General features: G+C 68.9%; 54 protein-coding genes, 1 tRNA gene and 4 pseudogenes (1 of these 59 only partly in view). 37 read left to right on the top strand and 22 right to left on the bottom strand.

From position 1 onward, the window contains the following. The 9 genes and pseudogenes from ACFYZL_RS36600 to ACFYZL_RS36560 form a co-directional block, all read left to right on the top strand. Nucleotides 1-1,131, top strand: partial view of a type I-E CRISPR-associated protein Cse1/CasA gene (locus tag ACFYZL_RS36600; RefSeq protein ID WP_388685137.1) — the 3' portion only. The gene continues 1,089 nt to the left of window position 1, outside the view; 1,131 of the gene's 2,220 nt are visible here — the last part of the coding sequence; the start codon falls outside the window, past its left edge; the stop codon is at nucleotides 1,129-1,131. A gap of 51 nt (nucleotides 1,132-1,182) precedes the next feature. After that, a complete protein-coding gene (locus ACFYZL_RS36595; RefSeq protein WP_388685135.1) occupies nucleotides 1,183-2,595 on the top strand; it encodes a type I-E CRISPR-associated protein Cas7/Cse4/CasC in 1,413 nt (470 codons plus the stop codon). Further along, nucleotides 2,592-3,452 (top strand): type I-E CRISPR-associated protein Cas5/CasD, encoded by an 861-nt coding sequence (cas5e, locus tag ACFYZL_RS36590; protein ID WP_388685132.1) that lies wholly within the window; start codon nucleotides 2,592-2,594, stop codon nucleotides 3,450-3,452. The genes ACFYZL_RS36595 and cas5e overlap by 4 nt, the downstream gene beginning before the upstream one ends. Nucleotides 3,453-3,544: 92 nt before the next feature. Beyond that, nucleotides 3,545-4,084 (top strand): annotated as a pseudogene (locus ACFYZL_RS36585) (type I-E CRISPR-associated protein Cas6/Cse3/CasE); the annotation flags it as partial. A 122-nt stretch (nucleotides 4,085-4,206) separates the two neighbouring features. Continuing rightward, entirely contained in the window at nucleotides 4,207-4,998 is a 792-nt protein-coding gene (locus ACFYZL_RS36580; RefSeq protein WP_388685167.1) for a 3'-5' exonuclease, read from the top strand. A 1,183-nt stretch (nucleotides 4,999-6,181) separates the two neighbouring features. Then, the gene (locus ACFYZL_RS36575) at nucleotides 6,182-7,642 is read left to right on the top strand and encodes a tyrosine-type recombinase/integrase (RefSeq protein ID WP_388685129.1); all 1,461 of its coding nucleotides are present in this window, start codon (nucleotides 6,182-6,184) and stop codon (nucleotides 7,640-7,642) included. A gap of 73 nt (nucleotides 7,643-7,715) precedes the next feature. After that, nucleotides 7,716-9,533 carry a hypothetical protein gene (locus ACFYZL_RS36570; protein WP_388685127.1) on the top strand — a complete coding sequence of 606 codons (1,818 nt, stop codon included), beginning with the start codon at nucleotides 7,716-7,718 and terminating at the stop codon, nucleotides 9,531-9,533. Next, entirely contained in the window at nucleotides 9,530-11,605 is a 2,076-nt protein-coding gene (locus ACFYZL_RS36565) for a hypothetical protein (RefSeq protein ID WP_388685124.1), read from the top strand. Before ACFYZL_RS36570 ends, ACFYZL_RS36565 begins: the two co-directional genes overlap by 4 nt. Further along, the gene (locus ACFYZL_RS36560) at nucleotides 11,602-12,018 is read left to right on the top strand and encodes a hypothetical protein (RefSeq protein ID WP_388685122.1); all 417 of its coding nucleotides are present in this window, start codon (nucleotides 11,602-11,604) and stop codon (nucleotides 12,016-12,018) included. Before ACFYZL_RS36565 ends, ACFYZL_RS36560 begins: the two co-directional genes overlap by 4 nt. Nucleotides 12,019-12,309: 291 nt before the next feature. On the opposite strand, the gene ACFYZL_RS36555 is transcribed toward ACFYZL_RS36560, so the two are convergent. Both ACFYZL_RS36555 and ACFYZL_RS36550 read right to left on the bottom strand, forming a co-directional pair. After that, nucleotides 12,310-13,127 (bottom strand): IS5 family transposase gene (locus ACFYZL_RS36555; RefSeq protein WP_388685120.1). Its coding sequence is split into 2 segments (ribosomal slippage): nucleotides 12,310-12,785 and nucleotides 12,785-13,127, totalling 819 coding nucleotides; the frame shifts between segments, so codons are not numbered across the junction. Between the two features lie 38 nt (nucleotides 13,128-13,165). Continuing rightward, nucleotides 13,166-13,564 (bottom strand): STAS domain-containing protein, encoded by a 399-nt coding sequence (locus tag ACFYZL_RS36550; RefSeq protein WP_388685164.1) that lies wholly within the window; start codon nucleotides 13,562-13,564, stop codon nucleotides 13,166-13,168. 356 nt (nucleotides 13,565-13,920) lie between these two features. Here ACFYZL_RS36550 and ACFYZL_RS36545 point away from each other — a divergent pair, with 356 nt between their 5' ends. Then, entirely contained in the window at nucleotides 13,921-14,178 is a 258-nt protein-coding gene (locus ACFYZL_RS36545; RefSeq protein WP_388685117.1) for a hypothetical protein, read from the top strand. A 246-nt stretch (nucleotides 14,179-14,424) separates the two neighbouring features. Here the strand turns inward: ACFYZL_RS36545 and ACFYZL_RS36540 are convergent, their stop codons facing one another. After that, a complete protein-coding gene (locus tag ACFYZL_RS36540) occupies nucleotides 14,425-15,372 on the bottom strand; it encodes a hypothetical protein (protein WP_388685115.1) in 948 nt (315 codons plus the stop codon). Between the two features lie 310 nt (nucleotides 15,373-15,682). Further along, nucleotides 15,683-15,759: transfer RNA gene (locus ACFYZL_RS36535), tRNA-Met, on the bottom strand. A 378-nt stretch (nucleotides 15,760-16,137) separates the two neighbouring features. Here ACFYZL_RS36535 and ACFYZL_RS36530 point away from each other — a divergent pair. Next, complete coding sequence (locus ACFYZL_RS36530) at nucleotides 16,138-16,434, top strand: hypothetical protein (RefSeq protein WP_388685113.1); 297 nt, start codon at nucleotides 16,138-16,140, stop codon at nucleotides 16,432-16,434. A gap of 495 nt (nucleotides 16,435-16,929) precedes the next feature. Here the strand turns inward: ACFYZL_RS36530 and ACFYZL_RS36525 are convergent, their stop codons facing one another. From ACFYZL_RS36525 to ACFYZL_RS36515, 3 genes are all read right to left on the bottom strand, one after another. Then, on the bottom strand, nucleotides 16,930-17,154 hold the full coding sequence (locus ACFYZL_RS36525; RefSeq protein WP_388685110.1) for a hypothetical protein: 225 nt from the start codon (nucleotides 17,152-17,154) through the stop codon (nucleotides 16,930-16,932). Between the two features lie 23 nt (nucleotides 17,155-17,177). After that, nucleotides 17,178-17,510, bottom strand: coding sequence for a DUF6233 domain-containing protein (locus ACFYZL_RS36520; RefSeq protein ID WP_388685107.1), 333 nt, complete (start codon nucleotides 17,508-17,510; stop codon nucleotides 17,178-17,180). Between the two features lie 173 nt (nucleotides 17,511-17,683). After that, on the bottom strand, nucleotides 17,684-17,938 hold the full coding sequence (locus tag ACFYZL_RS36515) for a hypothetical protein (RefSeq protein ID WP_388685104.1): 255 nt from the start codon (nucleotides 17,936-17,938) through the stop codon (nucleotides 17,684-17,686). Nucleotides 17,939-18,411: 473 nt separating this feature from the next. Here ACFYZL_RS36515 and ACFYZL_RS36510 point away from each other — a divergent pair, with 473 nt between their 5' ends. Next, nucleotides 18,412-19,605: an IS110 family transposase gene (locus tag ACFYZL_RS36510; protein WP_388685101.1), complete on the top strand. Its 1,194-nt coding sequence runs from the start codon at nucleotides 18,412-18,414 to the stop codon at nucleotides 19,603-19,605. On the opposite strand, the gene ACFYZL_RS36505 is transcribed toward ACFYZL_RS36510, so the two are convergent. Next, complete coding sequence (locus tag ACFYZL_RS36505) at nucleotides 19,566-20,180, bottom strand: hypothetical protein (protein ID WP_388685098.1); 615 nt, start codon at nucleotides 20,178-20,180, stop codon at nucleotides 19,566-19,568. The two genes, ACFYZL_RS36510 and ACFYZL_RS36505, sit on opposite strands and share 40 nt — an antisense overlap. Nucleotides 20,181-20,388: 208 nt before the next feature. Between ACFYZL_RS36505 and ACFYZL_RS36500 the strand changes: the two genes are divergently transcribed. The 5 genes from ACFYZL_RS36500 (at nucleotide 20,389) to ACFYZL_RS36480 (ending at nucleotide 25,865) form a co-directional block, all read left to right on the top strand. After that, nucleotides 20,389-21,228: a TnsA-like heteromeric transposase endonuclease subunit gene (locus tag ACFYZL_RS36500; RefSeq protein ID WP_388685095.1), complete on the top strand. Its 840-nt coding sequence runs from the start codon at nucleotides 20,389-20,391 to the stop codon at nucleotides 21,226-21,228. 191 nt (nucleotides 21,229-21,419) lie between these two features. Further along, the gene (locus tag ACFYZL_RS36495; RefSeq protein WP_388685092.1) at nucleotides 21,420-23,072 is read left to right on the top strand and encodes a transposase; all 1,653 of its coding nucleotides are present in this window, start codon (nucleotides 21,420-21,422) and stop codon (nucleotides 23,070-23,072) included. Beyond that, nucleotides 22,970-23,734: a hypothetical protein gene (locus tag ACFYZL_RS36490; protein ID WP_388685090.1), complete on the top strand. Its 765-nt coding sequence runs from the start codon at nucleotides 22,970-22,972 to the stop codon at nucleotides 23,732-23,734. Before ACFYZL_RS36495 ends, ACFYZL_RS36490 begins: the two co-directional genes overlap by 103 nt. A gap of 195 nt (nucleotides 23,735-23,929) precedes the next feature. Further along, the gene (locus ACFYZL_RS36485; protein WP_386173983.1) at nucleotides 23,930-24,382 is read left to right on the top strand and encodes a hypothetical protein; all 453 of its coding nucleotides are present in this window, start codon (nucleotides 23,930-23,932) and stop codon (nucleotides 24,380-24,382) included. A gap of 277 nt (nucleotides 24,383-24,659) precedes the next feature. Next, nucleotides 24,660-25,865 (top strand): IS110 family transposase, encoded by a 1,206-nt coding sequence (locus ACFYZL_RS36480; RefSeq protein WP_388685087.1) that lies wholly within the window; start codon nucleotides 24,660-24,662, stop codon nucleotides 25,863-25,865. Nucleotides 25,866-25,909: 44 nt separating this feature from the next. On the opposite strand, the gene ACFYZL_RS36475 is transcribed toward ACFYZL_RS36480, so the two are convergent. Continuing rightward, nucleotides 25,910-26,434 carry a hypothetical protein gene (locus tag ACFYZL_RS36475; RefSeq protein WP_388685084.1) on the bottom strand — a complete coding sequence of 175 codons (525 nt, stop codon included), beginning with the start codon at nucleotides 26,432-26,434 and terminating at the stop codon, nucleotides 25,910-25,912. Between the two features lie 189 nt (nucleotides 26,435-26,623). On the opposite strand from ACFYZL_RS36475, the gene ACFYZL_RS36470 reads away from it, so the two are divergent. Next, complete coding sequence (locus ACFYZL_RS36470; protein WP_388685081.1) at nucleotides 26,624-26,821, top strand: hypothetical protein; 198 nt, start codon at nucleotides 26,624-26,626, stop codon at nucleotides 26,819-26,821. Nucleotides 26,822-27,031: 210 nt separating this feature from the next. Next, entirely contained in the window at nucleotides 27,032-27,991 is a 960-nt protein-coding gene (locus ACFYZL_RS36465; protein ID WP_388685079.1) for a hypothetical protein, read from the top strand. A gap of 142 nt (nucleotides 27,992-28,133) precedes the next feature. On the opposite strand, the gene ACFYZL_RS36460 is transcribed toward ACFYZL_RS36465, so the two are convergent. Next, nucleotides 28,134-28,691: a hypothetical protein gene (locus tag ACFYZL_RS36460; RefSeq protein ID WP_388685077.1), complete on the bottom strand. Its 558-nt coding sequence runs from the start codon at nucleotides 28,689-28,691 to the stop codon at nucleotides 28,134-28,136. A 598-nt stretch (nucleotides 28,692-29,289) separates the two neighbouring features. On the opposite strand from ACFYZL_RS36460, the gene ACFYZL_RS36455 reads away from it, so the two are divergent. Next, the gene (locus ACFYZL_RS36455) at nucleotides 29,290-29,469 is read left to right on the top strand and encodes a hypothetical protein (protein ID WP_388685074.1); all 180 of its coding nucleotides are present in this window, start codon (nucleotides 29,290-29,292) and stop codon (nucleotides 29,467-29,469) included. Nucleotides 29,470-29,572: 103 nt separating this feature from the next. Here ACFYZL_RS36455 and ACFYZL_RS36450 read toward each other — a convergent pair whose 3' ends face one another. After that, nucleotides 29,573-30,352 (bottom strand): hypothetical protein, encoded by a 780-nt coding sequence (locus ACFYZL_RS36450; protein WP_388685072.1) that lies wholly within the window; start codon nucleotides 30,350-30,352, stop codon nucleotides 29,573-29,575. Between the two features lie 330 nt (nucleotides 30,353-30,682). On the opposite strand from ACFYZL_RS36450, the gene ACFYZL_RS36445 reads away from it, so the two are divergent. The 6 genes and pseudogenes from ACFYZL_RS36445 (at nucleotide 30,683) to ACFYZL_RS36420 (ending at nucleotide 34,871) form a co-directional block, all read left to right on the top strand. Beyond that, nucleotides 30,683-30,871 carry a hypothetical protein gene (locus ACFYZL_RS36445; RefSeq protein ID WP_388685069.1) on the top strand — a complete coding sequence of 63 codons (189 nt, stop codon included), beginning with the start codon at nucleotides 30,683-30,685 and terminating at the stop codon, nucleotides 30,869-30,871. Between the two features lie 471 nt (nucleotides 30,872-31,342). Then, nucleotides 31,343-32,251 carry a tyrosinase family protein gene (locus ACFYZL_RS36440; protein WP_388685066.1) on the top strand — a complete coding sequence of 303 codons (909 nt, stop codon included), beginning with the start codon at nucleotides 31,343-31,345 and terminating at the stop codon, nucleotides 32,249-32,251. 471 nt (nucleotides 32,252-32,722) lie between these two features. Beyond that, a pseudogene (locus tag ACFYZL_RS36435) lies at nucleotides 32,723-33,361 on the top strand (transposase family protein); the annotation flags it as partial. After that, a pseudogene (locus ACFYZL_RS36430) lies at nucleotides 33,297-33,710 on the top strand (hypothetical protein); the annotation flags it as partial. The pseudogenes ACFYZL_RS36435 and ACFYZL_RS36430, both read left to right, overlap by 65 nt. A gap of 243 nt (nucleotides 33,711-33,953) precedes the next feature. Continuing rightward, a complete protein-coding gene (locus ACFYZL_RS36425; protein ID WP_388685161.1) occupies nucleotides 33,954-34,328 on the top strand; it encodes a transposase in 375 nt (124 codons plus the stop codon). A gap of 255 nt (nucleotides 34,329-34,583) precedes the next feature. Continuing rightward, nucleotides 34,584-34,871 carry a hypothetical protein gene (locus ACFYZL_RS36420; protein ID WP_388685063.1) on the top strand — a complete coding sequence of 96 codons (288 nt, stop codon included), beginning with the start codon at nucleotides 34,584-34,586 and terminating at the stop codon, nucleotides 34,869-34,871. A gap of 270 nt (nucleotides 34,872-35,141) precedes the next feature. Here the strand turns inward: ACFYZL_RS36420 and ACFYZL_RS36415 are convergent, their stop codons facing one another. Beyond that, on the bottom strand, nucleotides 35,142-35,972 hold the full coding sequence (locus tag ACFYZL_RS36415; RefSeq protein WP_388685061.1) for a hypothetical protein: 831 nt from the start codon (nucleotides 35,970-35,972) through the stop codon (nucleotides 35,142-35,144). Between the two features lie 797 nt (nucleotides 35,973-36,769). On the opposite strand from ACFYZL_RS36415, the gene ACFYZL_RS36410 reads away from it, so the two are divergent. The 3 genes from ACFYZL_RS36410 to ACFYZL_RS36400 all read left to right on the top strand — a co-directional run bounded on the left by ACFYZL_RS36410 (nucleotide 36,770) and on the right by ACFYZL_RS36400 (nucleotide 38,211). Beyond that, a complete protein-coding gene (locus tag ACFYZL_RS36410) occupies nucleotides 36,770-37,174 on the top strand; it encodes a hypothetical protein (protein WP_388685059.1) in 405 nt (134 codons plus the stop codon). Nucleotides 37,175-37,360: 186 nt separating this feature from the next. After that, nucleotides 37,361-37,690 carry a plasmid stabilization protein gene (locus ACFYZL_RS36405; protein WP_388685056.1) on the top strand — a complete coding sequence of 110 codons (330 nt, stop codon included), beginning with the start codon at nucleotides 37,361-37,363 and terminating at the stop codon, nucleotides 37,688-37,690. A 389-nt stretch (nucleotides 37,691-38,079) separates the two neighbouring features. Further along, complete coding sequence (locus ACFYZL_RS36400; RefSeq protein ID WP_388685053.1) at nucleotides 38,080-38,211, top strand: hypothetical protein; 132 nt, start codon at nucleotides 38,080-38,082, stop codon at nucleotides 38,209-38,211. A 448-nt stretch (nucleotides 38,212-38,659) separates the two neighbouring features. Here ACFYZL_RS36400 and ACFYZL_RS36395 read toward each other — a convergent pair whose 3' ends face one another. Further along, nucleotides 38,660-38,992 (bottom strand): STAS domain-containing protein, encoded by a 333-nt coding sequence (locus tag ACFYZL_RS36395; RefSeq protein WP_388685051.1) that lies wholly within the window; start codon nucleotides 38,990-38,992, stop codon nucleotides 38,660-38,662. Between the two features lie 276 nt (nucleotides 38,993-39,268). After that, the gene (locus ACFYZL_RS36390; protein ID WP_388685049.1) at nucleotides 39,269-40,789 is read right to left on the bottom strand and encodes an RICIN domain-containing protein; all 1,521 of its coding nucleotides are present in this window, start codon (nucleotides 40,787-40,789) and stop codon (nucleotides 39,269-39,271) included. A 980-nt stretch (nucleotides 40,790-41,769) separates the two neighbouring features. Between ACFYZL_RS36390 and ACFYZL_RS36385 the strand changes: the two genes are divergently transcribed. Beyond that, nucleotides 41,770-42,825: a hypothetical protein gene (locus tag ACFYZL_RS36385; RefSeq protein WP_388685047.1), complete on the top strand. Its 1,056-nt coding sequence runs from the start codon at nucleotides 41,770-41,772 to the stop codon at nucleotides 42,823-42,825. Between the two features lie 84 nt (nucleotides 42,826-42,909). On the opposite strand, the gene ACFYZL_RS36380 is transcribed toward ACFYZL_RS36385, so the two are convergent. The 5 genes from ACFYZL_RS36380 to ACFYZL_RS36360 all read right to left on the bottom strand — a co-directional run bounded on the left by ACFYZL_RS36380 (nucleotide 42,910) and on the right by ACFYZL_RS36360 (nucleotide 48,148). Further along, on the bottom strand, nucleotides 42,910-44,406 hold the full coding sequence (locus ACFYZL_RS36380) for a hypothetical protein (RefSeq protein ID WP_388685045.1): 1,497 nt from the start codon (nucleotides 44,404-44,406) through the stop codon (nucleotides 42,910-42,912). 117 nt (nucleotides 44,407-44,523) lie between these two features. Then, nucleotides 44,524-45,912 (bottom strand): cytochrome P450, encoded by a 1,389-nt coding sequence (locus ACFYZL_RS36375; RefSeq protein ID WP_388685042.1) that lies wholly within the window; start codon nucleotides 45,910-45,912, stop codon nucleotides 44,524-44,526. A 175-nt stretch (nucleotides 45,913-46,087) separates the two neighbouring features. Next, nucleotides 46,088-47,164 (bottom strand): polyprenyl synthetase family protein, encoded by a 1,077-nt coding sequence (locus ACFYZL_RS36370; RefSeq protein WP_388685040.1) that lies wholly within the window; start codon nucleotides 47,162-47,164, stop codon nucleotides 46,088-46,090. 370 nt (nucleotides 47,165-47,534) lie between these two features. Further along, nucleotides 47,535-47,846 (bottom strand): hypothetical protein, encoded by a 312-nt coding sequence (locus ACFYZL_RS36365; RefSeq protein ID WP_388685038.1) that lies wholly within the window; start codon nucleotides 47,844-47,846, stop codon nucleotides 47,535-47,537. Continuing rightward, nucleotides 47,843-48,148, bottom strand: coding sequence for a hypothetical protein (locus tag ACFYZL_RS36360; protein WP_388685035.1), 306 nt, complete (start codon nucleotides 48,146-48,148; stop codon nucleotides 47,843-47,845). The genes ACFYZL_RS36365 and ACFYZL_RS36360 overlap by 4 nt, the downstream gene beginning before the upstream one ends. A 100-nt stretch (nucleotides 48,149-48,248) precedes the next feature. On the opposite strand from ACFYZL_RS36360, the gene ACFYZL_RS36355 reads away from it, so the two are divergent. Both ACFYZL_RS36355 and ACFYZL_RS36350 read left to right on the top strand, forming a co-directional pair. Next, complete coding sequence (locus ACFYZL_RS36355) at nucleotides 48,249-48,875, top strand: hypothetical protein (RefSeq protein ID WP_388685032.1); 627 nt, start codon at nucleotides 48,249-48,251, stop codon at nucleotides 48,873-48,875. 91 nt (nucleotides 48,876-48,966) lie between these two features. After that, complete coding sequence (locus ACFYZL_RS36350; protein ID WP_388685029.1) at nucleotides 48,967-49,311, top strand: hypothetical protein; 345 nt, start codon at nucleotides 48,967-48,969, stop codon at nucleotides 49,309-49,311. Between the two features lie 15 nt (nucleotides 49,312-49,326). On the opposite strand, the gene ACFYZL_RS36345 is transcribed toward ACFYZL_RS36350, so the two are convergent. Continuing rightward, nucleotides 49,327-49,470, bottom strand: a complete 144-nt coding sequence (locus ACFYZL_RS36345; protein WP_388685026.1) for a hypothetical protein — start codon at nucleotides 49,468-49,470, stop codon at nucleotides 49,327-49,329. Nucleotides 49,471-49,525: 55 nt separating this feature from the next. Further along, nucleotides 49,526-49,930: pseudogene (locus tag ACFYZL_RS36340) on the bottom strand (XRE family transcriptional regulator); the annotation flags it as partial. A gap of 85 nt (nucleotides 49,931-50,015) precedes the next feature. Here ACFYZL_RS36340 and ACFYZL_RS36335 point away from each other — a divergent pair. After that, the gene (locus tag ACFYZL_RS36335) at nucleotides 50,016-50,327 is read left to right on the top strand and encodes a S8 family serine peptidase (RefSeq protein WP_388685024.1); all 312 of its coding nucleotides are present in this window, start codon (nucleotides 50,016-50,018) and stop codon (nucleotides 50,325-50,327) included. Between the two features lie 381 nt (nucleotides 50,328-50,708). Further along, on the top strand, nucleotides 50,709-51,146 hold the full coding sequence (locus ACFYZL_RS36330) for a VOC family protein (protein WP_388685022.1): 438 nt from the start codon (nucleotides 50,709-50,711) through the stop codon (nucleotides 51,144-51,146). 48 nt (nucleotides 51,147-51,194) lie between these two features. On the opposite strand, the gene ACFYZL_RS36325 is transcribed toward ACFYZL_RS36330, so the two are convergent. Next, nucleotides 51,195-52,385 carry an IS110 family transposase gene (locus tag ACFYZL_RS36325; protein ID WP_388685020.1) on the bottom strand — a complete coding sequence of 397 codons (1,191 nt, stop codon included), beginning with the start codon at nucleotides 52,383-52,385 and terminating at the stop codon, nucleotides 51,195-51,197. Nucleotides 52,386-52,746: 361 nt separating this feature from the next. Between ACFYZL_RS36325 and ACFYZL_RS36320 the strand changes: the two genes are divergently transcribed. The 3 genes from ACFYZL_RS36320 (at nucleotide 52,747) to ACFYZL_RS36310 (ending at nucleotide 55,416) form a co-directional block, all read left to right on the top strand. Next, nucleotides 52,747-52,959, top strand: a complete 213-nt coding sequence (locus ACFYZL_RS36320) for a cold-shock protein (RefSeq protein ID WP_388685017.1) — start codon at nucleotides 52,747-52,749, stop codon at nucleotides 52,957-52,959. 251 nt (nucleotides 52,960-53,210) lie between these two features. Then, complete coding sequence (locus tag ACFYZL_RS36315) at nucleotides 53,211-54,281, top strand: RCC1 domain-containing protein (protein WP_388685014.1); 1,071 nt, start codon at nucleotides 53,211-53,213, stop codon at nucleotides 54,279-54,281. Between the two features lie 553 nt (nucleotides 54,282-54,834). Then, a complete protein-coding gene (locus tag ACFYZL_RS36310; protein WP_388685012.1) occupies nucleotides 54,835-55,416 on the top strand; it encodes a hypothetical protein in 582 nt (193 codons plus the stop codon). The last annotated feature ends 426 nt before the right edge of the window (nucleotides 55,417-55,842 follow it).

Here is a 55,842-nt window from a genome sequence, read left to right as displayed (position 1 = left end):
GACATCTGGTCGGTCGGACTCATCACCAACCAGCGGACCCCGGTCGGCTGGGTCAGTGACACCTACCCCTTCGTCGGCACTCAGCTGCGCCCCCTGCACCTGGCGGCTGTCGATGGCGCCGCCTGGTGTGCGGCCGCCGAGCGGGCGGTGCGGTCAGGAGCCGTCATCGCCCGTGACATCGCCTTTCCCAACGCCCGTCCCGAAGAACGCAAGGACATCCTCGAGCGGCTCCACCCTGGGCCGCTGCTGTGGGCACGGTTCGAGGGGGCGTTCCACGACCTCCTCGACGCCATCGCCGTCGCCGACGAAGACCCTCCCGAGGCACACCCCCTGCTCCACGCGAAGGCCCGGGCCGACTTCGCACGGTCGGTCACCGCGCTCAGCCGGGCAGCGCTGGACGAAGGCCTGCGCTCACTCCCGGCGTCCGGCCTCGCGCTGGAGGCTCAGGTGAAGGCAGAAGACCGCCTCTCCACCGTGCTGCACAGCAACCGCGCCTTCCCCGCCGAATTTCTGGAGGCCAACATGCCAACCGCACCCGCAGGCGCCCTGCCGGCAGAGGAAGCACCGGACCTTGAATCGGAAGCGAAAACGACACCGAGCAGGGCACTCGCACGCTGGCTTGTATCCCTCGTGGAAACACGCAACCACGACTTCCTCAAACCCCTGAAGGAATCGGCGCCGTCCGGGCCCCTGCGCAGCGAGGCCTTGGAGGCACTCGCCGTGGCCGCGGCCTTCGCTCCCCGAGAAGCCCAGCGGCCGGCCTACGAACTCACCGCGCATCTCTTCGCCCGCTACCACGCGGCGATGCCGACCATGGACTGGGCGCGCCTGTACGGATCCGGCGACATGGGGTCGGCATGCCGGCGGATCGGCCTGGGCCTCTCACGAGGTCCCGCCGATCCAGGGTGTCTGGCCGTGTTCAGGCGACTGACCGGCGACCGGGCGATGCCGGCCGCCGTCCTCTCCGAGGCCGTCGACCGGCTGCGTGCCGCCGAAGCCGTCTCGCCCCACTGGGCATCCCTCGTCGAAGACCTCGCCGACTGGCCCCGCCGGCACGAAAGCGTCCGCAAGGAGTGGGCGCGCAGCTTCTACACGCCCGCCAGCCGCACCCGCCAGAGCGCAACCTCCTGACCCCCAGAGCTCACCCCCGCGAAACGTGTTCCCCCCACCAAGGAGAATCCCGTGAACACCCTCGACGCCCCCTACCTCAACTGCCATAGCCTGAGCACCCAGTCCAACGTCCTCCTCGTCCGCGATGCCCTGGGCCGGCCGAAGCAGTGCTGGTACGGCGACGCCAACCGCGTCACCCTCAGCCCCCAGACCCAGCGCCGCGCACACCGCATGCACATGCGGGACCAGGCGAACCTCGGTGCCGGCCCCCTGGCCTCCCGAGCGTGGGGCCTGCGGACCCGTGAGTGGGCACTGAGCACCGCCGAGTCCCTGCACCACACCCACCGGTGGGACCACCAGGAAGCCCTCGACACCGCCCGGGCAGCCCTGAACGGCCTCGGCCTCAATTTCGGCGCCACAACGAACACGGCCTACCTCACCAAGGTGATGGTCTTCGCCCCCGAGAACGCCGGCGAGACCCTCGCCAAGGTCATCCACACCCACCAGGACGAACTCGCCACGTGGATCGCCAAAGCCGCGGCGGCAAAGGCCGCCGGCGCCGACACGAAGACGAAGAAGAGCAAGACAAAAGGCAAAGCCGCCACCGGTGACGACGACGCAGCCCCCGCGGCCGCAGGCAAGGACGACAAGACGCCCCCCATGCCCCAGAAGGTCAGAAACCAGCTGATCGCCGCCCTCGCACCCGCCGACGCCATCGACATCGCCCTGTACGGCCGCTTCCTCACCGAGATCGCCACCGGCGGCAACGTCGATGGCGCCATCCAGACGACGACCGCGTTCAGTGTGGAGCCCGCCAACATCGTCGAGGACTACTTCAGTGCGGCAGACGACAGGAAAATCGCACGACAAAGGCAGGGCGCCGACTTCACCAACGCCCTCGCCCTCCTCAACGCGATCGATCCCCTCGCCACCGAAGATCCCGAGCAGGACCTGCCCCTCGCCGACAACCGCGGCGCCGGGATGACCGGCTACCAGCCCTTCGTCAGCGGAACCTTCTACGCCCACAGCGTCCTGGACCGGGCCCTCCTGCGCCGCAACCTGCGAAACGGCGGCACCCCCGAAGACGAGATCGAGGACTACGCCCGCGCCGCCGAACAGGCCTTCCTCGACGCGTTCGTCAACGCCGTCCCCGGCGCGAAGAAGAACACCACCGCGGCCCCCGGCACCCTGCCCAAGCTGGTCCTGGTCCACGAAGGCAAGCGCCCGTACAACTACGCCACCTGCTTCGAAGAGGCCATCCAGCCCTCCGCCGGAGCACCCAGCATCCAGGGCGCCACGCGGCTCCTCCAGCACCACGCGATGATCACCCGCAAGCAGAAGCTCGACCCCGGCACCGTCCTCACCTACGACCTCGCCGTCAGCGAACTCTTCGACGACCTGCGCCTGTCCGGACAGCTCGGCCCCCTCGAGGTCCACACGCCCGAAGAACTCGCCACTCCTCTCACCGCCGGCCAGCCCACATGAGCAACAGCGCCCCCCACACCCTGCTGGTCCGCTTGGAGGCCTTCACCCAGTCCTGGGGGACCCTCTCGGCCTTCAACAACCGTGACAGCCTGCCCCGCCCCACCAAGAGCGGCGTCATCGGCATCCTCGCCGCCGCCGACGGCCACGACCGCGACGAACATCGCGACGAAGCCGACGACTACCTGCCCCTCGCCACGCTCGCCGCACTCCGTTTCGGCGTACGCGCCGACCGGCCCGGCGCCCTCGTCCACGACTTCCAGACCACCGGCGGCGGCCGCTACCCCCTGCGCCCCCGAGACCTCATCACCGACCCCGCCCGCGCCGACCGCGCAGCCCCCGACACCGACACCGCCACCGGCCCCACCTTCGGCCGCATCGACAACCCCCGCCTCAGCGACTGGTACTGCACACCCAAGAACATCGCCCCCGACCCGCACAGCGGCAACCTCCAAGCCAACAACACCACCCGCTACCCCCAGCTCTCCGACCGCTGGTACCTCGCCGACGCAGCCTTCCTCGCCGGCCTCGAAAGCCCCGACCAAGCCCTCCTGCGCCGACTCGCCCGCCGCCTGCAGGAACCCCGCCGCCTGCTGTGGCTCGGCCAGAAACACTGCGCCCCCACCCAGCCCCTCTACCACGGCATCCGCCCCGGCCCCCTCGACGAGGCCCTCGCCGAAACCCCCCTGCTTCCCCGCTCACGCCCGGCCCCCACCACCGCCTGGCTCGAAGTCCCCCGCCCCACAGCCAGAGCCCACGACGTCCACGACCAGCCCGTCAGCTACGCCTCCCACCAGCGCATCCGCGCGCCTCGCTGGGAAGAACGCGTCACCCTGAACCCGCCCACGGAGCAGCAGTGACTCCCACCGCCCGCGTCGTCGTCCACCACACACTCGCCGAGCTTGAACTCGACCACCCCGACGTCGCCAAAGCCCTCCTGGACCACCAGGACATGCACCGCATGATCATGCGGCCCTTCCGTCACTGGGTACCCGACGGAGACCCCCACCCCCGCGCCCAGATGGGCATCCTGTTCACCACCGCCGCCGACCTCGTCCGGCGCACCCTCACCGTCATCATCCAGTCACGCGTCCCGGCCGACTTCAGCGCCTTCCCCCAGAACGTCTTCGCCACCCCGCCCCAGTCGCACACCGTCGACCTGACCATCACGGCCGGACAGCAGTACCGCTTCCGCGTCGCCGTCAATCCCGCCCGCTACCGCTTCCACAACGGCCGCTACACCCGCGACGGACCCGCCGACTCCTCTCCCAGCGCCACCCTCGACTGGTTCACCGACCGCCTCCAGCCCGCCAACACACCCAACTGGAACCGCAGCCCCCTGATGGGCGCCGACGCCCATCCCAACCGCCTCACAGCCCGCACCCTGCCCACACTCACGGTCCAAAGCCCCAAACACCACATGGTCATCAGCCGCGGCGAAGTCGCCGGGACGCTCACCGTCACCGACCCCCACACGTTCGCCGACACCCTCACCCAAGGCCTCGGCCGCTTCCGTGCCTACGGATGCGGCCTCCTCCTCGTCCAACCCCTCGAACAGCACCACCACAAACCGCTGCCCCACCCCGAGACCGCCACCCACGGAGCCACCTCCGGATGGAACGACCCCCAACCGCAACCGACACCCGCTGGCTACCCCACCTCTTCACCCAGGACGTCGACACCGTCCCCATCCACTGCGTCCGCCCAGCAGACACCGACCGCCCGACCTGGGCCGTCTACCAACACACCCACTACCTCGGCACCCTCCACGCACGCCCAGGGGAAGGCTGGTACATCCAGGCAACCCGCGAACTCCACACCGACTTCGCCAACGCCATCCGCGCCCTCCGCCGCCCGCCCACCTGGCCCCGCGTCCGCGCCCACGCCGTGGAATGGGCACGCCTCACGCTGGGCGACCCGGATCTGCGCGTCATCAACATCCAAACCACCGGCCTACACGATCCCAGGGCCCTACAGATCGCCGTCAGCAGCACCCACGGCACCGTCTTCAACGAACTGATCAACCCCAACCACCCCGTCACCCCCGACGCCACACGCCTCCACCACCACACCCTGCACACCACCCGCCACGCACCCACCTTCAGCGACATCCTCGACGACCTCACCAACGCCCTGCACGGCCGCCGCTGCATCGCCTACAACCTGCCCTTCGTTCAACGCGTCCTCCACGCCGAAATCGCCCGCCACCACGGCACCCGCATCCCCCACAGGCCACTCGCACAAGCTGCATTCTGGGACGACGCCATAGCCCCCGTCGCCCAATGGACCGGCCTATGGTCCGCACAGCACCACTCCTACCGCCGACAACCCCTCCCAAGCGCCCATGAAGCCGCCGCCAAGTGTCAGGCCCTCCTCCGACAGCTGACCGCCCTGGCTGACAACTAAAGACAGAACCCCTACGGATACCGCAGCTCGCGATGTGTCCGGCCTGCCCGCGTGAGAATCGTCGGCAGATGTGACTCGCGGCTTCAGGTTCGTGGAATCCGCCCCGCACGCGCGGGTATCGACGAGGAGCCAGCGCCGAAGCGCTTGAGTGGGAGGAACCCAACCCGTACGGACGGGAATCAACGGCCGGTGATCGTTCTTTGCTTCACTGTCGGATTCTCCAGTCGCGCTGGGCGAGGGCATGAACGGCTGGTCGACCTCATCATGGCCAGCCTGCGGATGCCGGCCCTCGTCACCGGAAACATGGGTGAGCACCGACCTGTCCCTCGGGACAGCGCACCTGGAGAATGCCAAGGCACCGGGCTCCGCCTCCGCTGGGTGAGCCATCCCCGCAAGTCTCACCCGCGCGCGTCGGAACCCGTCGGATCCGGACGGCGAGCATGGGGACCCTCTCGCGTCAGCGAGTATCTGCGGCAGAAGGGCTCCGCCCGCTTCTTCAACGCGTATCACCCGCAGGCCGTGAAATCAGCAGGACCTGTGGCGCGTATAGATGGCCCGGCGTACGTCCGTAGGCCGGTATCAGCGGGACCCGGCGAGTCCGCGCCAAGAACCTGTCGCCTTGGTGTGTCCAGGAATGAACGGCGGACCCTGATCGTCGAGGAGGCCTGGCCTCCTACCTCCTGGCACGCGCAGGAATCAGCGGATTCGCGAGACGATCACACGTGCCGATTTGGATCTCCGAGCGGACGCACACAAACCCATCTAGGCCGGGTTTCCCTGTGGGCTGGGGAACCCGGACCCCGTATGTGTACCGCAGGGACGTTTGCGATGTCGGGGTGCGACCCCCGTCGCGGCCTCGGTGGCCAGGGCCACACCCCGTACTACCGAACGTACCCCGCAGCCGAAACCACCAGTGCGGCTGCCGCCAGAGGCCGCGATCTGCTTCACAGGGCGGTCGTCACCCGTTCGCCCGCGGCCAGGTGCCGCTGGGAGGGCGGAGAAGAAGCGCATGTCCGCCAAGCTGATCGTCTACCCGCCAGACGAGCAGGGTTCTCCAGACACTCTGTTGTGTCTCATCTGAGTGATATCTGGGCGGTGTCCCGTGGCCTCGGAGGGGCTGCTCCGTTGGCACTCGTTGTACGCGCGAACGTACCCAGCCGCGTACAAGAGCCTCGGGGGCACTGTGCGACTGTATTTCGCGAACCACCGCGCGGTGTGGCGGGGCGGGGATGTGGCGGGAGTTGACCGCACCTTGTTCGCGGAGGCGTTACTGCGCCACAAGTTGCCTGCCGGCACACCTGTCCTGCTGGACGACGCGATGCGGCCGATCGAACCGGTGTCGTCATGGTTCCGGAGGCTGGCTTTGCGTCGGAAAAGACCGAAGACCATGCGGTCCTACGCCTACACAGTGCTCATGCTGCTGGGCTTCTTGCAGGCCCGCGGGCTGGACCTGCGCTCGGCGACCGAGTCGGACATCCTTCAGTTCCGGCAGTGGCGTCTCGACGACGCAGAGGAGACGATCGAGGAGCCAAGCTGGGACAGGGATGCGGCAGCTATCGGGCAGCTCTACGACTTTTTGAAGGACATCGGATACGTCACGGCCCGGCCCTGGCGGTCGACGCTGCAGGGCGAATCGCTGGGCAGCGGCACCAGCACGGACGTCCGGGTCCGGCACATGGAGATCGAACAGTACGTCTACTTCCGCGATGTCGGCTTCGCGGGGCTCACCCCGGATGCCGGGCTGGATGCGACGTTCCACGGATGGCGGCCGCACCGCAACCGGGCAGCCTGCGAGCTCGCTCTGCTGACCGGGATGCGGATCCAGGAATGGTCCACCCTGCTGCTGCCCGAACTCGGGCTGGAATCCGGCGGTCGGCCGCGCACGACAGACGTCGATCTGGCGGCCTGCGCGAAGAGGAAGCAACCCCGGTCGGTCTATGTTCCGGCCGACGCGATGGAACTGCTCGACCCTTACTTGACTATCGAGCGCCCCGAGATCGTGGCGGCGAGCCAGCGCACGTTGCGGCGCCAGCACCGGGACCTGTTCGTCGTGACGCGGATCGAGGGCGACGGCCGCAGACTCCGAGGCGTCCTTGAGGGACGCACCGTCACGCGGGTGGTCAAGGACATGGACCCGGACCTGCGCCGGGTCACGGTGCTGGAGACCGGTGGCGGCCTGGAGCCGCTGGCGCTCTTCGTTGGCCGGGGAGGGAAGATGCTCAGTTTCTCTGGCTGGGACCGGGTTCGATGGCGGGCCTGGGACCGCCTGCAGACGTGGTCGTCGCACCAGGCCGCACCGCAGTTGCCCCGGCACCGCTGGGTCTACCACGACCTGCGCCACACCTTCGCCCTGCGGCTCTTGATCTTCCTGACCAGGGAGGTTCTCGGTGACGCCGCGTCTCAGGAATTGCCCATAGCGACGCTGCTGGACCACATGACTGGCAATCCGCTGCTGATCGTCCAGCGCCGACTGGGCCACCTGCGTCCGTCGACCACCTACCGATACGTCCGCTACCTGAAGGACCCGATGCGGGAGGTCGACGACGCCTTCCGGGAGTGGACCGCGGTCGGCGGCGCCTCCTACATCACCATCGCACGCCACATGATGAACCTGGAGGAGCACGCCCATGCCGCGCCGAGGTGAGTACACCCGGGACTTCCCGGTTCCCGCCGCGCGGTCCGCCAAGTCTGAGCTGTCCCCAATCGGGTTGCGGGCAGTGACCGCCTTGGAGAGCAACGGCGACAAGGCCGTGTTCACGCTCGACCCGGCGGGCTACACCTGCCGAGACCTGGTGAATCAGCTTGCGGACGAGTGGGTCGAGCTGGCAGCCGCCGCGATCTGGTCCGCCGCCACCGCTCGGGCTTACCGGGCGGCGATCGAGTCGTTCTGCGAGCATGTCGATGCCACCGTCCCTCGCGCCGGTTCGGCTTCCTTGGGCAAGGCCGAACCGGATCTGCACTTCGCGGTGACCGAGTGGATCCGCCTGCTACCGGCGGACTTCTCACCCGGTTCCCGCATGCCGGCCTGGCACGCGGGACGGATCCGGACCCTGATCGCCCGCCGGATCGCCCACCCAGACCGCCCCGTGGCGGGGCACATGCCCGGTTGGGTGGGTGGCCCCCTCGGCTTACGCCGCGGGCAGAGCACCGAGTTGGATGAGTTCACGCGGGCGGACAGGAAGGCGCTGGTGAAGGCAGCGTGGGCCGACCATCTGGCGATCCAGGCAAGGATCGAGCGCGGGTGGGAACTCGCCCAGACCGGCATGGATCCGTCCGAGGGAGGCTGGCATCAGCCGGCGAACCTTCTCTGGGCCATCGCCCACCAGGACGGGGCCTGCGAGGAGATCTTCCGGCAGCTGCCGCCCTGGCGGGTCATGCCGGCGTCGCTGCGCGAACTTCTTGCCGAGGAGACTCAGGCAGGTTCCGGAAGACGACTGTTGGTGCGTTTCCTGGTCCGTCAGCTCTATCTGCACAACCTTGACCTGCAGAGTTACCGGATCCTGTTGATGGCAGCCACCGGCCGGTCCCCCGAGGAAGTCGTCTCGCTCACCGAGGACGCGGTCGAATTCGGTCCCCGCAGTGTGTTGCTCGATTTCGCCAAGGGGCGGGCCCATGCTCAGACCCGGCAGGCATTTAGCACCGCCGTCACCGAGCCGGCGGCGTCACTGCACCCTTCTACCCCGCGGCTGGACGCCGCCGGGCTGGTCCGCGCCCTCCTCGAGTTGAGCCGGCCTCTGGCCAAGCGGTCTGGCGCCGATCCAGTACCTCTGTTCCTGAAAGCTTCCTTGAACGTCCACTCCCTGCGGATCGCGCCGTTCGACGGCGCCCAAGACGGCGCCAACCTCGCCTCCTGGATCCAGGCCCACGGCATCCGCATCGACGGTCCCGCGGACATTCGCCGGCTACGCAAGTCGGGGAAGGTCGAGAAGGCCATCGCCTTCAAGGGCCGGGTCAGCGACATCGCCGACGACCACAGCGAGGAGGTCTTCCACCGCCACTACGCGCACGGCACCACCCTGCGGGTGATCTCCGGAAATGTCATCGCCGCCGCCCAGAACCGCTGGCTCACCAAGGCCCTCGAGGGGCCCGTCGTGCTCACCGAGGAAGCCGAGCGGTCCCTGGGCGAACCGGGTTCGGCAAACGCCCTGGGCCTGACCCACGAGGAGATCGAAGACCTACGGACCGGCCAACTCGACATGGGCGTCTCAAGCTGCAAGGACCCCTTCACCTCCCCCTTCGGCCGCCCCGGACAGCTCTGCCCCGTCGCCCCGACCCGCTGTCTGGAGTGCCGCAACGCGTTCGTGCTCCCTTCGAACCTCCCCCAGCTGCTGCTGTTCGCTGACCACCTGGCCCAGCTTCAGCTCCGGCTCTCGCCCCGGCACTTCCACGCGCTATGGGGACAGAGCCGAGTCAACGTCAACGAGGCGATCAAGGCCCGCACGGACTCAGAGATCACTGCGGCCCGCCGGCAGATCACCGCTGCGGGACTGTCCCTGCAGCTTCCCCTCGCCGCACACGTGGAGTTCGACGCATGACCCGCCTGCCCCTGCCCAAGTCCCGATCTGTCTTTCGGGACGACGAGCCCGTCGTCCAGTCACATCCGTTGCTGCCCGGCGCGAACCCGCCCCGGTTCGGGGAGGCCAGCTGCTGGGACTTCAACAACGTGATCCACCGGCCGCCGAACCAGGACCGCGCCAACCGGCGGATCCACCTGCACGGCCTGGCTCCAGCCTGGAACCTCCTGGCCCGCGAAATGGCCATGACCTGGCTCAACCCGCGCCACCCGGCTCTGCTGGCCCGGGGCATCCACCTGCGGGCCAACCCCTACGAGGTCAATACCATCCGGCTGCGGATCAGCCACCTCCACACTCTGGCCGCGTTCGGCGCCAGCCAACATCTTCCACATGACATCACCCGGTGGGGCGACGAGGACTTCCACCGCTACATCGACCACCATCACACCCCGGGAACCTCAAGTCTCATCGACCACATCACAGTCATCCGGGCCCTGCACCGGTTCCGGCAGGTCCTGGCATGCGGTGGCCGGAAGGGGGACCCGTGGCCCGAACAGAGCGTCAACGAGATCCTCGACATCCCACGTGATGCCCCCCTGAAGACACCCGTGGTCAAACCGGAGACCTGGTTCCCACTCGTCCGCGCCGCCTGGACCTACATCAACGTCTTCGGCCCCGACATCCTCAAGGCTCTCGACAGATGGCAGGCCATCCAGTCCAACTTCCACGACGGCCCAATCGACGAGATCCACCGCCGCTTCGCTGCCTGGCTGGCCGACCCCACCAGCCGCGTTCCCGTCCGCCCCTCCGGAGGCCCGCAGGACACGATCAGCTGGACGGCAATGAACACCCTGGTCGGACGAGACCCCCGCTCCTACAACTTCTTCCCCGACCGCACCAAGGCTGGCCTTGAACGCCGACGGACCATCGCACGACTCGCCAGGGACGGCCGGATCCAGGTCGGTCTGCTCCCCATGCTGGCCGAGGTCGAGCGGCCGGACGGCAGCCGCGGCCCCTGGCACGAGGCGCTCGAGCCCAAACAGCTGCACTTCGAGGCGCTGGCCCTGCGCAATGCCTGCTACTGCTTCGTCGCGGCGTTGTCGATGATGCGGGATTCCGAAATCCGAGAAATCCTCAAGGGCTCCGTCGTCGAGTACTTCGGCACCACGGCGGTGAAGTCGACCAAGCGGAAGCTGGACGCGGACCTGCCCACCAAGCACTGGTGGATCGTCAATCCGGTCGCACAAGCGATCACGACCGCCGAGCGGCTGTCCCAGCATCCTGAGCTCGCTTTCGCATCCGTCCCCGGCTACGACCCTGGCACCTCGTTCACCAGCGCGTCCGCACTGGCGGACTTCGTCAAACGCGTCAACGGCTACCGCCACGTCACCGGACTCGACGAGATCCCGACGCAACATGTCACCCCGCACATGTTCCGCAGGACCATGGCCATGCTCACCCGGGACTTCCCGGGTTCCGAGATCGCCGTCGGCATGCAACTCAAGCACGTGGCCACGCGGGCCCTGGCCAACCGGACCACCGGCGGCTACATGGAAACGGACCCAGCCTGGGCAAAACACCTCGACGACGCCGTCTCCGAGCGCCGCTTCGACCGCCTCAAAGAGCTGTTCGCCGCCGACGGCCGAGGCGAGACCATCGGCTTTGGCCCCGGCGCCGACCGAATGCGCGAGGCATTCACCGCGGTCCGCCAGAGAGCCGAAGAACTTCGTGTCACCGGCCAGGCCCAGCGCGGCGACATTCGCGTTGAGCACAGTCTGCTCCAGCGCACCCGCTTCTCGATCCGCTTCGGCAAACTCAATCACTGCACCATGAACGACGACGACCCGGTCGGCGCGAAGTGCATCGAGGACGCAGTCGTTCCCCCCGGACACCGCGGCCCGCTACTGGACCGCTGCCAACCGTCCCGATGCGCCAACAGCGTCCTCGGACCCGAGCACCTGCCGATCTGGAAGGCCGAGCGCTCATCCCTGACGCTCCTACGGTCCGATTCCTCGCTACCCCGAAACCGCAGAGCCGTCCTTGATGCCCAGCTCCACGAGGTCAACCTCATGATCAAGAAGGCCGAGCAGTGACCGTCTCATCCAAAACCGAGCACGCTCTCCGAGAAGCGATGGAACGGCTTCTCGCCGGCACCTCCCAGCACACCGACGGCAAGCTGACCAAGAACAACCTCTGCCGCGAGGCCAAGGTCAGCAGAGCCACGATGAACCGCGCCGACGACATCCTCGACGAATGGGATAACAGGACAGGGACCAGCCCCGCCGGGCTCCGGGAGCAACAACGCGACACCGAGACCAGCGACCTCCGCAACAAGCTCCGCGAGATCCGAGACAAATGCCGCCGGCTTCAAGACGACGTCGATGCCGCCGCGACCGTCATCATGACGCTCCTCGCCGAGAACGCCTCGCTCCGCGAGCACGCAACGAACCGATCAGCCGCTGTCGTCCCGCTCCCCCTCGGCCGGGCACAGGCCACACGAGAGTGATCTGCGTGTCTCATGAGACATAGCGAAGTCTGGAGAAGCAGGGCTGGCGCCGGGTCCGCTACGACGGCGTCGCCATCGGAGTCGCGCACCGCCCGTCCGACATCCGGGTCTTCCTCGCCGACGCCGGGCTGGAGAACGTCGAGGACGTTGACCTCACCGACCCCGACTTCGTGGAATGGCGAGCAGCTGGCCCCGAGGCGTGGGACCCCTCCCCCTGAAGCACCCTCCACGCTGGCGGAAATGGTGTTCCGTGCCGAGCCGAAGGGACCCCAGGGCGCCTTAGACCGTGTCCTATGTGGTGAGGCGGACGAGCCGTTTGTAGCAGCAGAGGGCTGCGGCGATTCCGAGAAATGCCAGGTAGTTGCGGGGGTGGCGCTCGTAGCGGTGGTTCAGTCGGCGGTAACCGGTCAGCCAGGACATGGTCCGCTCGATGACCCACCGGCGCCGACCGAGCCGTTCCGATGTCTCGACGCCTTTGCGCGCGATGCGGACCCCGATGCGTTTGCCGCGTAACCATTTCCGCAGGTGGGGAACGTCGTAGGCCTTGTCAGCGTGGAGGCGCCGGGGTTTGAGGTGGCGGCCGCGGTGGGGATCGTGTCTCGTTTGGTGACCGGTGATCATGGGCTTCAGTGCGAGGCTGTCGTGGGTGTTGGCGGCGCTGACGCCGACGAGGAGGGGCAGCCCGTTCGCGTCCGACAGGACGTGCATCTTGGAGCCCGGCTTGCCCCGGTCCACGGGGCTCGGACCTGTGAGTTCGCCCCCTTTTTAGCCCTCACGTGGGCGGAGTCGAGGACCGCGCGGGAGAGGTCGAGGAGGCCGGCGTCGTCCAGCCGGTGCAGGATCTCCTCGTGCAGCCGGCCCCAAACTCCGGCCCTCGACCAGATCAGGAACCTGCGGTGGGCCGTCGACTTCGATATCCCGAAGCAGGGCGGCAGCGCCCGCCAGGCGCATCCGCTGACCAGCACGTAGATGATCGCCGCGAACAGCGTCTCATCAGGCGTGTCCTGAGTCCCGCCGCCCTGAGTCCGCACCTTCGACGGCGGGATCAGCGGCTCCGCGATCTCCCACAGCCCGTCCGGAACAATCCAACTCCAAGTACCCCGCCCCATGACGACATCAACGACGCCTCACCACATAGGACACGGTCTTAGACGTGGGGCTGCCAGTCATTGACGAAGTCAGAGTGGTCCTGTGCGCGCTGCGCCTTCTCCTCGAGGAGCCGGCGGAAGCCCGCCAGGGCGTAGCGCTCCCCGGTGGCCGCTCTGGGGCCGGGGATACCGGCCACGTTGGCCATGCACTGCTGGGGCTGGGGCTGCCAGCCGGTGACCACCACCCTCAGGCGCATGCGCTCCGCGCGCCGGTGCAGGTGCAGGAGGTGGAGCAGACCGTCGACGTCCATGGCCGCGACGGCGTGCAGGTCCACCAAGAGATCGCGCTCGTCCATCGTCACGTAGTCCAGCGCGCGCTGGAACACTTCTCCCGCACCATCGTCGAGCTCCCCGGCGGCGGTGACCACAATCGAGCTGCCGCAGCGCTGGACGTCCACGTTGATCAATGTTCTGCTCCCGTCACCCGAAGGCTCCGGGCCCACGGGGCCCCATCCTGGCGCGACGCGGCATGTGGCTGGTGTGCGGCGCGCTGAAGCGCCGGCAGCGGGCCGGGACGACGCGGGGTCTGGCATGACGGCTCTGACCGCAGTTCCGTGATCTCCCAGGTCAGTCGCTCCTGCCGCTCGGGCAGGGTGCTGCCGGCCAAGCGCATACGGCGCGCCGCCGTGGAGGTGTTCGGGCGGGCGGGGGCCAGTAGACGGCGTGGGCACTTCGCCGCCGTTGTCAGACCTCGCTTCTAGCGTCGAAGACAAGGGCCCGCAACGGGCTGGGCCCCGTTGGAACGGAGCGGGTCATGGGCGAGATCAGTGTGAGCGGGCAGCACCTGGACCGGCTGCTCGCCGACAGCACCGGCACATACGGCGCCCCCTATCAACGGGCCTTCGCCGACCTCGCGCGGTCGCACCGAGGCCGACCGGTCGCCGAAATCCTGCCGCTCCTGCGCCGGGCCGCGGACCAGGCCCTGCTCGGCTTCGCCGAGGGCGACCTGCGTGAACAGGCCGCCGCGATCAGCGCTGGCGAGCCGTACGTCCTGCGGGTCACCGTCACCTGACCAGCCGCCACCACGGAACCGAGAACTCCGCCCTGCCGCCGTGGGTGGTCTGCCCGGCCGACGTGCGAAGGGCTCCCGGGCGGAACCCGCCCTGCCGCCGGCTCGGGTACCGCGTACCGGGCCGCACCCTGCGCCGAACGGAAGCCCCCGGTCCGCCTTCGCCTCACCGCTGCCCAGGCCGGCGGCCGTAGACGATCACAAGAATGCCGAAGACAGGTTTCGAGGACTCGCGGCATCGTCGAAGACTCACTCCAGGTCCGCTCGGTGCCAGGGCACGCCTGTCTCCGTCTGCCCTATCAGGTAGCGGATGCCCTGGTTGTCGTCCGGGTTGGTCCACAGGCTGTTGCGGAAGACCGCGGCAGCCCTCTCCGTTTCCCCCAGCCGCCACCACGTCAGTCCAAGTCCGTGCAGGGCCCGGTGGAAGGGCCGGTTGTCCAGCTCGTCCCATGCCAGGACGCCGCTGAACACCGCGGGCAGCGACAGTTCGGCTACCGCGACGGCCGTCTGGTAATAGCCCAAGGCGTCAGGGAGCACTGCCATATCCGAGTCGGCACGGGTGAACGCCTCGGTGCCGAGGTGCGCCCAGCAGTCGATCTGCCGCGGGTCCTCGCGTACCGCTGCGGCCAGCGCGTCACGGTAGGCGCCCCCGTCACCGAACTCGTCACGCAGCGCCAGGGCACGGTCGACCGGCGGCTCGTCCTCACCCGTGTACGGGTCGGGCATCCGGTACAGAGGCCGTGGTCCGGCTTTGCGCACCGCATGCCACCAGCCCCAGCTCGCCCTGCCGCCCGCATCGGGAGCAGCCGGGCGAGCGGCTCCCCATCCCCGCTCGGACCGCGGGTCGTAGTCCACACCGCCGAAATCCGGGAGTGCGGGCGTTGCCCCGCGCCGGTGGATCCGCTCCACGATCCGCCGGGTGTCACAGCGCTGGTAGCGATCAGTGATCTCCGACAGGTACACGTACCTGCGACCCGCGCCGGCTTCCTTCCCGCCACCCACACTGTCCGGCACAGGTGGGGGGTGCACCTGACACAGGCGATCGAGCAGGCCTGCCACCACGGTCTCGGCCTGCCGATCGGTCAGCGGCCACGAGACACCGAACTCACGCGGCACCAAATGCGCCTGAACCCACAAACCCTCCGAAGACAAACCACTGCGCGCCGCCAGCATGGTCCGCAAAACGTCCTCGGTCACCAACGACACCACGGACGCCCCCTCACATGCCGCCCCGTCACAGGCAGTCCCACCGGCAGCGTAGCCACAGCTCTCCCCGGCGTCGGTCGCTCGGACGAGTGAACTCCAAGCCCGACAACACTGCGAGCTGCGGTCGGAACTGGCGGTGGCGAGACCGAGCCGGAGCAGCTGCGGGCCGTCGCAGCCGGCTGCGGCACCACCGATGCTCGTCCGCGGCGTGACTCCGCGGTTGGGGCCGCCGCCGGCGTCATAGCTGCCTCGGTACGGCAGAAGGGCCCGGATCCATTTGAGGATCCGGGCCCTTCCGGTGTGGTAGCGGGGACAGGATTTGAACCTGCGACCTCTGGGTTATGAGCCCAGCGAGCTACCGAGCTGCTCCACCCCGCGTCGGTGAACACCACCCTACGGCACCGCCAGGCCGTGCTCCGACCGCATTTCGCGCAGCGCCGGCCCGGCCCCGTGTGCGGGGGCCAGCAGCAAGGGTTCTGTTCCTGGACTGGCACGGTGACGGCCGTGGCTACGGGCGCCACGACTACACGGGCTCGCCCACCGTCTGACCCCGGGCCGCCGCCGGGACCGCGCTCGCCGGCGGCCCTGAGAAGTGCGAGAACCCGGGATCGGAAGGGACGCTATCGCTCCCGTGGGTGATGGCGTTCTCTGCGGCGGCCTGATCTGCTCGGATGGGGCAGAACTGTCCCTTCCAAGCCCGTCCGACTAGGAGCGGGCGATGGCCTGGTTCCAAAAACGGAAAGAGGACAGGACACAGTGGCCGACAACATCAACGATCATGATCCGGTCGGGACTGGATCAGACCAAATCCACGTGCGGCTGCAAATGAGGAATGGCGTCAAAGCGTTCACGCACGTTCAGGGGCTTCCCAAGGAGGTCAGCGTGCAGAAGGTGCTCACTGTCCTCAAGAAGGAGCTTAGGTGTAACGGCAACCTGGCCACAGACTCGCAGGGTGGCGCTGACATCGTGTTGCATGGTGACCACAGGGAGTACGTGCGCCGTTTCCTGACCGACCAGGGCATCGCGGACGCCTCGGCCATCACCGTCCACTGACACAGTTCCTCCTCAACGCGCGGTAGCTGTTACCGACTTTGAGAAGGAGCGTAAGGGGGTGGTGTTGTCAGCGGGCGGGGGCTTCGTCGCGGGGGCGGGGCGGCAGCGCGGTGACGGCCGCGGTGTGCTCGGCTCCCAGGAGTTGGTTGTCGTGGTGCAGGGCGGCGATGACGGTGGCGGCCGCGGCGGCTGCTGGTGTAGGTCGGTGATCTCGCGTTTGGCCTGGGCCAGTTTCCGTCGCAGGTCGTGAACGATGGCGTCGTGGCGGGCCTCGCCAGGGTTCAGGGAGCCGTGCGCCGCGGTGTGAGCGTCACAGTCGGCCAGCACGGTCTTGGCCCGGAACATCGTCGCGGGGCTGACCCCGGCCTCCTTGCCAGGTTGTCGTTGGTCAGTCGCCCGTCGGTGTGGGACGGCTTGCCGGCGAAGAGCAGGCGCGGGCGTGACCGGCGCAGCACTGCGGGCCGTCCTTTCCCCGGGTCGCGGCCCGCCCCGTGCTCACGCCCCGTCCGTGTCCGGGCTCCACACTGCCGGCCCGCCGCCGCGCCATTCGATCAGCAGCGCATCGTCAAAGACGTCGTCGGGGTCGAGGCCGGCCCGCCGCAGGAACTCCAGAAGATCGCGGGGGCCGAGGGCCCGGCCGAGGCTCACGCCGCCGACGCGGACACGGCGCCCGCCCTCCGCGTCCGGCGGATGGACGACCACGCGCGGCGCGGGGCCCATTCCTCCGCACTGCCGGTGCCCGGTCACTCCAGCACTCCGAGTGCGGTGTCGGGACGGCAGTGGATGCACGCGGGTACGCCCTCGGCGAGAAGCCGCCGGATCTGCTCGGGGGTGGCGGGGGCGCAGCGTTTGCCGGTGTCCCAGCAATCCCCGGCGTGCAGGCGGACCGGGGGCCGGCCGTTGCCGATCCCGCGCTCGATCAGCCACGCGGGCGGCTCCTTGGGCGGCAGCCTCCGCGCGGCGAGCGCCTCGCGCTCCTCGGCAACGGTCAGGGCCTGCTCCGCGCGGCCGAGTTCGCCGCGCAGGTAAGTGACCAGGGTCCGCAGCCGGGGGAGGTCGGGCGGCAGTACAGACACGGTTCAGCTCCCGTACTGGGCCTGCCGCAGGGCTTTACAGGCCGCGCAGAGGGGTGAAGCCCCAAACCCGTAACGGCAGGTGGGAGCGTGGCACCGGGCACACGGGCCGGTCTGGCTCGGTGCCCAGGTGACCAGCACCGTCTTGGGACGGGGCGTGGTGGGGGTCTGCTCGCTCATGCTGCGTTCCGTTCTGCCGGGGCCGGTGTGTGCGTGCAGGCGGCGCGGCGCAGCTCGACGCTGCCCGCCCGCCAACCGGCGGGGGACTCCCAGTGGGGATGGGTGCACAGGCGCCCGGACAGGGCGATCAACCGGCGCCGCAGCACGGTCGTCCCGGCCGTGGCCGGGGACTCGGCGAGACCGGCGTAGGTGTCCAGCCACGCCCGTTCGAGGGCGAGCAGGTCCGGAGGGAAGCGGAACGGTGCTCTCACACCCCAATAGAAACACGTGTTCGATTTCCGGGGGAAGTCCGCCGCGAGGGTTGCGCGGCTAAGTGTGGCTGAGCGTTTTAGTTGGCCTTACGTTCCTGGGACGGGACGGTCGAGCCCTTCGTATGGTGGGCCGCCCAGGGGTGCCGGGTGTGGCTTCTAGTTGGCTGCCTTACGTTCCTGGGACGGGACGGTCGAGCCCTTCGTATGGTGGGCCGCCCAGGGGTGCCGGGTGTGGCTTCTAGTTGGCCTTACGTTCCTGGGACGGGACGGTCGAGCCCTTCGTATGGTGGGCCGCCCAGGGGTGCCGGGTGTGGCTTCTAGTTGGCTGCCGTCCGTGGCTGCAGTGGCTTGGCCGCCCGGCGCCCCACGACGACCCGGCCGCCAGATTGGGAAGTGCGACAAAGATCGCTGCGTAAGGCCATGCCGGCGAGGTCGTCTGCGGCAGACCTGCACGCACGATCGTCTGGAGCACGATGAACCGGATCTGGGCCGGAATAGACAGCGGGAAAACTCACCACCACTGCGTCGCCATCAACCAAGACGGCGCGAAGCTGCTGTCCCGGCGGGTGCCGAACGGAGAGCCTGAGTTACTACAGCTCCTCCAAGATGTCCTCGCTCTGGGAGACCACATCACCTGGGCCGTCGACATGGCCGGGGGCGAGCCTGCACTCCTTTTGGCCCTGCTCACTGGACATGGCCAGGAGCTCCTCTACATTCCCGGCCGGGTAGTAAACCGGGCCAGCGACGGATACCGCGGCGAGGGCAAGACCGACGCGCGTGACGCGCTGGTGATCGCTGACCAGGCTCGCATCCGCCGGGACCTCAAGCCAATGCGGCCCACCGATGAGGCCACCATCGAGCTGAAGATCCTCACCAGCCGCCGCACGGACCTTGTCCGTGACCGGACCCGGGCCATCAACCGTCTGCGTTCCACGCTGACCGGCATGTTCCCTGCTCTGGAACGCGCCCTCGTCCTCACCAGCGCCGGTCCATTGGTCCTCCTCGACGGCTACCAGACCCCGGCCGCGATCCGGCGCATGGGCACAGCCCGGCTGACCCGCTGGCTCCGTGCCCGAGGTGTCCGCACCCCAGAGGAGCTCGCGGCTACGGCAGTCGAGGCCGCCGAACAGCAGCACACCGCAGTCCCTGGCGAGGCGGTCATCGCCCAGCTGGTGAGGACCCTTGCCGCCGACGTTCGGGGGTTGCACGAAAAGGTCTCGGAAGTCGACCGGCTCATCGAGGACCGCTTCCGCGCCCACGACCTCGCCGAAATCATCACGAGCATGCCCGGCATCGGCCCTCTCCTAGGCGCCGAGTTCCTCGCCGGCGTCGGCAGCGACCTCACCTTCTTCGCAACTCCGGACCGACTTGCCGCCTTCGCCGGGCTCGCACCGGCGCCGCATGACTCAGGCAAGAAGAGCGGCAACCTCCACCGCCCCCGCCACTACCACCGCGGCCTCCAGCGCGTCTTCTACATGTCCGCCCTGACCAGCGTCCGCTATGACCCCAATTCCCGGACCTTCTACGACCGCAAACGCGCCGAGGGAAAACGCCATACCCAGGCTGTGATCGCTCTCGCCCGCCGCCGAGTGAACGTCTTGTGGGCCCTGATCCGGGACCGGCGCCTCTACGAAGTCGTTCCGCCGGGCGTCACGGCGTCGCTCTGATCTTGGTGCTGTCCGTCAAGGACTGCCTGTACTTGGCGGTGACCGGCTTCTTCGCGAGACCAGACGAGCGTCCGGCGGCGCGGATTCTTGTGGTCCCAGCTGTCGTAGTCCATGACGGCAACGGTGTCTGACAGCCGCCACCGCGAGGAACCCCATGAGGCTTCAGGCACCTCCACCAGGCCGTCGAGGAGTTCGATGGCCGAGGTGGCAAGGCTGTTCATGGGCCATGGCTTCCACGTTGCGACGGCGTCGGTGAGGGCATGTGATTCGATCAGATTCGGGAGCGACGGGGCGATGGGGAGGTAGGGACTGCCGCCGTCGATGTCGGTGCCCACGCTGCCGTCGGTGTGGATCAAGTCCCGGCACGGCTTCGACACACGCTCGCCGGTCCATTCGAAGTACCAGCCTCCTCTTCCTGGGTCCTGCCATGCTGCAGTCTGCAGACCGAGGTGGTCGTACTCCCACACGCGGGCGGTCTCGTACCGGTCCCCGTTCACAACCCAGCTACGGCGTACCTCGTAGCGCAGGCCACCGAACTTCTGCTCGAATCCCTCGCATCGGATGATGAGATCCATGGGAGCTGGGACGAGTTTCCCCGTGTGATCGCGCACTTGCCAGAGCTCTATCGGCAGCCCGAACCGAGAGGGGCACTCACGCCGGGCTGAGCGACGCAGGAGGTCTTGTGCGCGTGCCGAGAGCTCAGATAGATAGGTTGAAGCACTTTCGGTGACGACTTTCGTGGAAGTGCGGCAGGTGCGCTCGACATACGTGTGAGCTGGTGCCATGGCTACCGCCTCCGCTCAGTCCACCCCTACTGGGAGACCGGTGTGGTCTCACAACTCCTCCCTCGACGATCTCGCGATCCTGTTCGCGGTGCCGGAAGCGGCTGAGGTCTTGGATATCGAGGCAGGCTGGGCACGTAGGTGGCTCGCCACATGGCGGTCTACTCAGGGGGAGGTCGTGAGCCCCGTACGCGACCTCGCAGACTTCGGGTGGCCAGCTTCGCGGCCTGCCCGCACCTTCGCCTGGCGGGCCGGTCGGCGGCATCGCCCAGGCTTGGCCTACTTGTCGGGAACGGGGCGGCTGCACGGGTTCGAGAGTCTGGCCGAGCGGCGTGTGCTGCTGGCGCTCGACTTCGTGGGCGGCATGACAGAGGTGCTGTCGCAGCCGTTCACCCTGAGGTTCACGACGTGCCGGCGCCCGGTCCGGCACACGCCGGACTTTCTGGCGCTGACGCGGAGGACTGCGTTGCTGATCGACGTCCGGCCGGCGGATCTGATCAAGCCGGACGACGCGGTGAAGTTCGCCGCTGCCCAGCAGGCGGCGGGAGCCGCCGGTTGGCAGTACGCCGTGGTCGCGGGATGGAGGCCGCGGCCTTGGGCGGCACTGGAAGCGTTGTCCGCCCGGCGCCGTGCGATGACCGACCCCCTGGGACTGCTGCCGGAGCTCCTCGATCTGGCCGCGGGAAAACCGCGACGACTGGGCGAGCTCGTGGCAGCCACCTCCTGGCCGGCGCTCGCTCGGCCCTACGTGCTCCATCTGCTCTGGTCGCGGCGGTTGACCGTGGACCTGGCTCTGCCGCTGGGAGACGAGTCGTGGATCTACCTGCCGAGGACGGACTGATGGCACAAGGCGGCCAGGTGCGCCGGGCAGAGGATCTCGCCGAGCACGATCTCGCCCGGGCCCGGATCAGGCAGGAACACCTGCTGGAGGTGGAGACCGGCTAGGCGAAGGTCCGGGAGCTCAGGGAGCTGGGTCCGCAGGAGGCGAAGCAGCTGGGGCTGGGCTCGATCAGCGAGCGAACGCTTCGGCGCATGGCCGGTCAGCACGCCGAGAGAGGGCTTGCAGGCCTTGCTGACGGCCGGTGGACTCGTGGGCTGTCCGGCCATGCGTCGCTGACGCCGGAGGTGGAGGCGGCGATCGTGGCGGTGCACGCGGAATCGCTGCATCGCTCGCGGATGAGCATGAAGTCGAAGGAGCGACTGATCCACCAGTACGTACGCGAGCGTTTCTCTGACTGCGAGGTCCGGGTCCCGCACTACACAACCTTGATCAAGGTGTGGCGGGAGTGGTTCGGACCGGGCGGGGGCCGCCAGCGCTACGTCCGCTCGGCGGCCGCAGCCGCGGCGGCCTGGATGCCGGAGACCACGGTGCACGTCAGCAGGCCGGGGCAGGTGGTGGTCCTCGATACGACGCCGCTGCCGGTGAAGGTGCTGGACGACGTCTTCGCCGAGCCGATCACGGTGCACCTGACGATCGCGCTGGACGCCTGCACCCACTCGGTCGTGGCGTTCCGGCTCACGCCGGTGGCGGAATCGGCGGTGGAGGTGGCAATGCTGCTGCGGGACGTGCTGCTGCCGCTGCCGATGCGGCCGGACTGGGGGCCGGAGACGGAGTGGCCCTACCCCGGCGCCCCGGCGGCTCTGGTGGCGGAGTTGGCCGGGCACCCAGTTGCGGGGCTGCCGTTCTTCGCTCCGGAGACGGTGACCAGCGACCACGGTGCCGTCTACAAGAGCCACCAATTTGTCCAGGCCGCGGCGACACTCGGGATCGATCTACTGCCGGCCCGGGCGATGCGGCCACCGGACAAGGCCGCCTGCGAGCGGGCCTTCGCCGGGATCCAGTCGCTTCTGCTGGAGCTCCTCCTTGGCTATCGCGGTATCGATGTCGCCGACCGCGGCGCAGACCCGGAGGGCGACGCGACCTGGACGCTGTCGGATATGGAGCACCTGTTGGCCACGTGGATCGTGAAGGTCTGGCAGAACCGGCGTCTCGACCAGTACGCGCCCGCCTGGGATCCGAGTGGTCGGCATAGCCCGAACACCCTCTTCGCAGCTGCGGCCGCGCGGGACGGGATCTGTCTGGAGATCCCGCCGCCGGAGCTCTACTACGAGCTGCTGCCCGTGCACTTCGTACGGATCGACACCCGGCGCGGCGTGAAGATCAGCGGCCTCTGGTACGGCGCCCACAGCCCCATCCTCGAACCCCACCGGGGCCGCCTGTCGAGCAGGGGTGACCGGCACGCGGGGAAGTGGGCGGTGCACCGCGACCCCCGGGACTGCCGCCAAGTCTTCATCGAACTGGACGGAGCCTGGCACGAACTTCCCTGGAACGGGCTCCCGCATGGCCAAGAGGTGCCCGCCTTCTCCGACGCCCGCGTCGGGGACGTCCTGCGGCAGGCCGCCAAGGCCGGGCTCAAGCCCCGCAGCGACGCCGAACTTCTGCCAGTTCTCCTCGACTTGGTGGCCGCCAAGACGCCGGTCGATGCCTGGCCGACCCAGATGACTCGGCAGCAGAAGACCGACCGAGCTCGCGAACTTGCCCGGGCCCGGGCCGCGGCCCTCGACCGGCCAGCACCGGAGCCGTGCTCGGTGCGGTGTCGTTCCCGGGTGTGGTGGAGATGGGAGACCGGACCGGATGGGAGATCCAGCCGCGTAGACCTTGGGTCCCGGAGGAGATCGGCGTAGACCACTGGGAGCCACTGCTCGTATCGGCAGACCGGATCGCAGCCAGTTTCACCGACACACGGGGCGGTATCGGGCGGACGTTCTTCCTCGACCTGGACAGCGGCGAGACTGTGTCGGTGACCTCTCCGGCTCCCACCGGCCGAAAGGCGATAGCCGGTCCTGGCCAGTTCCTGATCGGATCCCAGGGCTATGGCGCGTTCACGACGGGCCGCTTCGGCCGCGACGGCGCTGAAACCGCGCGCTGGGCCAGCCACGGGGCCATGCTCGTCGACAAGAACGGCAGTGCCAGCGGCCCCGAGCTCGAAAATCGCCTGCCTTCGAGATCATGCTTCCGGCGGCTCGCACCGGACAACAGCCTCGTGGACGGGCCGGCGCTGACGGGCTACTACACGTCCTACCCCGCGATGGACTGCGAGGGAACCGCGGTGTTCTGGCGCGACGGCAAGCTACTCGCCGTGGACACGGACCTCGCCGGACACGAACTGTTTGCCATGGACGACAGCCGAGCCGTCATCGGTCGCGCGCTACTGCTGGACGAAGGCATCGTCGCCATCTCCCTGGACAACGAGGTCCTGGTTTTCCGTACACCGCTGGGCCCCCTGGCCGAGGGCCCCTGGCCGTGCGGGGAAGCGAACCTCCAGGGCAATCCTCTGCTGAGCTGAAAATGCTGGCGTTACGTGGGCGGAGTCTGCAGCTCAGCATGTAGTTGCCGCTGAGCGTTGTAGTTGGCCGGAACCGCGCAGGAGGCGTCCCTATGACGTCTACGGATCCGGCTGAGCCAGAGCCTCGACCCGGCCACGTACGTACGCGCGCGAAAGGAGATGCCAGCTCCTGGCCTGCGCTGGCAGGATCTCCCCATGTCGACCGACGTCAGCGGAATGATCGAATGCCGGCCAGGGGCCCGCCTATGGGGCCCCGACGACGAGGACTCCGTATGGGAGGTCGGCATCGATCTCTTCCTCCTCAACAGGGGCAACGCCTACGACGGCCTGGCCTGCCTCTTCGGAGTCCGAAACTCCTTCGGCTTCCGTCCTTTGGCAGAGGATCGTGGCTTCCCGGACGACGCCTCGGATGGGCTGCGAGGTGAGTTCGCTGGCTACGGCGGCCCCCACGATGTGCACGGGACCACCTGGCTGACCTGGGCCGAGCTGGACACCACGGACTGGCAGGAGACCGACGCCTCAGGTACACGAACCCGCGCCTCAGCCGCGGGGATCGACACCGACTGGGGCCGGGTCTGGAGCGTCATGCGCATCCTCAGCGAGGTCCACGGGGCCGAGAACGTACGCCTTGTCGTTTGGTTCCACTGACTCGTGGCTGCGTACCTGGTTGACCAGACTGGCCAACTACGACGCTCCTTACCGTGTTGGCGGGTTGATTCCGGTCCTTCGTACGATCGGGAGACCCGGGGGCCTGGGTGTGGCAGACGACGCTCATGCCGTACGTGTGGCTTTGACTGATTGGCCCCCCAGTGCCCCGCGACGACACGGCCACTCATTGGGATGAGCGAACAGAGATCGCTTCGTAAGGACACGTCGGCGTGGTCGTCTGCAGGGACCAGTCAACCGATCGACGAGGGAGGCTCGGGTGCCTGAGCTCTGGGCGGGGACGGATGCCGGCAAGGCCGCGCATCACTGCACGGTGATCGACACGGACGGAACGAAGGTGCTCTCGCGCCGGGTTCCCAACAACGAGCCCGAGCTCCTGGAGCTTATAGGCGACGTCCTCGCACTGGCCGAGGACGGTCCCGTGACCTGGGCCATCGACCTGAACGCTGGCGGCGCCGCTCTGCTGATCGCTCTCCTGGCTAACCATGGCCAGAGGCTCCTCTACATCCCTGGCCGAACCGTCCACCACGCCTCCCGTGGCTACCGAGGCGACGGCAAGACCGACGCGAAGGACGCCTACGTCATCGCCGACCAGGCCCGGATGCGCCGGGACCTGCAGCCACTGCAGGAACGGGACGAGATCGCGGTGGACCTGAAGATCCTCGCCGCCCGCCGCTACGACCTCGCAGCCGACCGCACCCGCGCCATCAACCGGATGCGGGCACAGCTGCTGGAGTACTTCCCCGCCCTGGAACGGACCTTCGACTACGCCGCATCCAAAGCCGCACTGATCCTCCTGACCGGCTACCAGACCCCGGCCGGCCTGCGCCGGATCGGCCCGAACAGGCTCACGACCTGGCTGAAGAACCGCAAAGTCCGTTCCGCCCAGGCCATGGCCGATGCGGCAGTCGCCGCGGCCCAGGCCCAGCACACTGCCGTGGCCGGGGAGAGCACGGCTGCGGCCGTGGTGAACACCCTGGCCAGGGCAGTGCTGGCTCTGGACGAAGAGATCGCGGACATCGACGCGCAGATCGCGGCCCGATTCCGAGAGCACCGTCAGGCGGAAGTCGTCCTCAGCATGCCCGGCATGGGTCCTTTGCTGGGGGCGGAGTTCATCGCCTGCACCGGCGGCGACATGGAGGCCTTCGGCAGCGCGGGCCGGCTCGCTGGCGTCGCCGGCCTCGCACCGGTCCCTCGGGACTCCGGTCGCATCAGCGGCAACATGCGCCGACCACACCGCTACCACCGTCGGCTCCTGCGCGTGTTCTACCTCTCCGCCCAGATCGCCGCCCGGTTCTGCCCCACCTCGAAGACCTTCTACGACCGCAAACGGTCCGAGGGCAAGAGCCACAAGCAGGCGATCCTTGCCCTCGCCCGCCGCCGCCTCGACGTCATGTGGGCCCTCATCCGCGACCAGCGAACCTTCGACGTCCAACCACCACAGCGAGGTCTCGCCGTGGGCTGATCCCTGTTGCCTGGGACGGCGCCTGCTTGCTGCGGCGGTACGTCTCACTTCCTGATGAGAGGCTCGTAGGGGTGGCCCTCCGGCGTGAAGATGAGGACGAAGTCCTCGCCCATCCGAACGGCTACCTCCCGCAAACGGGCCAAGACATCTGCCTGGGCCGACAGAGCGAGGCCCAGGGCCGCCGCGGCACGGTCTCTCCGGGCCACGAGATCCGGCATGTCCTCCAGATACTCGGCCGCGAGCTCGCGACTCTCCTCGTCGGTGAACGCTTGGCAATCGCGCCACCACGGGGCGACCAGAAGCAGCTGCAGGAGCTCGGGCAAGCCGATCGCAACCAGAGCCGCACCTCCTTCGGAGTCGGCATAGAGGATGGGACGGTCCTCGCCGCCTTCACCGCAGAAGAAGTACGTGCCCCCGGCGCCGTCGCCGGCGAAACCTTCGAGCGCGGCGCCCGAGGCGAGGTGGACTTCTTCGACATGGTCGCCTCGGTCCAGGTCGAAGTCACCCGGCCAAGCGAGAAAACGGGCAGCTTCGTCCTGTTCGCGGACGGCAGCGATCAACGATTTCATGGGCCGCACCTTACGGCTCACTGGGTTGACAAGAATCATTGGGAATCAGTCACATCGATCACCCGGATATACCTCCGCATACCTAGATCATCTAGGGCGGGTTTTTGGGGTGCTGCTGTCGTTCTGGCCGTGAGACCTCCGCAAGGGGTGGAGAGGGGCCACAGGGGCCCTGACCAGGAAGGCACCGTCATGGAGCGCATCGCCCGCTGGTACACCCCGCTCACCGCCGACGCCCACCCGGAGCGGTTCGCCAGTTCGGAGCCGGCGGGCGCCGTCGTCGCCGTCCTGCGGCCCGGCGGCCGAACGGAGCGGTTCCGGCTGACCGACATGCCGCTGTACGGCCCGCACCGCGGCACCTTCGCGGCCGAGCCGGCCGACTACCTGTAGGCCGTCCGGGGGAGGGGCGGGGGTCGCGGCGGCCCCCGCCCCCGTCTGTCCGGCACCGGTCCGCAGTCCCCCACAGGGGTGATTTTTGCCCTCGCGTACGCGTAGGCGGCTTGTGCGGTGTGCTCCCAACTCACCCCAGAATCAGGGCTATTGACAACAAACAGGATCTTTCGGCATGTTTCCGGCGCGGCCCGACCGTCGGGCCGGTCGATGTGCGATCGGAGTGCGATTCATGGCGCGTCGGTACGTGAGAGCTACGACGAGAACCAGGCCGCGGGCTGGCTGCGGGTACCTCTGGCGGCCTGGCGGTGGGCGGTCGGCTCGGGCCTGGTCCCGCCGGCGGACGCCGGCCCGGGGCAGTGGTCGCGGGCGGTGGTGGAGGCCGCCGACCCCGAGGCCGTGCGCGCGGCGCTGCGGGGGCCGATCGGTGCCGGGGTGGCGGCGGACCGGCTGACGGCGGCCCTGGGGGAGCCGTTGCGGTGCCGGCCGCGGGTGACCGCTGCGGCGGTCGGCCACCTTGCCGGGGCCGGTCTGCTGGTCCGCCTCGGCGGGGACGCCGAGTGCCCCGACGTCCACCCGGACCAGGTGGCCGTCCTCAGCCGCCGCCGGGACCTGCCGGCCCTCCTCGACCGGTACGTCCCCCTCGGCCCGGACCAGGCCGCCCGGCGCCTCGGCGTCCGCCGCGTCGACTTCGACGCCGTGGTGCGCCTCGGTTGGGTCGCGCCGGTCGGCTCGGTGGAGATCGACTACAAGCGGCAGGGCGGCGTGACCACGGTCCCGCTGTACTCCGCCGAGGACGTCGCCCTGCTCCCCGTCGTCCGCCCCTGGGTCGACTGGCGGGTGGTGCGCGCCACCCGCGCGGGCCGCCGCTCCCTGCTCTCCGCCCTGGACCCGGTTGTCCCGGGCCGGGACTGGGTGCTGCTGGCGGAGGTGGCGCGGATGGCTCGGGTGGGCCGGGCCGCGGTGGTGAACTGGCGCCGCCGGCACGACGACTTCCCCGCCCCGGTCGGCGGCACGGACGTGCACCCGCAGTTCGACCGGGCGGCGGTTGTGGCCTGGCTGCTCGCCCACGACAAGATCGAGGTGCCCGTGGGCATGCCGTCGGCCTCGCTGGCCGTGGTCGGCGCTGGCCGCCGTACGTTTGTTAGACGACTCTCTGCGTGGTCATGAAGCGGGGTGACGGCGACACTCCCGTTGCACACCGGCTGTGGTCGTGTCTGGGACTTGGGTGTCTCTTCGTGTGCGACGACACCGTGAACACACGAACGCGATGGTCGAGGTGTCCCCGTGCGTCAGCTGCGGAGTTCGAGGCTCATACGGCAGGAGCCCAGTCACCGATGACGCCGGCGAGGGCGAAAAGAACGAGCATGCCCACGGTGCAGCCATCGGCTACCCACGCCCGGGTAAAGCGTCGGACCGTACGGGAGTCCCCACGCAGGTCCCTCCGTTCCGAGATCCCGGCCTTGATCTGGGACACGGTCCGGTCAGTGGAACCGACGAAGTGATCGACGAGCGACCCGCCGAACCCGAAGGCGCCGATCTCGACGGCCTGCGAGGTAGTGATGATCAGGTTCCCACCGCTGTCTGCTGCCACCCTGGCCACATAACGGTAGGGAATGTCATGGGTGAACACCGGATTCACCACAGTCAGCACCTTCTCGCCGAGCACGATGCGCGACCCTGTGATCCGCCGGATGAACGCGATCCCGCCCAGGCACACGGCTACGACCCCGAGGGCATCTGAGTCCGGGCCCCTGACCACGATGCTCACCGCGATCCCAGCGGCAAAGACGCCGAATCCAGTGGTGCAGATCGCCGACATGGCTCTGAAGGACTTCCGGCGGAGCACCTTCCGGCCTTGTGTCTTCACGGGGCCCCTTCTTGGACGGATTGCGCCCGACGGATAGCTCGGGGCAGGACCTGCCAATCTGTGCTGCTCTTTCTAACAGCCGCCCGCCCTCCGGTCATTGGTATTGATCGGGACCGACACGCGGCCTGAACACTTCTGGCCAGGACGTGGTGAGCACGTGCGGTCGGCCCTCGCCACATGATCCTTTGGTGTTTGGGCAGGCTAGCGGTACTTCGTCTGTGCTCAGAACGGGAGCACGTTGCGGGCTGCGGAGGCTGGCGTGCTGATCGTGGACTCGTACTTGCCGCTGTCACCCTCGGGGCCGCCGCGTCCCTGGGCGTGCTCACCACGACCGCGCAAGCCGCCACTCCCGAGCCTGGATGCCATCGCTCCGATGTGGCAGAGATCGGTGGGCCTTCCGGGCTCGCCGATGCCCCGTACAACATGGCTTGCTCGGGAGCCGAGTCAAGGCACCTCGACGCGCCGGCAGACAACTCGGACCGCTACATCCCCGAGTAGGCGACAGATCGCGTTCTCGACCGTGGCCTGCGGGCCGGCGGGCACACGCCCCGCTGCGAGGGAGCCGGAGGCGGTCCGGGTCCCGCCAGCGCGCAGGGCGGTGGACTGCCTGCCCACCGAACTGCGGGTCGGCGATCAGGTCCAAGCGGGCGGCGGCTTCGTCGACATCGTGGACCTGCGATACCGGCACAGGGGCACCCGCACGATGATCCTGCGCGGCGGCGCGGTGTGCGTCGCGGAGCGGATGGTGCGCGTCTACCGCGCCCATGCGGCGCTCTGACACGTCCCGCTGCGGCCCGCCCCGCTGCGGCCGGTTCCGCGAAATGACGTGGCGCGGGCCCTCCATCGGATGGAGGGCCCGCGCCACGTGTGTCCGCCTCGGGTCAGGTGATGCGGGCCAGGGTGGTGCGGGCCAGGCCGGTGGTCTCCGAGATCGCCGATTCCGTCCACCCCGAGTTCCTGGCGCCCTGGACGAGGGAGTTGCGCCGGTTCACCGCAGCCCGCCACCCGGCCAGGAGCTGACGTGTGACCCATGCGTCGAGCCGTTCATCGGGGTCGTCCGGGTGGACCCATTCGTGTCCGAGGTCCACCTGATCCGCGGGCGCGGCGGCCATCGCCACGATGCGGCAGCGGTCGGCCTCCCGCTCGTACCGGTCGGCGATGCTGCGGGCCAGCGTCGCGAAGCGGATCTCGCGTGCCGCAGGCAGGCCGCCGGCGGCTTCCCCGCCGATCCGTGCGTCGTCGAGCTCGGCTTCGGTCGCGTGCCGGTTCAGCCAGTCCATGGCGTCGGGGTCGTCGTCGCCGCCATCGTCGCGGCAGGCCGCACGCTGGCCGTTGGCGAGCGCGAGCCGGCCTGTCTCCTCGTAGCCGGGGACCGCCGAGAGGATGGTCAGAGCGCGGGCCCACGGCGCCACCCGCCCAAGGGCTTGCGCGGCTTCGCGTTCCCAGGTGTCGCGGTCGGCCGCGACGATCTCGCCTGTGCCCAGTTGGACCTGTCCGTGCCGCAGGGCGATACGGCCGCCCCGGTGCTGCTCGTGGCCGCCTGGTGCGTGCCGGTTGGGCCAGGTGATCCAGCCCCAGGAACCGTCTGCGTGGAGGGCGGTCCGGTCCCCTTCGTCGCCGGGCTGGAGCAGAGGGGGTGTGGGTGTCTCTGTCGTCCGCATACCCCCGAATGTAGCGAACGCTCCATCAGACTTGCAGCGTTCGCTACAAGTCGTGGGGCTGTGTGAAGGGTGCGGGGGGTGCCGTTGCGGGCATGGGGTGCGGTCGTTGGAAGGACATCAAGATCATCCCGAGTGAAGGAGTACCCGTGCGAAGGAACATCGCGGTTGGGGTCGTTGCGGCCGCCGCTGTGGCGGGCGCCGTCCCTGCGGCCCATGCGGCACTGCCCCACGTCCGTCCGGCCGCTGCGGCCGACGAGGCTGCGGCGACGTTCTACACCGGCCGGGCCTACACCGGTCCGGCGCTCGGTTTGGAGGCGCAGGGGGGAGTGCGTGAACCTGCCCGCCGGCTTCAACAACCGGATCGAATCGGTGGAGGTCGCTCCCGGCGTGGCCGTCGAGGTCTTCGAGGACGCAGGCTGCGCGGGCGCGGCCCTTGAGTTCTTCGAGGACATCGACAACCTCGGGAGCTTCACACGAAAGGTCAGCTCCGTCCGGGTCAGGTACAGCACCGGCGGGTGAAGTGATCGGCTCTGGCCGCTGACAGGCAGTGCCGATGCGGCACTGACAGTCGGTGCCGAACTACGTCAGCCGGCCTGACGGTTCTGACGGATTCCCGACGCGGGCCGCCCTGATGGCGGTCCGCGTGCAGCCGCTGCGCGGCTCCCTGGGGGCCGCTGGGCCGCCACGGCTCCCAGGGGCCGCGCGGCGTCCTGATCGGCGCTCAGGGCGGCGTGTACGGCCTCTGATTGGGCCGGGTGGCTTTGTACGCGAGTAGCGACGTCGTTTCGACACGACATTGGAAGTCGCATGCTCGCGCGAATTGGCGGTGTTCACGAGAACGGGAGGCAGTCATCCCGGCTTCGTTCGGCCTCGGTACTTGGTACAGCGGTCATCGGTGAGAACGACCAAGACGCCAGCACGGAGGCGGTGTCGTTGCCTTGCCGCTTTCGCGTCGTTGGCAGGGGACACGACCGAGGGGCAGTGATCGACATGGCAGGACCAGGAGTCAGCCGGCGCAGGATGTTGGGCTGGATGGCCGCCGCCGGGGCGGCCGGGGTGACCGGGGCGTCCGTCGTCGGCACGCGGCTGGCCACCGCCGTGCCCGCAGCGGAGGTGGTGACTCGCCAGGAGATCCGCACCCTCACCCCAGACCAGCGGACACGGTTCTTCAATGCGGTCAAGACGCTCCATGACAACAACGCGGCGAACAACCAGTACAACCGGTTCGTCCTCACCCACTACAACTTCCGGAGCCAGGGGCACGGAGTAGCGGCTTTCCTGCCCTGGCACCGCAAGTTCCTGCGCCTCTTTGAGGCCGCCCTCCAGAGGATCGACCCGACTGTCGTCCTGCCCTACTGGGACTGGACCCTCGACTCCCAGAGGCCGGAGAGATCAGAGGTGCTCAGCTCCGCCTACTTCGGCGGCAACGGCACCGGGAGCAACCGGTGCGTGACGAACGGGGCCTTCGCCGGCTGGCAGGTCAGGTACCCGAACCTGCACTGCCTGCAACGCCAGTACAGCGGCGGCTCCACGATCGGATCCTGGTACAGCCCCGGGATGATCGAGAACGTCCTGAACACGAACAGGCAGAGCTACGACCAATTCCGCCGGGCGATCGAAGGCAGTCCACACGCCAGCGTCCATGTGAACATCGGCGGCGACATGAGCCAGATGTACTCCCCCAACGACCCCCTGGACTGGGTCAACCACGCCTTCGTCGACCTCCTCTGGGCCGAATGGCAAGCACGCAACCCCAACCTCGCCAACACCTACAACGGCGGCGGCGCCGCCAGCAGCAACATTCTGGCCCCCTTCGGCGTCACCGTCGCCTCCACCCTCGACACCCGCGCCCTCGGCTACACCTACCCCCGCTGGAGCGGCTCCTCCCGCCCGGCGTGACGTGGCCTGCCCTCCGGCCATTGCCGGAGGGCAGACTGAGCCAGCCCCGCCGCGGACAGGGCAGGGACCCTCGCGCAGCAGACGGACCTCTCACCAATGCATCCGCCGGCAGCCAGGCCGCTCGCCCCGGCGTGAAGGAGTAGACAGGCAGCAGAATGGCACCCGGTCCGCATCCTCCGAAGGGACCTCGCTGGACACCCCCTGGTGCATCCGACCGCCATGAGTGACTCCCGAACTCATGGACATTGACCATGGCGGCAGCACGCGAAGTGACTCCCGAAGTCGTCTACAAACGACTCCCGTTCTCGGTTCTGGCACAGATCTTGGGGAGTCGTCGCCGAGCGTTACCTCGATGTTCGATTGCGAGGAGACGGGATCGCGTGAGACCGCGTACGCCTTGCCGTCCGGCGACCAGAATTGACGCTCCCTCAGGTGTTGGCCGGACGCTGCTGAGGTCGGTCGTGGACGGTGATGGTGCTGGTCATGCACACCGATGCACCGTTCTGGGACTTACTGGTGTTCGACGGGATTGACGATGTGGATGTCGAGGCGGTTACCGCCGCTTTCGGTGCAGTCGAGGTGGTGGCGAGAGGCCGCGCGGCCGGGGCCGCGTGTCCGGACTGCGGCCGGTTCTCGGACCGAGTCCACGACCGTTACCAGCGCAGGCTGAAGGATCTACCGCTCGCTGAGCAGGGCTTTGTGATCCGGCTGACGGTTCGGCGTTTCATCTGCGGGGCGGCGGACTGCCCGCGTCGGACGTTCGCCGAGCCGTTCTCTCGGCTGGCCGCCCCGCACGCACGGTTCACCACGCGGCTCAATCACGCCCTGGAACGAGTGGGGCTCGCGCTGGCCGGGCGGGCTGGCGCTCGGCTGGCTGCCCAGCTGGGCTTCGGTGCGGGACGGATGACCTTGTTGCGCAGGGTCATGGCATTGCCCGATCCACGGTTCAGCACGCCGCGGGTGCTGGGCGTGGACGACTTCGCAATCCGTCGTGGCCAGACCTACTCCACCGTCTTGACCAGCGTCGAAGACCATCGCGTGGTCGATGGGCTCCCGACCCGTGAAGCCGGGCCACTGGCCACCTGGCTGGTCCGACACCCAGGTGTGGAGATTATCTGCCGGGACCGGGCCGGTTCCTACGCCGAGGGTGCCCGGGCGCGGTGCCCCCGATGCTCTGCAGGTCGCCGACCGGTTCCATCTGTGGCAGGGCCTCGGCCGCGCCGTGGAGACCTGCGTCGCCGCCCATCGCGACTGCCTGCGCAGTCCTTCACCCAGCGGCATATTGGCGGAAGCCGCCCGAACGGCTGCCGGCCGGCCGCAGGGCGACTCGGCTCCCGTCGGCCGACGGGCCGAGAGGAAGAAGGCAGCACATGCCTTGGTCCACGAGCTCCTTGCCCAGGGGTACTCACGCCGGGCCATCGCCAGGCACCTGGGCTGGGGCCTCAACACCGTGCTCCGGTACGCGAACGCCGCACACTGGCAGGACACCTTCCGCGATAACCGGCCTCGACCCAGCAGGCTGGACCCCTACAAGCCCTACCTGGAGCGACGCTTCGCAGAGGGATGCACCAGCGTCACCCGACTGCACGGCGAGCTGGTTGCCGAACACGCCCCAGTCACCTACGGCATGGTCCGCGCGCACATTGCCACCTTGCGCGGGGCTCCATCCGGGGCACCGTCCCGGCCGCCGACGGTGCGGCAGGTGACTGGCTGGATCACCCGTCATCCCGCGACCCTGAACGAGGAAGACCGGGCCGGCCTGAAGGAGGTCCTAGCCCGCTGCCCCGAACTGGACACGGCCGCCGGACACGTCCGCGACTTCGGCGAGATACTCACCGACCGCCTCGGCTCCACACTCCCCACCTGGATCGACGCAGTCGACGCAAGCCAGCTACCTGGCCTCACAGGCTTCGCACTCCACCTGCTCCGAGATCTCGACGCCGTGACCGCCGGGCTCACTCTCGACTGGAGCTCCGGCAGCATCGAGGGAGCCGTCAACCGCATCAAGAAGATCAAGCGGCAGCTCTACGGCCGAGCCGGATTCGAACTGCTCCGCAAGATGATCCTGCTCCAGTGACATCCGAGACGCCCCAAGACCTGCACAGAACCGAGAAGTAGGAACATTTGCCGCGGGTGTGTGAACCGGGAGTCCATCCGGGTGCCCAGCCGTGGCAGGATGGCCTCATGTTGATCCGAAAGGGCGATGCCGCGTAGGCGCCCCAAGGCCGTCCGCGCAGAGCGGTGGCGGCCACGATGGCAGTATCCGGTCCTGAGGGTCCACGGTGTCTCCGCGCGAACTCGTGCAGCGATCCGCCGGGTCGAAGACCAGGAGATGTGGCCCAACGCGGTTGCTCATGCGCTCTATCGCTTCGAGTGGGCCTTCAAGCAACCTGGCCGCTACCTGAACGCCTCCGAGGTCTGCTCGCCTGGGATAGAGGTGGAAGACGCTCGTGACGATCTGGAGCGGGCGATGCTGCACCTTCCTCCTGGAGCCAAACGGGACTTGGGTCGACTGATCACGCGCATTGATGAGGAATTCGAACGCCGCACCTTACCGGAGCCCAACTACATCGAGTGGGAAATGGACGGCTGGTGGTGGACCAGGATGCGTGAACGCTGACGGACCCGGCCTCGTGCCCCTTCCCTCCAATCGAACGACACCGTTACCCTCCGCGACCGCTCCCCAAGATCTGTGCCAGAACCGAGTTCCGAGAACGTTTGTCGCTCAGCGGCGAGAGCGCACCGTGCCCCGGGAAAGTGATGTTGCCGAGTTATGGAAGCGCCTGGGTGCTTGCTTCGGTGCGGTCGTTGTGCCCGGCATGACGAGAGCGGGGCAGGCCATGAGTTACAGGAGTCAGGCTCGATCACGTACCTGGATGTTCGTTGCCCCTCAGACGTTGCGGCCCATGAGGATCATCAGGTAGATGAGGCTTATGGTCGCGCCCCACAGGAGCAGGGACGAGAGCGTGACCAGCACGCGCACGACGACGGGGTAGACGCCGACATTCGTGCCGGGGTCGTCCGGGTGGTAGCTGATCTCGATCTCGCTCGCGTATGCCTGCCGAGAGTAATTGTGGGATGCGCCGCTCTGGTCCGTGTACTGGTACGTCCCTGACTTGCCGAAGGGGCTGGTGCGCACCGCCGTCACCGTGATCCCATACCGGGGCAGGCGCCACATCTGGTAGCCCCGCTCCATCGTGACTGCACTCACGACGTTGAAGAGCAGCGCCACGATCCCCATCAGGACCGAGAGAACGAGCGCTCCCGGCTCTCCTCGTATGACGACCAACACGCTCATGGCGATGAGCGCCCCGAGACCCGGGCCGAGGGCGACCACGGCCCACGCCAGGCCCTTGGCCTTCTCGCCGGCGCTGACGGGAGTACGAGGGGTGCGCAGAGAGCGCGTGGTGACGAGTGCGGCGCCGTCAAAGGACGAGTCGGACACCGGCACCTCGGCCAGGGCCGCGTCCAGAGCTGTGGCAAACATGCTCGCAGCCGCCGCGCTGACGCCCTCGACCCGGTGGATCACGGGCGGGGCACCCTCCGGTGCGCGCAGCTCGACTGTGACGGACTGGTCGTCCGCCAGGACAGCCCGGACGGCCTCCAGGGGGATCCGTGTCTCCTCGTCCCCGCGGCGCAGCGTCAGGGCCCCGTCATCGTGACGGAGTGCGGCTCCGCCGCGGCCGCGCAGGATGGGAGTAGAGGACGGTGTGGTCGGCATGGGCATGATCGTAAAGTGTGATCACTAGCCGGTGAAGTCCGCAATTCCTGCGCGGATCCGTAGGCATGCGTCAGCTCACGCCACCGTACGTGGCTCAGGCCGCTGAGGATCGCCCCCACCGTGTACTCCAGATCCTGCTACCCACCCCCAGCGAGCCTCCGCATCCACGGACCAGCCTCCGCCCGGGAGGCCGGCGCGAAACGCCACAAGGTGCTCTCAGATCTCGCCAACATTTCAAGCATCCAGAGCCAGCTGGTGCTCGTCCCGCTCAACTACAAACGCTCTCCGTTCTCGCCTACGGAGCCAACACCGCCAGGCGACGACGGCGATGCCCTGGTCGGCCACGCCGAGCCCGCCCGCGCAGCTGCTCCACGTCCACCGTCCCTGCAGGGCTGCGGCAGGGATGGGCGGGATGACGAGCACGACGGCGGTCAGGCGCGGCCTGCAGTTCGATTCCCCGCCTTGCGCGCTCGGTGATGTCGTCGGGGCGCCTGGTCTTGTCGCAGACGGGGCAGGTGGAGTAGTTCGCCTGCGCATGCCGGGTGGGGGTGGTGGGATCGGCGGGGTGAAGGATCCCTTTGGCTGTGACGAGCCGGCTCTCCTGGCGTGTTCCGGGACCGCGGACCGGGCGGCGGCGCGCCGTGCTGTTGCCGCACGCGCGGTCGACGCACGGGATCTGGCGTTGCTGCTGGACATACTCGGCCTGCTGCCCGACGCCGGCCCGGTCTCGTCCCGCCCGCCGGAGTGGAAGGCCGACCCGCATGGGGTACTCAGGCCACGAGCGGAGTGAGGACTTGGTGAACAGCCCGATCGGCCTTTCGGAAGGCTGCCGTGACGCGTTGCACCACCTGCGGGAGACGCGGGAGATCAACACCGTGATCCTTCGTTTCGCCGACACGCCGGGTGTGCTGGTGGTGGAGGTGGAGGGCAATCTGACCCACGAGGAGCTGGTCGCGGCCCTGCCCGCCGGCCAGGCGCGTCTGGTCGTCCACGAGCTGTCCTTCGCCACTCCGGAAGGCGCACGCAGGCGCGAGCAGCTGCTGGTCCTCTGGATGCCGGCCGACGCCGGCGCGCAGGAAGAGGAGGCCTACACCGCCGGCTACAACGCCCTGAAGGAGTACCTCCCCGACGTGCACGTCCACCTCACGGCCAGACGGGCAGGCCAGCTGGAGTACCGAAGACTCGTCGCGCTCGCCGGCTGAACGCCGGGCGGTCGAGCCGGACTGCTCCGTGGCACGCTCGGTGTCCGGGCCGCGGCACCCGGCGGTCGACGAAGCCGAGTGGGCAGACCCGGCGGATCCCCTCATCTGGGCCCGGCGGAGGTGCGTGGCACTCGGCCTGCGCTCAGCATGACGGTGACCCGACACCATCAAGAGAGGGGATGTGTCATGCCCAGAGGTTCCAGCGCGAAGCGTGAGCGCCAGTACGAGCACATCAAGGAGTCCGGTGAACAGCGCGGCATGTCCGAGGGCCGTGCCAAGGAGATGGCTTCCCGCACGGTGAACAAGGAACGTGCCCGTTCGGGGGAGAGCAAGACGGCCGGCCGCAGTTCCACGCAGGGCAAGTCCGCCGCGCAGCGGGGCGGTGAGAAGTCGGGCAGTGGCGGCGGTTCGTCGGAGCGCACGAAGGACGAGCTGTATCAGGAGGCGAAGAAGCGCAACATCGAAGGCCGGTCGACGATGACGAAGCAGCAGCTCAAGAACGCCCTCGGCCACTGACCGCCCACCTCCCCGACCTCCTGGACCTGGGCTCACCGCAGGCACGCCCTGGCATCGAGGACCGTCACGGTCCGGCTCCGGTGGAGGCCGCGGTCACGCCGGCTGCCGAAGCCAAGGGAAGTGCCGTGCTCGTGATGGTGGCACCGGGCGGGTGAAGCCGGAGCCGTACGCGGCCGTGTGCGGGTGCCTGCCCGCGATGGCGGCCGCAGGATGAGCGGAAACAGCCCCCTCGTCTGCAGGAGCTCATCCGCCATGCTCGAACGCAAGCTGCTCAAGGACCGTGCTCAGGTCACCTTCGTGCTGCCCGCCGATATTCCGCCCGGCCCGGTCAGCGTCGTCGGTGACTTCAACGGCTGGAAGCCCACACCCTTGAGCCCCGCGGTGACGGAATGCGCGCGGTCACGGTCGGCCTGTCGGCCAAGCGCGTGCACTCCTTCCGCTACCTGGCGGAGGGCGACTACTGGTTCAACGAGGACCACGCCGACGGCCACGACGGCGCCAACAGCCTCCTGCACACCTGATCCGACATCCCGGGCACGGACCCACCCGAGCGGCCGGCTCGTACCCAGTTTTCACCGGCCGGGGCACTGACTCCGGCCGATCGGGTTCGGTGCCGGAGCGGGCGGGCAGCCGGACGTCGCCGAAGCGAGGGGTGCTCGGGTTCTGGTGACCTGCTGTTGCCTCAGACAGTGCCGCTGCGGTGGCAGGCACTGTGACCGGCGTCGGGTGACGGCGTGCGTAGCGGGGCCCGGCCGGGGTGGCTTCTCGACCGGCCGGGCCCCGCGTGCGTGGACCTCTCGTCGCCCTGCCACCGTGACACGGGCACGCCCGTACCGCCGGATGTCGCAGGCCTGACGACGTAATCGCGCTGCGCGCTGTCCCCGCCCGGCCCTGCGGCCCTGTGGTGCCGGAGCACCGCGGCGGCGCTCACGCGGTCTCCGTTCTTCCGGTGGCCGGGGTGCCCGAGGTTCAGGTGCCGGTGATCGTGAACAGCGTGTCGGCGCCGGTGATGTCCAGCAGGCGCAGGACCTGGCGTTGCGGGGCGCGCAGGATGAGCTGCTTGCCGTGTTCCTGCGCGGTGTGCCGGGCCTGGAGGAGGGCGTTGAGGCCGGCGGAGTCGCAGAAGAACAGGTCGGCCAGATCCACGATGATCTCGTCGGGGCCGCCGGGCCGGGTGATCGCGGTGTGCAAGGCATTGCGCAGCATCGGGGCCCGGTCGATGTCCATCTCACCGCCGACATGCACGACAAGCCGCCCGCAGTCGCCGGTCACCCTCACACCGTCGTCTTCTTGATCTCCCATGGCGCCCATGATGCGGCAGGCCGGGCGTGAGGAGCAGGCGAGAGACGGAGGCGTTGGCGTGATGTTGCGTCCCCGGTGGATGCCGCCGCAGGCCGCCGAGCAGGCCCCCGGTGTGGTCGATGATGCGGCACGCGCGCAGAAGGTTCGACGCTCACCGCGCCCTGCGAACTGCTCGTCGCTTCGCTCCCCTTCCCACCTCTCCCTTCAGCCTCGTACGGGCGAGAGACGAAAGTGTTACGTGGTCAGGGGCGAGGGATGCCCCTGACCACTGTTGCGTCACACGGGGAGCAGCTGCCACTGCCTGCTTCGGTGGTCGCCCTCCGCCTCGTGTTGCGTGATCGCTGCGCGGGCGTTGGTGTCGACTCGCAGGCGCAGGCCGCTGTTGCGGTTCACGATCTCGTACACCCGCGGGGTGTCGCTTTCGGAGCCCGCCGGGATCAGCTTCCACTGCTGGTGGTGGGCGTCGGCCCCCTCGTAGGGGCGTTGCACTGCCACCGCCCCCGCTTCCTGCGCTTTGACCTCCAGGGCCTTGCCGCTGCGCACGTTCTCGATCCTGTACAGGACGTCGCCGTTGTGCTGGCCGGCCGCGACCAGCCGCCACCGCTGGTGATCCCTGGGAACGGCGAGCAGCTGGTGGATCTCGGCCCCGTCCGCGGTGGACTCGCGCGCGACTGCCATCCGCAGCCTGCTGCGGACGTTGGCCCAGGAGACCACCGTGCCCGATTCGGGCAGCCCGGCCATCGTCGGCGACGTGATCTTCCGGATCCGGTGGTTGCCGTGGTCGGCGATGTAGAGGGTGTCGACGCAGTCCACAGCAAGCCCCAGCGGATGGTTCAGCTGCGCCGAAGAGGCCGGGCCGCCGTCACCGTCGAAGGCCCCGGTACCGTTCCCCGCGACCGTGCTGATCTTCCCGTCGGCCGTGATCTTCCGGACGCGGTGGTTTCCAGAATCGGCGATGTAGAGGGCGCCAGTGCTGTCAGTCACCAGCCCATAAGGGCTGTTCAACTGGGCCGAGGAGGCGGGGCCGTCGTCACCGCTGAAGCCTGCGCTGCCGGTGCCGGCGACCGTGCTGATTTTCCCGTCGGCCGTGATCTTCCGGACGCGGTGGTTTCCAGAATCGGCGATGTAGAGGGCGCCAGTGCTGTCAGTCACCAGCCCATAAGGGCTGTTCAACTGGGCCGAGGAGGCGGGGCCGCCGTCACCGCTGAAGCCTGCGCTGCCGGTGCCGGCGACCGTGCTGATTTTCCCGTCGGCCGTGATCTTCCGGACGCGATGGTTTCCAGAATCGGCGATGTGGAGGGCGCCCGCGCCGTCCACCGCCACCGCGCACGGGTTGTGCAGCTGGGCCGCGTTCGCCGGGCCGCCGTCTCCCGCGAACCCCGCGGTGCCGTTCCCCGCGACCGTGCTGATCTTCCCGTCGGCCGTGATCTTCCGGATGCGGTGGTTTCCGTGGTCGGCGATGTAGAGGGCGCCCGCGCTGTCCACCGCCACTGCGTACGGGCTGTTCAGCGGGGCCGTAGAGGCGGGGCCGTCGTCACCGTCGAAGCCGGCGGTGCCGGTTCCGGCGACCGTGCTGATTCTCCCGTCGGTGGTGACCTTCCGGACCCGGTGGTTTTCGCCATCGGCGATGTAGAGGGTGCCCGTGCCGTCCATCGCCACCCCAAGCGGGCAGTTCAGCTCAGCAACAAGGGCGGGCTCGTTGTCCCCTTTAAGGCCCGCGACCCTGCTCCCCGCGAGCGTGCTGATCGGAGGGGCCAAGTGCTCGCCACCCGTGGTTGCTGCGTGGACAGTGCTCATCGTCAGCCTTTCCTGGTTCCCTGACCGCCAGATACAGAAGGTCATCGGTTGACTTCAGCAAGTCACAGGGGTGCCGCAGTTGGCAAGATCACTTCCGGGCGTTCCTTTGTGGAGCACGTTGACACCCAACCGGATTGTTAGTCGTCCCGGCCCACACCCGGACCTGATACTCCTCAACCGCGGCAGCGGCCCCGGGCTGGTGGGTCAAGCTCCCCCGCATTGGAACCCTGGCCCGGGGGGAAACGAAAGAAGGGGCCCCTGGGCGTGCTCTCCAGCTCGGACAGCTCGTCGCTCACCGTGGCCTTGAGGTGACGTTCACGGAACTCGCCGGTAGCGCCGATTACGGACGGCAGGTCTGATACTCCTGAACATGACCGGGTGTCGGAGCGTCGCTTGTGGGAGGGGATTTGGTCATGTTCGATCTTTTGCGCCCGACGACTCTCGTGTGTTCGTTCTGTCGTGCCACCGCTGTCGACGGGACGGCACAGACCCTGTGCGGCGAGGATCGGTTGGCGGTGACCTGGCACCGTGGGGACTGCCCTCACCTTGCGGCCGACCGGATCATCGCCGCGGACGAGACGTGACCGGCACGGGGAATCGGTGGGATACGACGTCCTTTGGCCGCGGACTGCCGGGCATGACAGGACCCCGCCGGCTGGGAAGGAATTGGGCCCCGCTCCATTCGGCTGACGAGTTCTCAACTGCACCCTGAGGGCCCATCGGCCTTCGGGGAGGGGACGCCTGCGGCCGCTGGCTGAGAGGGCGGGCGAGCCTGTCGGCAGGGGATGGTCGGTGGCGTGGTGTGCTGTGCGCGTGATTCTGGTGCGCCCGGTGTGTGCTCTGGTGTGGTGCCCCTGGCGCGGGTTCTGCTTGCTGCAGGCGTGGGCGTTCCGGGTTCGGGCCCGGAGCACGGCCGCGCCGGGTGCGTTCACGGTGCGGGCGGTTTCTGCGCCGCGCCTTACAACCGGCGAGGAGAGCAGATGGCCAGCGAGATAACCATCCCGAGGATCGACATCCCCTTCGCTCCCTCGCGGACGAATCCTCTGGAAGACGGGCTGTACCCCGCCACGCTGGAGTGGGCCCGACGCTTCGGCCTGGTGACCACCGACGCGGCCGCACTGCGCCTGCGGAGATACCAGATCGATGTGATGGTTTCCTACTACGCTCCCACCGTCAGTGACTGGCCCGCGCTGCGGCTGTTCACCGACTGGATGACCTGGGCGGCCCTGTTCGAGGACCAGATCGACGAAGCCACCGCCGGTCTGCGCCCCGACCTCCTGGCCCCGGTCCTGGACGACTTCCGCACCATCCTCCTGGACGAGACTGGCTCCCAGGTCCGGCCGAACCCGGCCACGGCCGCGTTGGCCGACCTATGGCGACGCACCGTAGATGTCAGCCCGCCGACGTGGCGCCGGCGCTTCTACGACCACATGTCCGAGGCGTTCCGCTGCCAGCTGCGGGCCTCGGTCCACCGGGCCACCGGAACACCCATGGACGTCGCCACGTGCATGGAGCTGCGCGGCAGGCTCGGCTGGGTCGCGTTCGCGCACGACCTTCAGCACCACACCCACCGCGTGTGGCTGCCCGACACCGTGTACTGCAGTACCGCCTATCAGCGCCTGCTGTGGAGCGCGGCCGACATCATCATGTGGACCAACGACCTCGTCAGCTACCCCAAGGAGGCGGCCGCCGGCGAGACGAGCAACCTCGCACTCGCCCTCCAGGCCCAGCACGGTCTCGCTCCCCAGCAGGCGGTCGACCACGTTCACAGCCTGATCACCGACAGGGTCCAGGTCTTCCTCGAGGCCGGCCGGGAACTCCCCGGTCTCCTCGGCTCACTGCACCTGTCCGACGAGGCCTGCTCGGTTGCCGAGCAGTGCATGGAACTCCTGCGCATGCTGGTCCGCGGGTCCCATGACTGGCACCTGAACTGCGAGCGCTACCGCCCGGACGGCGACGCCGCAGCGCAGGAGCCTGCTTTCGACGATCTCTTCGGCGTCGCCCACGACGACACCAAAGACCCGACAGCGCCGTAAGAACTGTGATGGGACGGCGGTCCCTGTACACAGGGTCTTCTCTGCTCGTCTCCGCCGATCCTGCCGGACCCGCCGGACCGAGTGTCAGTGACGTCCTTGGGTTGCTTGCTCAGTCAGGGCGAGGGCTGTGCGGTTCAGTACGGGTACGAGGGGGCGCAGGCAGTACAGCGTCTTGCCGAGCCACAGGGCGGCTTCCCGCGGTTGGTGGGTGGTGAGGTAGGTGTGGGCGCCGCCGAGAGCGTCGGTCGCCTTGGGGCCGTAGGCGTGAGCGTGGCTTCGGGTGGCGCCGGCCAGGCCGTGGACGGCGTAGCCGGTTTCCTCGGTGGTGGAGCCGTGCAGCCCCCATCCGCCGTCCGGGTTCTGCGTGGCCAGCAGGCTTTCGACAGCCTGCACGCAGAGCGGCGCCGCCAGCGGTTGGTCGATCCCCGCGGTGATCCTGGCCAGTTCACCGAGCGCGTAGAGCGGGGACAGATGCCATTTGCACAGCGTCCGGCCTTCGCTGAGCGCCTGGGTGAGCCAGCGCAGCACCTGGGTCAAACGGTCGTGGCGTCCCTCGAGGGCGAGCACGGCCGCCATGTGGATGTTGGTGGTGACCGACGGGTCGTGCTCGAACAGGAAGGTGCGATAGCAGCCCTGCGACGGGTCGTAGAGCACGTCGAGGCGGGAGGAGCCGGGCACCTTGCGGCCCGTGATCCGCGCGGCGAGCAGGGCGCAGGCCGTGCTGTCGCTGTCACCGGGGATGGTGACTCCTCCGTCCAGGGTGCTGACCGTACACAGCAGGCCGGACGGGTGGTGCAGATCCTCACAGAGCGCATCAAGCGCCGCCGCGTCCGGGGTCGGCGTTGAGCCCGCGGCGTCCTCGAACATGACCGTCCACGCGGTGGTGAAGTGGGGGACCCAGTCCAGGTAGCCGACCGGGACGGGGGAGGTGTTCAGGTAGTCACGCAGCCGTTCGATGCGCTCGGATGCCGCGTTCTTGTCCCGGCGTTGCGCTTCGAGGAGGAAGAGTGCCGACGCACCAGGGGCGTTGGATATGGATCCGTTGGGGGCCTGGAAGGCTTCCAGGAAGGCGCCGATATCGATTTCCTCGTCCCCGTAGACGCGTTCGGCGCAGTAGCCGGCGATAGACAGGTCCGGGTCGAGGAAGCGGTCCCAGGCTCGCATCCGCCGCCACTTGGCGCGTTCACGCTCGATGACGGCGCGTACGGGCTCGGGGTGGCGGGGTACCGGCCAGCCGCGGTCGGCGCAGAACCGGTCCAGGGCGTCCACGAGGCCGCCGAAGGTCAGGGTCTCCAGCACACCGGCGGGAGCCTGGGGGACCAGCGAGGCCAGCGCGGCCAGGGCGGGCTCGGCCAGGGAGCGCCGGCCCGCGTTGTGCAGGGCGAGGGCGGCGGCATAGGTCGACAGGTAGGCGTCGTACCAGTTGACGTGGGGCGGTGCTCCCCAAGTGGTGGGGGTGGTGCGGTGCTCGGTGAGCCATTGCAGGCATGCGGGCTGCTGCGGGCCGTCGACCAGAGCCACCGCGGCGACGTCGTACACCGAAGGAGACAACTCATCCGGTCGGGGCAGCGCACCTGTCACGATTCCTCCAGGATCCTGGGCGGTGGGGGGCTAGGGGTCCTCGGCCGTTCACAGACGGCGCAGGATCGCCGTCTGCGCCGGTCACCGGTTCCGCGGCCGAGGCGGGGCGCGGGGCGGTCACTGCTGCTGTTCTCGTGCCACCACGCTGGCTGTGCCGGTCGCTGTACGGGCGGTGGCGCGCATCCGCAGCCCGTGGGGGTTCACGAAGACGCCGAGCGCGGGGCGCACACGCATGCCGGGAAGGGGCTGAAAGCGCCAGCGGCCGGCGATGGTGGCCAGGGCGAGCACGCTCGCGTTGATGCCGAACCGGTCTCCGATGCACTTGCGGGCCCCGCCCCCGAAGGGGATGTACGCCTCGCGCCGTGGCGGCTGGGGGTTCTCGGGTGCCCACCGGTCGGGGTCGAAGCGGTCGGGGTCGGGATACAGGTCGCCTCGGTGGTGGAGGAGGTAGGGGCTGTAGGCGACGGTCGCCCCGGCGCGAATCTGGTGCCCGCCCAGACGGGTGTCGGTCATGCAGGTGCGGGTGACGACCCAGGCGGGAGGCCACAGGCGCAGCGTCTCGGTCACGATGCGGCCGGTCAGCTCCAGACGCGGCAGGTCCGCGTGGCCGGCCGGACGGCCGTCGAGGACGGCGTCGACCTCGGCGTGCAGCCGCGCCTCGATCCCGGGGTGCTGTCCCAGCAGGTGCAGCGCCCAGGCCAGAGTCGAGGCTGCGGTATCCGTGCCGCCGACGAAGAACGTGAGGATCTGGTCGATGATCTCGGCATCGCTCAGCATCTGTTCGGCGGGACCGGAGTCTGCGTCGCGGGTGGTCAGGAGCATCGACAGGAGATCACCATGGTCGGTGCCGGCGGCCCGGCGTTCGGTGACGAGGCGGCGCAGGGTGCGCGGCAGGCGGGCGCGTGCCTGCTGGTAGCGGCGGTTGCCGGGGGCGGGCAGCCGGTCCAGCCCAGGCGGTATTGCCATCCGCACCGAGAGTCCGCCGACCACGGTGTTGAGGTCGTTGACGGCTTGGGTGAGCACCTCGGGCGCCACGGTGGTGGAGAACAGGGTGTCGACTGTGATCCGGGCGGTGAGCTCCTGCATGACGGCGAGGACATCGAGGACTTGGCCGTCCTGCCATGCTCCGGCCGTCTCGGCGGCCCGGTCCGTGGCGGCTTGCGCGTAGCCGGGGAGCCGGGCGGGGTGGAAGGCCGGCTGGAGCAGGCGCCGCTGGCGGCGGTGGTCACCGTACGGACAGGTGGCCAGACCGTTGCCGAAGAACTCCCGGCTCCGGTCGAAGACCGGTCCGCCCTTGTCGAAGGTCCGGTCATCGCGCAGGACCTGGGAGACGAGGGCAGGGTCGCAGACCACGAGCGCCTGCAACGGGCCAAGACGGACCCGTACGAGGTCACCCTGCTCCGGCAGGCGGATGAGGAACCCGAAGGGGTCGCGTAGCAGCGGCACGAGGTGGCCCAGCAGCGGCAGCCCCCCGGCTGCTGTGGGGATCGGACTGCGGTTCTTCACGATGGCTCCCGGCGGCTGAACCTGTCGGCCGTTTCGTCACGCGGTGCAGATGAGTTCACGGCGGCTGAGGTGTCGGTGCGCCTTCGGACCAGGGACGGCGGTGCCGCCCGGCATGAAGGCTGATGGGGGAGAACGCGAGTCTCACGACGGGTGAGCTCAGGCGGCGGAAGCGGGTTCATGAAGTCCTGGCCGTCGCAATGTCGGTGAGCTGCCGCAGGCTCGCGGTGACGCCGGCCGGGAAAGGCGCCTTGTCCAGTACGCGAAACGCCTGCGCCCGCCGAGCGTTGATCATGCCCTCCACTTCGTCCCGGGCGCCGGTGTCGGTGAGCACTCCCCGGAGGCGGTCGGCCCCGGTTTCATCCAGGCCGGGATCACCGAGCAGGGTGTGCAGGATGTCCCGCTGCCGGGGCGTGGCGCGCCCAAGTGCCAGCGCGACCAGGACGGTGTGCTTGCCTTCGCGCAGATCATCCAGGGCAGGCTTCCCGGTCACGTGTGGACTGCCGAAGACGCCGAGGAGGTCATCGCGCAGCTGGAAAGCCTCGCCGACGGGCAGGGCATAGGCGCTCAGCGCCTCACGCACGCCGGATCCGGCGCCGGCCAGCGCGGCCCCCAGAAGCAACGGCCTCTCGACCGTGTACCGGGCCGTCTTGTACCGGGCGGTCCTCAGCGCCGCCTCCACGTCGCCGCTGGCCTGCCCGGTCGCGCACAGGTCGAGGTACTGCCCGTACATCAGCTCGGTCCGCATCGCATCGACCACCTCATGCGCGGCCGCGAGCTGCACGGGGGTCAGACCCGCGGTGTTGAGGAGCACATCCGACCAGACCAGCGCCAGGTCGCCCACAAGGATCGCCGCGTTGGTGCCGAGCCGCCCCGCATCCGGCCGGCCGGCGTGGTGGGCGGCGAGCGAGCGGTGCACGGTGAGGCGACCGCGGCGAAGAGCCGAATCGTCCATGACGTCGTCATGGATCAGGGCGAACGCGTGGAACATCTCCAGTGACGCCGCCGCCTGCACCACCGGCGCCGGCACCGGACCGTCGCCCGCGCTCTGCCAGCCGATGACACACAGCTGCGGCCGCAGCCGCTTGCCCCCGGCGAACAGGAAGGCGCGCAGGATCCCTGCGATCTCGGGGGGAAATCCCTGTGTGGCGGCACTCCGAGCCCTAGCGTCCATGAACGCGGCGAGGACGGCGTCGACCTGCCGGCCTATGGAATTGGGGGCAGCTGGCACTGTGGCGAGAGCGGGGGATTTCACGCGATACCCATGGGCGGACTCCGGTTCTCGGTTGGGACGGGGCTCGGTGCTCCCGAGAGCCTCCCGCCTGGCATGGACACAGAAACCGGGAGCCGTAGCCGGGAAGGAGCATCGGGGGCGCACGCAGCGCACGCGAAGCATGTACCTCTTGCGGCACACGCAAGCGGCCTATGCCGTGAAGTCAGCGCTCCGGCACGTGCATCTGTCCAGGACACCATGGCAACCGGCACCAAGATCGAAAAGTTAGGGCGGTGGTGGACCTGCCTCGCCCGGAGGTGGGTAATCGGTTTCTTGCATGCCCGGTACAGGCCGGCGCCTGACACGCGGCCGCTGGGCCGTGACGTCCGCGGCGGGCGCGATGGGCCTGTGCCTACTGCCAGAAGAGCTGCTCGATGGTGATCTGCGGGTCGGCGGTGCGATGGGTGAAGGTGTAGCGCAGCCATCCGTGGCCGCGGTCGAAGTACAGGATGTGGGCGCCGCGGGGGTCGGTGGAGCGGACCGGCTCGATGCTGACCTTTGTCGTGTCGAGGTGGTCGTCGCGGTAGGGGTGACGTGAGGTCTTCAGCTCCGTGACCGCGTCGATGACCAGATCCCGCACAGGCTCGGGCAGTGAATCGCGGTACTCGGCGGCCAGCTTGGTCCAGTCAGCGGCCCACGGCGGGCCGGTGAACTCTGCGCTCACTCGCCGGGCCCGAGGGACGCCACCCGGTGATGGATACGCGACGCCTCTTCCAACAGGTCCCTGGCCTTGTCCGGGTCCGCGCACTCCGCTGCCCGCTGTTCGAGATCACGCACGTGATGATCCAGGTCCGGATCCCGGGCCAGGGCATACTCGCCCCACCACCGTGCCAGGAACGCCGGCGCCGCACCGATGTCAAAAGTGTCGGCGACCCTCGCCCGCCAGTTGGCCTCGAAGTCGTCGAGCAGCTGCGGAGCATGCGCGGCGATCGCCGCACGCAGCGCGGGAATGCTGCGCTCGGGCATCGGGGGGACACCGTGGGAGGGCCCCGGGGCAGTGGTCATGAGCACTTCCTCTTCGCAGTAGACGACGCCCACGATAGTGCTCCCGCCCGGTCGAGAGCAGGTGAATGCCGCGCTGTGGCTGCTCGCCCACGACAAGATCACCCTTCCCGCCGGGGCGGGGGCGGCCTCGCTGCTGGTACGCGGCGACTTGGGCGCCACAGGCCGGTTCCGGCTCGATGCCCCGTGGCTGGGCCTCGCCGACGACATCGAGGGCACCGACCAGTTGTCGGGCTGGGTCGCCGACGACGTGGACGCCGACGCGCTGGCCGCCCTGGCGGCCGGTTATGTCGGGGCCACGCTGACCCGGCTCACCGCACCCGGCGCGGGCCCGCTCGCCGTGCTCGGCGACGTCAGGATGACCGACCGGTTCCGGTCCGGATCCGGGGCCTTGCGCATCACGCTGGAATGGCCGGCCCGCCTGCGCGGCACCACCACGAGGACCGGCCGCGGCGGCGTGGTCCGCCACGGCGTCCCGCAGGCCAGGACCGGCGAGGACTGCGTATGCGAGCGGCACGACTGCGGCGGCTTGGACCCGGTCCTGTGGTGCCCGAGCACGGGGACGAGATCGCCCCAGTGCTGGAGTGGCACGCGGGCGGCGGCCCGCGCTGCGCGCAGCTCACGCGCGGCAGGCCGTCAGCAGAGCGACCGGCTGCGGCCGCCGGGTGAGCGGTCGGTACAGGCCGCGTAGGTCTGCCGAGGAGGTTGCGGGCGGGGACGGGCGATCGGCTCCGCGTAGGCGTTCAATGTGACTTCCCGCCCGCCTCCTCGTTGAGTTGATCATGATCTCTCGCAAGCAGCATGCTCTCGCGTCGCTCCTCGGTATCGGCATCGTGCTGTCGGTGACCGGGACCGCCCACGCAGCCCCGAAACCCGACCTGCCCGTGCCCGAGGTCGGCGCAATCAAGGCCCTCGCCGGTAACAAGGGCCATCTGGTCGAAGGCCAGCTCGACAACCTGGTGTTCTCTGCGCGGTGCCTGGCCGCGATTCGGGAGAAGGGGGAGTCGTTGGGTCTGCCGGGAGCCGTGGCCAACGTCTTGCAGCCGCTGACCGCGCTCCTCGTTCCCAGCGACTGCGCTCCTGCGGACTGGGATGAGATTCCCGAGTACAAGGTGACTGCGCTCTGATCCGTCACCGGTCTGTCAGCGCATCATCGACGCGGTGGCGGCGCCGGGCGCTGCGGTGTCGGCCGGCCGGGGCAGGAGACTCCCGGGTATGGATGTGAAGTCGGTGGCGGGATCCGCTGCGTAGCACTCGCACAGGGCGTACCCGACTTCCTGTCTCACGGGGACGTCCATGGCGCATGTTGCGCGAGGACGGGAGCGGTGAGTCCGCTCCCGTTCAGGCGCGGATCTCGTTGACGAGCATGCGCAGGGTGAGGCTGTGCTTTTCGGGCGGCAGGGCGTCCATCGCGGCGGTGGCCTGCGCGACACCGCCCGCCCGGTCGCCGGAGCGGGCGAGCATCAGCCCCCGGTGGAGCTCGAGGTGGGTGGCGAAGCGGGGCAGGGTGGCGGGGAGTTCGGCGAGGGCCTGGTCCTGCGCGTCGGTGGCGGCTTTCTCGTCGCCGAGGCGGGCGAGGAGCAGAGAACGGAACACGTTGAGCCGCCACCACGGCACCGCGTAGTCCGAGGTCTGCTCGTACGAGCCGGCCGAGTCGAAGACCCGCCGCCCCCGCTCGTCGAGGTCGCGGGCGGTGGCGTGGTCGCCGCGGAGGGCAGCGGCGTGGGCCTTGCCGTAGATGGCGTTGCCCCGGTGACTGGGCGACCGCAGCCGCAACCGTGTCAGGCAGGCGTCGTTGATCTTGGCATCCGATCCGATGAGGAGAGCCCCCATGACTACCCGCCGCCTTCATTGCGCCATCGCGCTGGCAGGTTCCGCCGCCCTGCTCGCCGTCAGCACAGCTTCAGCGGCAGCCGACACTCCCGGCGGCCCCGGCGCAGTCACCCAGCAGCTTTCCAGCTGGGGTCCCGGACCCGAGCTGGAGATCAAGCCGGACCTCGGCGCCCCCGGCGGCCTCGTCTTTTCCACGTACCCGGTCGACCTCGGCATGTACGCCACGCTCTCGGGCACATCCATGGCAACCCCCTATATGGCAGGCGTCTCAGCCCTCTACCTGCAATCGAAGGGACATCGCGCTTCCTGAAACCCCTTCAGGGGCCACGGCGTCCGCCCACACGGCGACCGCGCAGCGCGTGATCCTCGATAGAGGTGAGTGACCCCCAAGGAGGAAGCGCGCGCCCGGGCGGTGACCGCCAGTGGACTGGGGAACGATGCGTCTCGCGAGGCCGGGGCCGCCGCCGGTAGGGGCGGCCCTGCCGACGCCGAGTTGAGCATCCAACTTGTTCATCCGGGCCAAGTGGCGCACTCAGTCACAGGAGGTTGTCCCGTGTCCTGTGTCAACGAACATTGATCAGTGCCATCGATTCCTAATGCCGTTCGTCAAGCCGCGGTGCACGCTTGAGGCAGCGGGCAGGAGGTGTCGGAGGTGCGCGGTACAGTCCGTTCATCCGACTGGGGAGGGCTCATGGGGACCGAGTGGAGCTTGACGATCGACTGCGCGTACCCGGGGAAGCTGGCCGCGTTCTGGGCGCTGGCGTTGGGCTACGAGGAGAAGCCCGCGCCCGCAGGGTTCGGGAGCTGGGAGGAGTGGTTCTCGCATCATGAGGTTCCGGAGGACGAGTGGGATGACGGGGCGTACCTCTCAGATCCGGACGGAGTAGGCCCCACCTTGTCCTTCCTGAAGGTGCCGGAGCCGAAGGCGGCGAAGAACCGGCTGCATATCGACGTCCAAGTTGGTGGCGGCCGTGAAACCCCGTGGGAGGTGCGCTGGCCGCGCGTGGTCGAGGCGGTGGAGCGGTTGACCGCTGCGGGCGCGACCGTGGTCCGCGAGGACGAGTTGCAGGGCAGGCCGGATCACGTGGTGATGGCAGACCCGGAAGGTAACGAGTTTTGCCTGGTCTGACGGGATCGGTCAGACCACCTGGCCGCGCGCAGCGTGTCGCGTCCCTTCCTATGCGGCAGCCCTTGCCGGCGGAGCTGGCTCGTAGCGCCGTCCGTCTCGCAGGAGGGCCCAGAGGACGTTGACGCGACGGCGAGCGAGAGCCAGGACGGCCTGGGTATGGCGCTTGCCTTCGGCACGTTTGCGATCGTAGAAGCGCCGGGATTCCTCGCAGTGGCGGATGCTGAACAACGCCGAGGTGTAGAAAACGCGTTGGAGGCGGCGGTTGTATCGCTGCGGGCGGCGCAGGTTCCCGCTCAGCTTCCCGGAATCGCGGGGCACCGGGGCGACGCCGCCGAAGCCAGCGAGGCGGTCGGCGGTGCCGAAGACAGTCATGTCACCGCCAGTGGCTGCGAGGAACTCGGCGCCGAGGATGATGCCCAGGCCGGGCATGCTGGTGATCACCTCGAAGGTGCGGTGGTCACGAAACCGGGCCTCGACGGCCTTGTCGAGCTCGGCGACCTGCTGGTTGAGGCTCATCACCTCCTTCGCCAGGGTGTGCACCAACGTGGCGGCCAGCTTCTCGCCGGGCAGGCTCGTGTGTTGCCGTTCGGCGGCCTGGACAGCGGTTTCGGCGAGCCGGTCGGGGCGGACGACGTGGCGGTTGCGCAGCCAGGTCTCCAGCCGCTTGACGCCGATCCGGCGGACGGCCGCAGGGGTCTGATAGCCGGTGATCAAGGTGAGCGGGCCGGTGTTGGTGAGGTCCAGGGCCCGCTCCAGGCCGGGGAAGATGCCGGTGAGTTGGGCACGGAGGCGGTTGACGGTGCGGGTGCGGTCGGCGACCAGGTCCATGCGGCGGCCGGTGAGGAGCTTGAGGTCGGTGACGGTCTCGTCGCCGGTGCGTAGGGGGTGCAGGTCCCGGCGGACGCGGACCTGGTCTGCGATGACGGCGGCGTCCTTGGCGTCGGTCTTGCCCTCGCCGCGGTAGCTCTCGGAGGCGCGGTGAATGGCCCGGCCGGAGATGTAGTGGAGCGGCTGGTCGTGGTTGACCAGGAGCGCGATGGCCAGGGAGGCCCCGCCGTCGGCCAGGTCGATGCCCCAGGTCACTTCGTCCCCCAGGGCCTGGACGTCGGCGAGGAGTTCGAGCAGTTCGGGTTCGTCGTTGGCGACGCGTCGAGACAGCAGCCGGCGGCCGCTCTCGTCGATCGCGACGCAGTGATGGTGGGCTTTGCCTGCGTCGATGCCGGCCCAGATCGCGGCCATGTGGTGCCTCCGTGCGGTGTGGTGCTGGTGCCTCCCACGGACGACCTCGCTGTCGATTCCCTACTTGGCGATCATTCGCAATTCCTAATTGGCAGCCGAGTCGTCGTGGGGCGCCGGGCGGCCAATCGATGGAAGCCACAAGCGGCAGAAGATTGAAAGCCACACCCGGCGCCCCTGGGTGGGTGAACCATACGAAGGGCTCACCGCCTCCCGCAGGACAACGTAGGGAAGTTTGACGAACACGAGTCTGTGTCGGCGGAGGTTGATCACGCTGGTCAGAATGCGCAAATCTGCCCGTGCCGGAGGGGCCGGGATGGTGTGATTGGTGTGGATCATTCCTTTTCAGAGATCGGCGGAACCCGTGAGCAACCGGCAACAAGGCACCGTGAAGACCTTCAACGACGAGAAGGGATACGGCTTCATCACCCCCGCGGACGGGGGTGATGACCTCTTCGTGCACTTCAAGGCCATCGAGGCCGACGGATTCAAGGCCCTCAAGGAGGGGCAGGCGGTGTCCTTCGTCGCCGAACGAGGTCAGAAGGGTATGCAGGCCGCACAGGTCCGTCCCGAGTAGCGCCCTTCGGCCGTGTGGTCGCGCCTGGGGTCCTCTCGGGCGCGACCACACGCACCGGCAGGCAGCCTCAGAGGTGCACTCAAACTTCGAAGGCACGCGATCAATTGAGCCAGGGGGCCGCATGTCGGCCAATCTCGCAGCCATTACGGAGCGTTTCTCAACCGGGACGGTGTGTGTCCTAAAGGGTGGGGGCACCGGTGCGTTGCAGAGGGTTCTGGAGCGCCGAATGAAGCGATTGAGGGAGTCGGGATATGGCTACGGATCCGTGGGTGCAGGCGTGGGGCGTCAACGCTGAAGGACAGCTCGGCAATGGTTCGACCGCAGCCCGGCAGCAGCCCGCAGCGGTCACGGGGCTCGCGCGGGCGGAGGTGAGGTCCTTGGTGGCCGGCGAGGGATTCGCTGTCGCACTGCTCGCCGACGGCACCGTCAAGTCCTGGGGTGCGAACGGGAAGGCGCAGCTCGGCAACGGCAGCACGGTCGCGCAGTCGCACCCGGCCGCGGTGGCGGGCCTGTCAGGGGTGACGCAGGTGGCGGCGGGCCGTGACCACGTGCTGGCCGTGGAGGGTGGCCGGGTCCTGGCGTGGGGCGACAACGCCCACGGCCAGCTCGGCACCGGCACGACCGGCGGCATCCAAAAGGCGCCCGTCCCCGTGGAGGGCCTGGACAAGGTGAAGGCCGTCGCGGCTGGCGAGGGATTCAGCCTGGCCCTGCGTCAGGACGGCACCCTGTGGGCCTGGGGCTGGGGCGCGAACGGCCGTCTCGGTCTGGGCGCCACCGCCGACCGCCCCACCCCGCAGCAGGTCCCGGACCTGACCGACATCGCTCAGATCGCCGCCGGCACCGCCCATGTCCTCGCCCTCACTGCCGACGGCATCGTCCAGGCATGGGGCCGGGGAGCGGAGGGTCAGCTCGGAGCGGACTCCGTCGACGACAGCGCCAAGCCTCTCGCCGTGGCCTCCCTGGACGATGTATCCAAGATCTTCGCCGGTGGTTCCTCATCCTTTGCGCTCCTGTATGACGGCAGCCTGGCCGGATGGGGCTCCAACACCCACGGCCAGATCGGCGACGGCACCACCACCGACCGCACCACCCCGGTCACCCTCGACACCCGCATGGGCGTGCAGTCCATCGCCAGCGGCACCACCCACACGATCGCCGCTCTCGACAACGGGTCCGTGATCGGCTGGGGCGCCAACACCAAGGCACAGCTCGGCGACGGCACCACCACCACGCCCCCCGCCACCGGCTCCGCCACCGCCCTGCCCGCCGACAGCGGCATCTCCCGCGTCACCGCCGCCGCAGACAGCAGCTACGCCTACTAGGCGGCGCGGGACTCGCAGCAAGCAGAGGGCCCGCGCCCATGGCGCGGGCCCTCTGCTTAATCTTCGATGGCGCGCACTCACCAGCCGCTGGCGTACCGGGGGGGCCGTACGGGACGGGTCACAGCGCCACGTGGGCGCGATAGACGCGCACGGTCCGCTCCGCGACGCACACCGCGCCGCCGCGCAGGATCATTGTGCGGCCCCGGGCGCTGCTCGGGGCTTGTAATAGCGCAGGGCGGACGAGGCGCAGCGAAGTATTGAGTGCGGGTTCAGGCCTTTTTCTGGGGCGTGGCCCAGGGTGCCACACGGTGCCCCGCGCCGCCCTCCGGGCCCTGGCGGGCCCTGCGGGCGAAATTGCCGGGCGCCCTTCGGGCGCGTTCACCGGCAATTTCGGTCCGCTGGCGCGGACCGCTTTTTGCCGGGCGCCTGCGGCGCCTTTTCCGGCAAAAAGTTGTTGGCCCTGCGCCTTCGGCGCGCACCGGGTCAAAAAGCGCGGGGCACCGCGCGGCCTCCTGGGACACGCCCCAGAAGCCTCTAGCGGAAGGCCGCCCCCATGACCATGCCCGTGCCCATGACGGTGCTCTACTGCTCGCAGTGCCCGGCCGGTTCCCCCTCCTCGTACCGGGCTGAGCCGACCCGGCTGTTCCGGTGTCTGGCGTGTGGGCACCTGCTCGATGTGCGGGACCTTGAGTTGGACCCTGAGGAGTCGTGGGCCGTCTCCCGGGACGGTCTGCTCGGCTACACCGTGGACGAGCCTGAGGCGGTCGCGTACGGCCTGGAGGGGGCCTTTGCGGCGGTGCACCGGGGCGCTGCCCTCGTCCTGGACGGGCTCACGCTGTCCGAGGCGGAGGCCCACGCGGTGACGCTCGCGGTGTGCGCGGTCCTGACCACTCTGGAGAACCCCGCCGCGACCCTCGACGACGTCACCCGGACCTGCCTTGAGTCTCCGGCCCCAGAGGTGGCGGCGCGCTTCGGATGGCGGGTCAAGCCTGCGGCTCCGGAGCACCGTTGCCCGGTGTGCGGGGGCGGGGTGATCCTCGCGAGTCGTGGTTGGGCTTCGTGCGCGAGCGCGGTTTGCTCGTGGGGTGACATGGCCTGCGAACTGCCGGGCGCGCTCCCGGGGTGGGAGCGGTGAGAGGCGGGCCGATAGGCCGGATAGGTGAAAGGGGCGGCGGATTCGCCGCCCCCCTTTTGTATGCCTAATGGGGGTTGATGGACAGCCCTGCGGGCTGGCCCGCCCCTCAAGTGCCCTTCGGGCACGGGCGGGCGAAAGGCGCTGCCCTTCGGGCAGGTCGCTTCGCTCCCGGGCCCCTTTGAAGGCGCTTCGCGCCGGGGGCCCGCCCCTGCGGGGCGAAGGAAGTAACCCGGCCTTGGGCCGGGCTGGGTGGGCCCGCCGCGGCTCCATGCCATACACGCCGGGGTGCTCGGCGCGGCTTCTGGCGTAGTCGCTCACTCGAATGGCTTGGTGTGCTGGAGAGGGTAGAAAGCGCGTGGCAAGGTGAATCGATGGGTTTAATCGGCTTCGAGTGAAACGAGTCTTCCCGATGTCTCATGGATTTCC

This window comes from Streptomyces sp. NPDC001717 (assembly GCF_042892775.1).
Taxonomy (GTDB): Bacteria; Actinomycetota; Actinomycetes; order Streptomycetales; family Streptomycetaceae; genus Streptomyces.
The sequence above is the reverse complement of the archived record's forward strand: the minus strand, read 5'-3'. Positions and strand labels throughout refer to the sequence as shown.

Excerpts from the sequence above, each read along its gene's own strand:
- cas5e (WP_388685132.1), top strand. The coding sequence starts at position 2,592 with ATGAGCAACAGCGCCCCCCACACCCTGCTGGTCCGCTTGGAGGCCTTC.
- ACFYZL_RS36580 (WP_388685167.1), top strand. The coding sequence starts at position 4,207 with ATGGAACGACCCCCAACCGCAACCGACACCCGCTGGCTACCCCACCTC.
- ACFYZL_RS36565 (WP_388685124.1), top strand. The coding sequence starts at position 9,530 with ATGACCCGCCTGCCCCTGCCCAAGTCCCGATCTGTCTTTCGGGACGAC.
- ACFYZL_RS36545 (WP_388685117.1), top strand. The coding sequence starts at position 13,921 with ATGGGCGAGATCAGTGTGAGCGGGCAGCACCTGGACCGGCTGCTCGCC.
- ACFYZL_RS36525 (WP_388685110.1), bottom strand. The coding sequence starts at position 17,154 with ATGGGCCCCGCGCCGCGCGTGGTCGTCCATCCGCCGGACGCGGAGGGC.
- ACFYZL_RS36510 (WP_388685101.1), top strand. The coding sequence starts at position 18,412 with ATGAACCGGATCTGGGCCGGAATAGACAGCGGGAAAACTCACCACCAC.
- ACFYZL_RS36505 (WP_388685098.1), bottom strand. The coding sequence starts at position 20,180 with ATGGATCTCATCATCCGATGCGAGGGATTCGAGCAGAAGTTCGGTGGC.
- ACFYZL_RS36500 (WP_388685095.1), top strand. The coding sequence starts at position 20,389 with ATGGCTACCGCCTCCGCTCAGTCCACCCCTACTGGGAGACCGGTGTGG.
- ACFYZL_RS36495 (WP_388685092.1), top strand. The coding sequence starts at position 21,420 with ATGGCCGGTCAGCACGCCGAGAGAGGGCTTGCAGGCCTTGCTGACGGC.
- ACFYZL_RS36485 (WP_386173983.1), top strand. The coding sequence starts at position 23,930 with ATGTCGACCGACGTCAGCGGAATGATCGAATGCCGGCCAGGGGCCCGC.
- ACFYZL_RS36475 (WP_388685084.1), bottom strand. The coding sequence starts at position 26,434 with ATGAAATCGTTGATCGCTGCCGTCCGCGAACAGGACGAAGCTGCCCGT.
- ACFYZL_RS36470 (WP_388685081.1), top strand. The coding sequence starts at position 26,624 with ATGGAGCGCATCGCCCGCTGGTACACCCCGCTCACCGCCGACGCCCAC.
- ACFYZL_RS36465 (WP_388685079.1), top strand. The coding sequence starts at position 27,032 with ATGTGCGATCGGAGTGCGATTCATGGCGCGTCGGTACGTGAGAGCTAC.
- ACFYZL_RS36450 (WP_388685072.1), bottom strand. The coding sequence starts at position 30,352 with ATGCGGACGACAGAGACACCCACACCCCCTCTGCTCCAGCCCGGCGAC.
- ACFYZL_RS36440 (WP_388685066.1), top strand. The coding sequence starts at position 31,343 with ATGGCAGGACCAGGAGTCAGCCGGCGCAGGATGTTGGGCTGGATGGCC.
- ACFYZL_RS36420 (WP_388685063.1), top strand. The coding sequence starts at position 34,584 with ATGTGGCCCAACGCGGTTGCTCATGCGCTCTATCGCTTCGAGTGGGCC.
- ACFYZL_RS36415 (WP_388685061.1), bottom strand. The coding sequence starts at position 35,972 with ATGCCGACCACACCGTCCTCTACTCCCATCCTGCGCGGCCGCGGCGGA.
- ACFYZL_RS36405 (WP_388685056.1), top strand. The coding sequence starts at position 37,361 with ATGCCCAGAGGTTCCAGCGCGAAGCGTGAGCGCCAGTACGAGCACATC.
- ACFYZL_RS36400 (WP_388685053.1), top strand. The coding sequence starts at position 38,080 with ATGCGCGCGGTCACGGTCGGCCTGTCGGCCAAGCGCGTGCACTCCTTC.
- ACFYZL_RS36395 (WP_388685051.1), bottom strand. The coding sequence starts at position 38,992 with ATGGGAGATCAAGAAGACGACGGTGTGAGGGTGACCGGCGACTGCGGG.
- ACFYZL_RS36390 (WP_388685049.1), bottom strand. The coding sequence starts at position 40,789 with ATGAGCACTGTCCACGCAGCAACCACGGGTGGCGAGCACTTGGCCCCT.
- ACFYZL_RS36385 (WP_388685047.1), top strand. The coding sequence starts at position 41,770 with ATGGCCAGCGAGATAACCATCCCGAGGATCGACATCCCCTTCGCTCCC.
- ACFYZL_RS36360 (WP_388685035.1), bottom strand. The coding sequence starts at position 48,148 with ATGCCCGAGCGCAGCATTCCCGCGCTGCGTGCGGCGATCGCCGCGCAT.
- ACFYZL_RS36350 (WP_388685029.1), top strand. The coding sequence starts at position 48,967 with ATGATCTCTCGCAAGCAGCATGCTCTCGCGTCGCTCCTCGGTATCGGC.
- ACFYZL_RS36335 (WP_388685024.1), top strand. The coding sequence starts at position 50,016 with ATGACTACCCGCCGCCTTCATTGCGCCATCGCGCTGGCAGGTTCCGCC.
- ACFYZL_RS36330 (WP_388685022.1), top strand. The coding sequence starts at position 50,709 with ATGGGGACCGAGTGGAGCTTGACGATCGACTGCGCGTACCCGGGGAAG.
- ACFYZL_RS36325 (WP_388685020.1), bottom strand. The coding sequence starts at position 52,385 with ATGGCCGCGATCTGGGCCGGCATCGACGCAGGCAAAGCCCACCATCAC.
- ACFYZL_RS36315 (WP_388685014.1), top strand. The coding sequence starts at position 53,211 with ATGGCTACGGATCCGTGGGTGCAGGCGTGGGGCGTCAACGCTGAAGGA.
- ACFYZL_RS36310 (WP_388685012.1), top strand. The coding sequence starts at position 54,835 with ATGACCATGCCCGTGCCCATGACGGTGCTCTACTGCTCGCAGTGCCCG.